Raw genomic sequence first — 57671 nt, forward strand, 5'->3', positions numbered from 1 at the left:
TTTTCCGATGCAGGTACTGCGCCTTTTTTGTCGTCCATGATGTTCTTTCGCGGCTGAATAAGTTGGGTCACTACGGTGTACAGGTGATACTGTATAAAATTACAGTGCTTTTGACAAGCCCCTTTTTGCAAACTTTGCGATTTCTCAAACTTGTAGAGTAAAGTTAGCTTATGCGTATCCTATTAGCCGAAGATGACAGCGTCCTCGCGGACGGCCTGACGCGCTCCTTGCGCCAGTCCGGCTATGCGATCGACTGCGTAAAAAACGGGCAGGAGGCGGACACTGCCCTGTCCACACAAGAATTCGACCTGCTGATCCTGGACCTGGGCCTGCCCAAGATGTCCGGCCTGGAAGTGCTGCGCCGCCTGCGTGCGCGCAGCTCCCTGCTGCCGGTGCTGATCCTGACTGCCGCCGACTCGGTCGAGCAGCGCGTGAACGGCCTCGACCTGGGCGCCGACGACTACATGGCCAAGCCTTTCGCGCTGTCCGAACTGGAAGCGCGGGTGCGGGCGCTGACCCGGCGCGGCCAGGGCGGCGGCTCCACTGTCGTCAAGCACGGCCCCCTTACTTATGACCAGGTGGGACGCAGCGCCTATATAAATGAGCAGATGCTGGATTTGTCGGCGCGCGAACTGGGCTTGCTGGAAATCCTGCTGGCCCGCACCGGTCGCCTGGTATCGAAGGAACAGCTGGTGGACCACCTGTGCGAATGGGGCGAGGAAGTGAGCAACAACGCCATCGAGGTCTACGTGCACCGCCTGCGCAAGAAGATTGAAGTGGGCGGCATCCGAATTGCCACCGTGCGCGGCCTGGGCTACTGCCTCGAGAAGTTCAACCCGCCCGCCCCGCCGGCCGCCAAGTGAACGGCGAGCAGCAGGCTGCCGGCTGGGACCACGCCCCGGCCGCCGAAGAGACCGAAATCCAGCACTCGCTGTTTGGCGAGATCCTCGACTGGATGCTGGCTCCCCTGCTGCTGTTGTGGCCAATGAGTATCGCCATCACCTACCTGGTGGCGAAGTCGATCGCCAACCAGCCTTTCGACCACGCGCTGGAAGACACCGTCACCGTCCTTACGCAGCAGGTGCGCGAAGTGGGCGGCGCCATTCCGCGCCTGCCCGGCGCGGCGCGCGATATCCTGCGCGCCGACGATGTGGACAGCATCTATTACCAGATCACCAGTCCGGCCGGCTTCCATGTGGACGGCGACCGCGACTTGCCTGCGCCCGCCAGGCCGGACCCGGAGACCCAAGAAATCCGCTCCGGCGCAGTGCTGTTCCGAAATTCATCCCTGCACGGCACGCCGATCCGCATCGCCTACACCTGGGTCAACCTGGAAGAGGAAAAGGATCTTCCGCAGCGCTGGGCCCAGGTGCAGGTGGCGGAAACGCTGGAGAAGCGCGCCAAGCTGGCCAATGAAATCATCAAGGGCGTGATCCTGCCGCAGTTCATCATCCTGCCCATCGTGCTGGCGCTGGTGTGGTTTGCGCTGTCGCGCGGCCTGCTGCCGCTGCGCGAGCTGCAGGAGCGTATCCGCGCCCGCCCTTCCGACGATTTGAGCCCGATTCCGCCGCGCCAGGTGCCGGAAGAAATCACGCCCCTGGTCAAGTCGCTCAATGAAATGCTGGAGCGCCTGAAGCTGTCGATCGATATGCAGAAGCGCTTCATTGCCGACGCGGCGCACCAGATGAAGACCCCGCTGGCCGGCATGCGCACTCAATCGGAACTGGCGCTGCGCCAGACCGACCAGGCCGAAGTGCACCGCTCGCTGGAGCAGTTGGCCAAGTCCTCGGAAGCGGCAACACGCCTGGTCAACCAGCTACTGGCCTTGGCGCGCGCGGAAAATCAGCCGCAGGCCGGCGCCGCCATGCAGCCGCTGGAACTGGGCGAGCTGGCGCGCGGCACGGTGCATGACTGGGTGCAGGCATCGTTCAGCGCCGGCATCGACCTGGGCTACGAGCCGGCCGCCTTTGACGTACCGATTGCCGGCAATGCCGTGATGTTGCGCGAAATGCTGTCCAACCTGATCGACAATGCGCTGCGCTACACGCCGCGCGGCGGCGCCGTCACGGTGCGCGTGCGCAGCAGCGGGGACCTGGCCTTGCTGGAAGTGGAAGACAACGGCCCCGGCATCCCGGCGGCGGAGCGCGGCCAGGTGTTCGAGCGCTTCTACCGCATCCTTGGCAGCAATACCGAGGGTTCGGGCCTGGGCCTGGCCATCGTGCGCGAAGTCGCGCAGCAGCACGGCGCGGAAGTCGACCTGTTCGCCAATCCGCGCGCCACCGACCCGAAACATCCGGGCTGCCTGTTCCGCGTCAGCTTGCCGCTGCGCGTGCCGGACCGTCCGCCCGAAGAAGAAGAGGTACCGCATTTTGGATAAGCTGGAGCGCCACTGGCGCCGCGTGCGCCGCATGACCGGCTGGCTGCTGGCAATCTGGCTGCTGTCGACGTTCTGCATCATTTTCTTTGCACGCGAATTAAGCGGGCTGACCATCTTCGGCTGGCCGCTGTCCTTCTACCTTGCCGCGCAAGGCGCCTCACTTATCTACCTGGCGATCATTGCTTTCTACGCCTGGCGCATGCGCGCGCTGGAGCGGCGCTATCGCATTGAAGAGGAGCCGGTGTGAGGACTCCTTTCTTCAAAAAACTGCAGCGCTATTACACCATCTTCACCGCCTGCTTCGCCATGTTCCTGCTCGCGCTGGCGATGCTGGAGAAGGAAGGCATGCCGCGCCTGTGGATCGGCTACCTGTTCATGTTCGCCACCATCATCCTGTATGCGGCGATCGGCGTGATCAGCCGCACCTCGAATGTGGCGGAGTATTACGTGGCGGGGCGGCGCGTGCCTTCGCTATTCAACGGCATGGCGACGGCGGCGGACTGGATCTCCGCAGCGTCCTTCATTTCGCTGGCAGGCGGCCTGTACCTGCACGGTTTCGACGGTCTGGCCTATATCATGGGCTGGACCGGCGGATACTGCCTGGTGGCGCTGCTGATCGGGCCCTACCTGCGCAAATTCGGCCAATACACCATTCCGGATTTTTTCGCGGCGCGCTATGGCGGCGGATTCAATGGGCGGGCGGTACGGTTGATGGCAGTCATCGCCACCATCATCGTTTCCTTCACTTACGTTGTAGCGCAGATTTATGCAGTGGGGCTGATTGCCTCACGCTTTACAGGTGTCGATTTTTCGGTCGGTATTTTCCTCGGTCTGGCGTCCATCCTGGTGTGCTCCTTCCTGGGCGGAATGCGTGCGATCACCTGGACCCAGGTGGCGCAGTACATCATCATCCTGGTGGCCTTCCTGATGCCAGCCATGTGGCTGGCGGTCAAGCATGGCGGCAACCCGGTGCCGCAAGTGGCCTACGGGAAGCTGCTGCCCAAACTTTCCGCGCGCGAAACGCAGCTGGCGCAGGACGAGAAGGAAGCCGAGGTGCGCGAAGCCTACCTGCAGCGCGCCGAGGATTTCGGCGTGCGCCTGCACGGCTTGCCCGCATCCTGGGATTCCGGCCGTGCCGAAGCGCAGCACAACCTGGACATGGTCAAGGCGCGCAATGGTTCGCTGCTGCAAATCCGCGCCGCCGAAAGGGCGCTGGCCGACTATCCCAAGACCGTGGAAGACGCGGCGGCCCTGTGGACGGCGCAGCGCGACCTGAACCTGGCGCGCGGGCGCGTGCTGGTGCGGCACGCCGAGCCTTTCCCCGGCGAGGACCGCGCGCAGTCGAACCAGAAGCGCAACAACTTCCTGGCGCTGGTGTTTTGCCTGATGGTGGGCACGGCCGCCCTGCCGCATATCCTGATGCGCTCCTACACCACGCCGTCGGTGCGCGAGACGCGCAACTCGGTGTTCTGGACCCTGTTCTTCATCCTGCTGGTGTACCTGACCATTCCCGCGCTGGCGGTGCTGGTCAAATACGATATCTACAGCTCCCTGGTGGGCAGCGACTTCGCGCACCTGCCGACCTGGGTCTCCTATTGGGCCAATGTGGACAAGGCCAACCCGCTGCTATCGATCAGCGACATCAACCTGGACGGCATTGTGCAATTGGCCGAGATCCAGATCGACGGCGACGTGCTGGTGCTGGCCACGCCTGAAATCGCCGGGCTGCCGTACGTGGTGTCGGGACTGGTGGCGGCCGGCGGCTTGGCCGCGGCGCTGTCCACCGCCGACGGCCTGCTGCTGGCGATTTCCAATGCGCTGTCGCATGACGTGTACTACAAGATCGTCGACCCGACCGCCTCCACCCAGAAGCGCGTAACGATCTCCAAGCTGCTGCTGCTGGCGGTGGCCTTTATCGCGGCCTACGCCGCCTCCACCAAGCCGGGCGACATCCTGTCGCTGGTGGGCGCCGCCTTTTCGCTGGCCGCATCGACGCTGTTCCCCTCGCTGGTGGCAGGCGTGTTCTGGCAGCGCGCCAACCACCAGGGGGCGATGGCGGCCATGGTGGCAGGCTTCTTCACCTGCCTGTACTACATGCTGCACACCAACCCGATATTGGGCGGCAGCGTAAGCGGCCAGTGGTTCGGCATCGCCGCCAATTCGGCCGGCGTGTTCGGCGTGCCGGCCGGGCTGGCGGCGCTGGTGGCCGCCAGCCTGCTGACACCCGCTCCCGACGCGCGCACCAGGTCGCTGGTGCAGCATATCCGCACGCCCGAGCAGGAAACGTGACAATCCGCGAGGATTGACGGCCTGCCGCTCCAGTAAGATTGGCAGCCATGAAAAAAACCTTGAAAATCCTTGTCGCCGCGGCAGCGGTGGCCGGCAATGCCAGTGCCGATACGATGTACAAATGCACCGACCCGAGCGGCAAGGTCAGCTACTCCGACCAGCCATGCTCCGGGAAAAACAAGGCGGCCACGCTGAATGTGGTCGCGCCCCAACGCCCAACCGCTGGCGCGGACGAGGACGACCAGGGCGTCTCGCTGCAAGCGCGTAAGCCGAGGGAGACTGAGTCGGAAAGGCTCAAACGGGCCGAAGCGGATTTCCAGGAGCGCCGCAGGAAACGCGAAGAAGCCGAAGCGGCAGAAGAGGAGCGTGCCGCGATGATCCGCAGGGGTAACATACTGGATAGGTACAAGCCGCAGCCGAAACCCGTCGACCCCAAACAGACAACATTGTCCGCGCCGACCAGGCAGGAGCTGGAGCGCGCCGCGCAACAACGCCAACAGGATGAGAAGCGCCGCCGCGACGCACTGCTGCCGTCAAGCCAATAGCAGCCGCGCATGTCAGCCTGATGACGCCTGCGGTGAAGGCGCGCAACGTGTCGTTGCGGCGCCACGCCGGCAAGCAGGAAGCAGCGAGAATCGGCGGAAGTTACTTTTGGTGACTTTCCTAAGATTGTCAATGCAGTAACATGCTTGCCCTATGAAAACCCTTTCCCTTACCCTCGCAATCGCGCTGGGGCTGGCCGCTGCGCCGGCCGCCAACGCGGCAGTGGCGCCGCCATCGGTGGAAGCCTTTTTTGAAAACCCGGTATTCAGCGGCGCCGTCATTTCCCCGGACGGCAAGCGCCTGGCCGCCAAGATCGGCGCCAAGGGCAAGCGCAATATGCTGGCCGTGGTCGACCTGGCCACGCAGAAGACGCAGATCGTGGCCCACTTCAGCGACACCGACATCGGCAACGTGCAATGGGTCAACAGCCAACGCCTGGTATTCGATACCCAAGACCAGAAAGCCGCCCAGGGCGATGTCAGCTTCGCACCCGGCCTGTATGCAGTTGACCACGACGGCGGGCGCTTCAAACAGCTGGCCTCGCGCTACAGCCAGGGCGTCAAACAAAGCTCGGCGCAGCGCGACATGCTGCCTTGGCATACCGCGTTGCGCAGGCAAGCCGGCCCGCAGGATTCCGACTGGGTTTACGTCGACGACCTAGAGGTTAGCCGCCGCAACACCATCGACAGCGTCAAGCTGCAGCGCGTGAATACGGTCACTGGCCGCTTCCAGGCGGTCGACCGTCCGGGCGACGTCCAGTCCTGGCTGCTGGACCAGCAAGGCACGCCGCGCCTTGCTTACATGACCGAGAAGAACGAAACCAGCATCATGGTCCGCGATGCTGAAAGCGCGCCGTGGCGTACCCTCGCCAGCTTCAAGGCCTATGGGCTGACCCACAATGTCATGAAGGCCGTTGCCTTCGGCCCGGACAACACTTTATATGTCGAAGCCCACCATGGCGCCGACAAGGCATCCATCTACCGTGTTGACCTTGCCAGCGGCAAGATGGACGACAAACCCCTCATCACGCTGGAAGGCTACGACTTCACGGGTCGCCTGGTGATCCGCGGCGGCAAGCTGGTAGGCGTGCATTACCTCCAGGACGGTGAAGGTTCGCAATGGTTCGATACCGCCCTGCAGGCGCTGCAGGCAGACATCGACAAGCTGCTGCCGCAGACCGTCAACATGCTCGAGCTGCCCGCCGACCTGCAAGCTCCCAATGTGCTGGTGCGCGCATTCTCCGACGTGCGTCCTTCCAGCTATTACATCTACGACCGCAACGCAAAGACGCTGAACAAGGTGGGCGATACTCGTCCCGGCATCGTGCCAGAACAGATGGGCCGCCAGGAACAAGTGCGCATTAAGGCGCGCGACGGCCTGGAAGTTCCGGTGATGCTGACCCTGCCGCCGCAAAAAGAAGCGAAAAACCTGCCGATGGTGGTGCTGGTGCATGGCGGTCCTTACCTGCGCGGCACAAGCTGGGGCTGGAGCCCTGACGTGCAATTCCTCGCGTCGCGCGGCTACGCCGTGCTGCAGCCGGAGTTCCGCGGCAGCGCCGGCTACGGCCAGCGCCTGTTCGTCGCCGGCTGGAAGCAATGGGGCCTGAAAATGCAGGACGATATTGCCGATGCCGCCAAGTGGGCCATCGCCCAAGGCTATGCCGATCCAAAACGCATTTGCATCGCTGGCGCCAGCTACGGCGGCTACGCAACCCTGATGGGGCTAGTGAACGATCCGGACCTGTACCGCTGCGGCGTTGAGTGGGCCGGCGTATCCGACATCAAGCTGCTGTTCACCGGACACTGGATGTACCGCGACGACTTCAGCGATAGCTTCCGCCGCTACGGCATGCCGGTGATGGTGGGCGATCCGGAAAAAGATGCGGAGCGCTTCACGGCCACCTCGCCCATCGAACAGGCCGGCCGCATTACGCAGCCGCTTCTCATGGCCTATGGCGGCGCCGACCTGCGCGTGCCGCTGGTGCACGGCCTCAAGCTGCGCGACGCGGTGCAGCGTAATAACAAGCAAGTGGAATGGATCGAATACGAACAGGAAGGCCATGGCTGGTACCTCCCGGCCAACCGTATCGATTTCTGGACCAAGGTGGAAGCCTTCCTGCAACGACATATCGGAAAAGAGCAACAATGATCAAGCATTTCCTCCTGTCCCTGGCAGCCGTCAGCGGCCTGGCCCACGCGGCGCCGCCGCTGAAAGACTTCTTCGAACCAGCCCAGTTCAAGGAAGCCGAAATCTCACCGAGCGGCCGTTACCTGGCGCTGCGCATCGGGGATAACGGCATGCGCGACAGCATGGTCGTTCTCGACAGCGAAACATCCGCAGTAGTGGGCGGTGCGCGCATCGAAAACTACGACATCGGAGATATCCGCTGGGTCAACGACAACCGCCTGGTGTACAACGTGGTGGACCATAAGGCGGGCCCAGGCGATGTGCGCTTTGCCCCAGGCTTGTATGCCATTGACCGCGACGGCAAGAATCGGCGCCAGCTGGTGCAGCATACTGCTTTCGTTTTTACCACGGGAACACAGATCAACCACCGCATCGAGCCGTGGAACACCTATTTGATGAATGAGCTGGGGGCCCAGGATTCTGAATCCATTTACCTGCGCCGCCCCGTGTTTGACGAACGCAGTTATGCCCTGCTGCGTACGGACCTGGTCCAGCTGAACACCGCAAACGGACAATCGCGCTACGTCCCCCGCCCGGCCGCGCCGAACCACTGGATGCTGGACCAGCAAGGCCAGCCGAGCATCATGGTATCGGAGAAGGAAGGCAGGGAGACTGTGCACTACCGCGATCCGGCCAATGGCGAATGGCGCGACCTGGCGAGCTTTAAGGCCTATGGCGGCGATGGCAGCGGCATTGCCCCGGTCGGCTTTATCGACGCCAAGCGCATGCTGGTCAAGGCGCACCTGAAGGGTGACAGGGCGACGCTGCACGTGCTGGACCTTAGCACCGGCAAGGTCGATCCCGAACCGCTGGTATCGCTGGGCGACTTCGATTTCAACGGAACGATGGTGTACTCCGGCAAGCGGCTGCTGGGCCTGCACTACCTGGGCGATGCGCGCGGCAGCATATGGTTCGACGAGGGCATGAAAACTGTCCAGGCCGAAGTCGACCGGAAGCTGCCGCAGCTGGTCAACCTGATCACGCCGCCGGTCGCACCGGAAGCGCCGTGGCTGCTGGTGGAAAGCTATTCCGACCGCCAGCCGCGAACCTACTCGCTGTTCAACAGCAAGACCAAGGAACTGAAGGGGATCGGCATCAGCCACCCGGACATCAAACCGGCCGAAATGGGCAACCAGGAGTTCGTGAAAATCAAGGCGCGCGATGGCCTGCAACTGCCGGCCTGGCTCACATTGCCGGCCAAGGGCGGCAAGCAGCTGCCGCTGGTCGTGGTGATCCACGGCGGCCCATACGTCCGCGGCGCCGAATGGGGCTGGTCGCCGGTCAGCCAGTTCCTGGCCTCGCGCGGCTATGCAGTGCTGGAGCCGGAATTCCGCGGCAGCACCGGGTATGGCAATGCCCTGTTCCGGGCGGGCATGAAGCAGTGGGGCTTATCGATGCAGGACGATATCGCCGACAGCGTGAAATGGGCAGTGGCGCAGGGTTATGCCGATGCGCGCCGGGTGTGCCTGCTGGGCGGCAGCTACGGTGGTTATGCCACGCTAATGGGGCTGGTCAAGGATCCGGAACTGTACCGCTGCGGCGTGGCCTATGCGGCGGTGACCGATATCCCGCTTCTGCTGGATAACGGCATGTCCTGGGCTTCTGACCTGCCCGACGATTACCGCAAGTTCGGCGCCCCTGTCCTGCTGGGCGATGTGAAGACGGATGCGGAACGCTTTGACGCCACTTCGCCGCTGAAGCAAGCCGCGCGCATCAAGCGCCCGCTCCTGCTGGCGCATGGCAGCGACGACCGCCGCGTGCCGCTTGCCCACTACACGAAGATGCGCAAGGCGCTGGAAGCGAACCACGCCGACGCTGAATTCATCGAGTACAGCGGCGAGGGCCACGGCTGGAGCACCAGCGAGCACCGTTTCGACTTCTGGAACCGGGTCGAAAAATTCCTCGACAAGCATATCGGCGCGGGGGCAAAAACGGAGTAAGCTGGCGGCTCGTCCGTTCACTTACTGGAAGGAGGCAGCGCCATGTCGTCTGGCAAGATCCTGGTTGCACAAGGGGGCGGTCCGACCGCCGTGATCAACCAGTCGCTGGTGGGCGTGGTGCTGGAAGCGCGCCGCTTCCGCAACGTCACGCGCATCTACGGTGCGCTGCACGGCGTGCGCGGCATCGTCGACGAGAACTTCGTCGACCTGACGCAGGAGACCAGCCATAACCTGGAGCTGGTCGCCGCCACGCCCTCCTCCGCCCTCGGCTCCACGCGCGACAAGCCGGACCTGAAGTACTGCGAAGAGATCTTCAAGGTGCTGCGCGCGCACGAGATCGAGCACTTCTTCTACATCGGCGGCAACGACTCCTCGGATACGGTGCGCATCGTGTCCGAACAGGCGCGCGCCGCAGGCTATCCGCTACGCGCCATCCACATCCCCAAGACCATCGACAATGACCTGGTGGGCAATGACCACACGCCGGGCTTCCCTTCCGCCGCGCGCTTTGTGGCGCAGGCCTTTGCCGGGGCCAACCTCGATAACGCTTCGCTGCCGGGCGTGTATGTGGGCGTGGTGATGGGGCGCCATGCGGGTTTCCTGACCGCCGCTTCGGCCCTGGGCAAGAAATTCCCGGAGGACGGACCGCACCTGATCTACCTGCCGGAACGCGTATTCTCCATCGAGCAATTCCTGGCCGACGTAAAGGACACTTACGCACGCTACGGGCGCTGCGTAGTGGCTGTATCCGAAGGCATCCACGATGCTTCCGGCGAACCGATCGCCACGCTTCTGGCCAAGGAAGTGGAACGCGACGCGCACGGCAATTTGCAGCTGTCCGGCACCGGCGCACTGGCCGACCTGCTGTGCGACGAAATCAAGGACAAGCTGGGCATCAAGCGTGTACGCGGCGATACCTTCGGCTATTTGCAGCGCTCCTTCATTGGCTGCGTGTCGGACGTGGACCAGCGCGAGGCGCGCGAAGTGGGCGAGAAGGCCGTGCAATTCGCCATGTGGGGTGAGCGCGATGGTTCGGTGGCGATCAAGCGCACCGGCTTCTATTCGGTCGACTACGAGCTGCTGCCGCTGGAAGCAGTGGCGGGGAAGACGCGCACTATGGAAGATGAATTCATCGACGAAAAAGGCACCGGCGTGACCGATGCCTTCCGCATGTACCTGCGCCCCTTGCTCGGTTCCGGCATGCCCGATGCTTACCGCCTGCGGCCGGCGCCGGTGCCGAAGATCCTCAAGCGCTAGAACAGGGCCGGCATTGCCGCCGGCTGTCGGATAATTTCAGCGTTCCTGGTGGACATCGCGGTAGGCCAGCATGTCCGCCAACCTCTCCTCCTTGTCGGCGTCGAAGCCGCACGTCGATTCAAATTTTTCCGGGTTTTCATAGGTTCCGAACAGGATGTCCCACCACACGATGTCGCCGTAGTTGTTCTTGTGCCGGCCATGCTGGTGGTGGATGCGGTGCATCTCCGGGCGCTGGAAGAACCAGCCGACCCAGCGCGGCGTGGTCACGCTGGTGTGGTAGAAGAATTCGCCCAAGGCGGTGCACAAGGTGTAGACCGCTCCCGCTTCCGGCGACAGGCCGAGGAAGGCATAGACCAGCAGGCTGCCGATGATCGAGTTGACTACCATTTCGCCCGGATGCTTGTAGAAGGACGTGATGACCTCAATGCGCTGCGGGCTGTGGTGGATCTGGTGGAAAAGGCGCCATAGCAGGTCCGATTCGTGGCGCACGCGGTGCCACCAGTAGAAAACGAAAGTGGCGATGAAATAGGCAAGCAGGCCGCCAGCCGTGGCGCCCAAGTAGTCAGACAGGTGCAGCAGCGACGCTTGCGAGGCCCAGCGCTCCCAGGTGATACCCGCCAGCGGGACAACGCCTAGCTGCACTGCGTTGATGGCGAGCACGCGCACCGGCCAGGTGCGGACATGGGGTAGCGTCCAGCCGGGGCGCAGGCGCTCCAACATAAAACATCCGGCAAATACGGCAAATATGATGGGCAGCATGATGGCCTCCGTTTTCTTGAGAGGCGGCCATCTTCGTGCCGCGCCTTCGCGCGGCCCTAATAATATCCAGCGCAGTATCAAATTTCGAGACTGGCCGTATATAGGGCGGATTCTCGCCTGTTAGCGGCCTAGCATGGCGGCTCTTTCAACAAGGAGACGAACATGAAAAAACTGATTGGGGCATTGGTTCTGGCGGCAAGTGGCGCAGCGGGGACAGCAGGCGCGGCGCCGGCGCCGGCCGACATCGAGCGTGCGCGGCACGCATTCGACTTCCTGCATGGAGACTGGACGGTGCAGAACAGGAAGCAATCCGACTACGCGAATCCTGACAGCCCCTGGGAGAACTTCAGCGCCAGCAACCTGGTGCACGCGCTGCCGGCGGGTATAGGCAATTACGACGAATACCGCCCGCTGGGCGACTGGCGTCCCGGCTTTGTGGCGATGACTTTGCGCGTTTTCGATCCGGCCACCGGCCGCTGGAGCATCTACTGGTTGACCAATCGCGACGGCGGCCTCGATCCCACTACCGGCACGCTGCTACCGCCGGTAGTGGGCCGCTTTGATGCCGACGGCGTGGGCCGCTTTGAAGGCGAAGAAGTCTACAAAGGCCGCACGGCCCGCGTGCGCTTCACCTGGACCCGCAACGGCGAGCGCCAGGCCCGCTGGGAGCAAGCCTATTCCTGGGACGATGGCACCAGCTGGCACACAAACTGGATTATGGACTTCACGCGGAAATAGGCCTCCCCGCCGCATGTGTGCGCCACATGCGCAAGCCGAGCGCCGCAATGATGTATAGAGCGGCGACGCTCCAGAAGATGTGCTGCAGCGGCAGCCATGCCATGGCGAGGCCGCCTGCTGCGGCACCGAGCAGCGCACCGGCTTTGGCGGCGCTGTTGCCGACGCCGAGGATGCGGCCCTGCTGCGCCTCGCATACCTCCTGGGATAGCAGTCCGTAAAACACAGGCAGCAATGCCGCCATGGCGATACCCCATGCAAGCCTTGCGGCCAGCACCAATGCGATGCTGCGGCCGACCGCCTGCACGGCAACGATGACCACGCATGACCAGCATATCCATTCGATACTTTGCATGATCCATTCACGCGGCTTGTCCTTGAATTGCTTCGCCCAGAATGGCGCGAATAGACATAGGCCCAGCGCGGTGGCGCCGTAGCACAGGCCTGTCAGCCAGGGAGGCGCGTGCAGGACTTGCTCGGCGTAGAGGCTGAAGAAGCCTTGCGGCATCATCTTGCCTGCCTGGACGAGGACGATGCCGGCCAGCAGGCCGGCGACTACGTCGTGCGGCGCTGTCGGCGCCTGCAGCACCAGGCCTGCCGCGGCGCGCGAAGCGGCTGGTGACGCGACCATCGCCGCCGCGCCGCGCGGCTGCGGAGAGGGAAGAACGCTGGCGGCGCACGCTGCGCAGGCGAGGCATATGGCGGCGGCGATGGCGTTGACTGCGCCGAAGCCGAGCGCGGAGAAAACCAGGCCTCCGGCCAGCGGCCCAAGCATGGACCCGAGCGCGGTGGCGACCTGCAAGCGCGCCATCAAGGCGCCGCGTTCCGAGCGAGGGACGATACCCGCGCCGTAAGCTTGCGCGGCGGCGATGAAGCCGGCCAGCGCGCCTTGCAGCAAGCGCACCGCCAATATCACGGCGCCGCTGCTGGCGAAGGCGAGCCAGAGCTGGGTGGCCGCCAGCGCCAGCAAGGCGCGCAGCAGCATCGGCTTGTGGCCGACGCGGTCGCCGATGCGGCCCCAAAAAGGCGTGAACAGCATCGCCGTCACCAGAGGCCCGGCGTATGCTACCGCGCTGGCCACCGCGAGACCGCCGGGCGCGTCGCCAAGGGCGCGCAATTGCAGCGGCCAGAATGGGCCGCTCATCTCCATCGCGCCCATCGACAGCAGCTGGATCGCGAACAGCCAACGCAGCGTCGCCATCAGCGCATTGCCTCGCGCAGCGGGTTCGGCATGCTGCCCAGGGCATCGTCCGAGCTGTCGCTCAGGCGCATGCGCAGGAAGGACTTGGCAGGCCAGTCGCATTCCAGCAAGGCCGCGCGTTCTTGCGCCCAACGGACTGGGTCGGCGTGGCCGCGCAGGCCATCGAAGGCAGTTGCAAGTTCGCGCGCGAAGATGCGCCAGAATATGTCCTCATCGCTGGCGTAGCTGCGCGCCAGGAGCAGCGCCAGCTCGGACACATGGCATAGCAGCACCGCGTGCAGCAGCTTGTCGCGCACGATGTCCTCGTCGTCGAACAGGGTGTGACCCGGGCGATGCGCATGCAGCGTGTGGCCGGCTCGTTCAAGCGTTGGGCGGTGGATGCGAATATCGCCGAAGTCGCGCACCAGCAGTTGCGCCGGGCGGTATTGCTGGTCCAGCACGATGAAGCTGTTCTGCTGGTGCGCTTCGAACGCCACGCCGTACAGCATGTAGGCTGACAGCACGGCACGCAGCACCGTGGCGGCGTACTGGCGGAAGAATTCCTGGGCGCCCGCGGCATCGTCGCTGCTGCACAAGGCGACCGCCTCGGTCACCAATGGGCGTCCACTGAAAGGCGATTCCGCGAACAGCGCGCCGACGGGGACGGCCATGGCGCCCGGCGCCACGCAAGCTGCGGGGTTGCCTCGGTACAGTGCGGCGAGATGGCGGGCGCGGTCATCGTCCGCATCCAGCAAGTGGATGCCGCATTGCTCGGGCACGATGGCCAGTGCGCCGCCGAAGCCGCCTTCGCTGGCAATGATGGCCGACAGAAGGCGCGAAACGCGCGGCCCCATCACCGCCGATTTGGGCGAGACCGTACGCTGCACGCTGGTCAGCCGAAGCGAGACCGGCAGCTTGATATGCGGCAGCTGCGACGAGCCATACGGCACCACGGTGCGGAAGGACATGGTCGGTGTGGCGGGCATTTCGGCGTCCAGCATCAGCAGCTCGCCGTCCGCAATCTCCCGCGCGAAGAGCTGCGGCAGCTGCCGGCTGGCCTGGTAGGGATGAAGCGGCAGCGGCATCCATCCTTCGTGCGGAATGCCACGCGCCTGCATGGCGGCGAGCCATGCCTGCCAGGCTTGCGGGTAGGTGCGGCCGAACCAGCTGCGATAGTCCTCGCCTTCCGCGGCGAAGGCCACGTGGGCTTTATCGGCGCGCAGTGCGGCCAGCGGCACGCGCAACTGCGCCTGGAATTCAGGCGACAGCGCCATCACGTCAGCCGGGTCCAGTCCAAGCTTGGTCTTGTAGTTGGGATGCCAGGGGTGGCCGAGGGTACCCCACTGTTCCAGCAGCAGCGGCGCATTGGCGGAGCGGGACGAGCGCAGCGCGGCCAGGAAGTGCGGGTGGCGCTCGCGCAGGTTGGCGGAGAGCTCCTCCGCCCAGCCGTCGCGATAGGCAAGGCACAGGGCGTCGTTGGTGGTGCTGTTTTCCAGTTCGACGGCCAGGCGCTGTATCTCTTCGGCGGCGGGTGGACCGGGCAGCGATGGCGCCACGCCCGCCAGCAGTGCGGCCGGCGTATCCAGCAGCTGCGGCGGACGGCCCGGCTGCATCAAAGAGATGGCGCCATCCAGTTGCAGGTTGCCGATGCGGCCCAGGCGCAAGCCTTCAAAGCGCAGCATGGCGCGCTGGCCCCACAGGGGCAGCCAGCTGGCGTGGCTATCGTGGATCAGATGTCCCGGTTCCAGCAATTGTTCGCGGAACAGGGCTTGGAGAGTGCGCTGCAAACCACGCTGCCTGGCATTAAGCTGGGTAGGGTCAGCGGCGAGCGGTTTCAGTCGCGCATTCATGGTTGGTCCTCTTGGTTAAGGGAACCGCATCCTAGCGTAAACGCGAATGATTCTCAATTGCGTTTCAATCGTGCTTGAGAAATATCAAATGTCCACCTTGGGGTCAGGAACAGAAGTGGACATTTCCCTGGGAAATGTCCACTTCTGTTCCTGACCCCAAGGTGGACAAAAAAAACGGAGCCGCTGGGGCCCCGTTCTTGGGAAAAGGGGTACGTCCCCTTTTTCTTAGACGACGATGGTCTGGTGTTCGCCTTCCGCGCGGGCGCGGATTTTGCCGATGCGGGTCACGCTCTCGCCGGCTGCGGTCAGCTGGGCAACCGCTGCGTCGGCGTTTTCAGCGGACACGATCACGGTCATGCCGATACCGCAGTTGAACACGCGGTGCATTTCCGAGTCGGCCACGCCGCCATGCTGCTGCAGCCACTGGAACAACGGTGGCATGGTCCAGGACTTGCCATCCAGTTCGGCGGTCAGGTTATCGGCCAGCACGCGCGGGATGTTTTCGACCAGGCCGCCGCCGGTGATGTGCACCAGGCCTTTGACTTCCATCGATTCCATCAGCGCCAGCAGCGGCTTGACGTAGATGCGGGTCGGGGCCATCAGCACGTCGGCCAGCTTGCGGCCGTGGAAGTCGGCTTCCAGGTCTGGCTTGGCCACTTCGATGATCTTGCGCACCAGGGAGTAACCGTTGGAGTGGGCGCCCGAGGAGGCCAGGCCCAGCACCACGTCGCCCGGGGCGATCTTGGAACCGTCGATCAGCTTGGATTTTTCAACCGCGCCAACTGCGAAGCCGGCCAGGTCGTATTCGCCGTCCGGGTACATGGAAGGCATTTCAGCGGTTTCGCCGCCGATCAGCGCGCAGCCAGCCTGTTCGCAACCTTGGGCGATGCCCTTGATCACGTCGGTGGCGGTAGCAACATTCAGCTTGCCGCAGGCGAAGTAGTCGAGGAAGAACAGCGGCTCGGCGCCTTGCACCAGGATGTCGTTCACGCTCATGGCCACCAGGTCGATGCCCACGGTGTCATGGCGGTTCAGCTCAAAGGCCAGCTTCAGCTTGGTGCCGACGCCGTCGGTACCGGAGACCAGGACCGGCTCCTTGTATTTCTTGCTGATCTCGAACAGCGCGCCGAAGCCGCCGATGCCGCCCATGACGCCTTCGCGCATGGTGCGCTTGGCGAATGGCTTGATCGCTTCAACTAGGGCGTCGCCGGCGTCGATATCGACACCTGCGTCACGGTAGGACAGGGAAACATTCGAAGGTTGGCTCATGGTGTTTAACGCAACAGGCGGTAGAATAGAAAGCGGTGGCCGTTTTTACGGCAAGTCCGCTATTTTAGCAGTTTTGACCTCCCAACCGCCGTTTTTCACCGCAAAAAGCACCCACAGATGCCCTTCCCACTCTCGGCAGACCAAAAACAAACCCTGTTCTGGGTATCGGTATGGGCGGCGTTTTTCTTCCTGCTCTGGGCCTTGGGGCCGGTGCTGACGCCCTTCATGGCGGCGGCCATCATCGCTTACGCCCTCAACCCGGCGGTCGACAAGCTTTGCCGCATGCGCCTGTTCCGGCGCTGGAAAATGTCGCGCGCCCTGGCGGTCACCGTCGTCATCGTGCTGTTTGGCGCGGCGGCGGCGGCCCTGCTGCTGATCGTGGTGCCGGTGCTGCAGAAGGAAATCCCGCTGCTGCAGGCGGCGATTCCCGCCTTCCTGGCCAAGCTGAATGACACCTTGAGCCCGCGCCTGCACCAGATGGGCGTGGAGTTCACCCTGGATGGCGCCACCATCAAGGCGATGGCGGCGGAGAAAATGGCCGAAAGCGGCGACCAGATCTGGGCCGCCGTCCTCAATTCCGTACGTACCGGCGGCAGCGCCGTCATTGGCTGGGTGGCCACGCTGGTGCTGATCCCGGTGGTGCTGTTCTACGTGCTGCTGGACTGGCATAAGCTGCTGGCCCATATCGCCGGCGCCGTGCCGCGCCGCTATATCGACTCCACCATGTCCATGGCCACCGAGGCCGACCAGCTGCTGGCCCAATACCTGCGCGGCCAGCTGCTGGTGATGCTGGTGTTGGCAATTTATTATTCCTCCGCCCTGACGGTGGCCGGCTTCGACGTGGCGCTGCCGGTCGGCATCCTGACCGGGGTGCTGGTTTTCATCCCCTACCTCGGCTTTGGACTGGGCCTGCTGCTGGCGCTGATGGCGGCGGTGCTGCAATTCTCCGACTGGAGCGGCCTGGTGGCCGTGGCCGTGATCTACGGCGTCGGCCAGGTGCTGGAGGGTTTCTTCCTCACGCCGCGCCTGGTGGGCGAGCGTATCGGCCTCGATCCGCTGGCCGTTATTTTCGCCCTGATGGCCTTCGGCCAGCTGTTCGGATTCGTCGGCGTTCTACTGGCTTTACCCGCTTCGGCCCTGTTGATGGTGGGATTTAGGCACTTGCGCCGACACTACCTGCGCAGCAGCTTTTATAATGCGTAGTGTGAAGATCGATTACGTTAGCAAAAAGTCCACAATGCCGGGACAAGTCCAATGAAACAGCTGGTGCTTGACCTGGGTGCGGAGCCGGTGTGCACCCTCGAATCCTTCGAGGTGGGCCGCAATGCCGAGGTGGCGGCGCTGATGCGCCAGTTCGCCGAACGCAGCTCCCGCGAGCATTTCGCCTACCTGTGGGGGGAAATTGGCGCAGGCAAGTCGCACCTGCTGAAGGCGCTCGCCTCGAGCGAACGCGCCCGCTATATTTCGCCGTTTTCGATTGAAACCGAGTTCCTGTATTCGCCGGACGTGGACCTGTACCTGCTGGACGACTGCGAAAAGCTGTCGCCGGTGGCCCAGATCGATGCCTTTGCCCTGTTCAACGAGATCCGCGCCAATAACGCCTTCATGGTGAGCGCGGGCTCGGTCGCCCCGGCCGTGCTGCCGGTGCGCGAAGATTTACGGACGCGCATGGGCTGGGGCCTGGTGTACCAGATCCATGGCCTGACCGACGACGAGAAGCTTGCAACGCTGACGCAAATGGCGGAAGCGCGCGGCTTGATCCTCTCGCCCGGTGTGCTACCTTACCTGCTGTCGCACTTCCAGCGCGACATGGTATCGCTGTCTTCGATGCTCGACTCGCTCGACCAGTATTCCCTGGAAACCAAACGCCCGATTACCCTGCCCCTGCTGCGCGAATGGCTGCAGGAGGAAGCGAAAGAATGATGAAACTTGCCCTGTTCGACCTTGACCATACCCTGCTGCCGATCGATTCCGATTTCGAGTGGGGCGAGTTCCTGTGCCGCGTGGGCGCCGTCGATGCCGCGCAATTCAAGCGCCGCAATGAAGAATTCTTCGCGCAGTATCAGGCGGGCACCCTGGACCCGGTGGAATACCTGGAATTTTCGCTCGGAACCCTGGCTTCGTTCGAGCCTGAACGCCTGGCCGAACTGCAGCAGCAGTACATGACCGAAGTGGTGATGCCGAATATCCTGCCTGCCGCACGCGCGCTGCTGCAAAAGCACCTCGACGCAGGCGACCTGGTGGCGATCGTCACGGCGACCAACCATTTCGTGGTGGCGCCGATCGCCAAAGCCTTCGGCGTGGAGCACTTGATTGCCGCGATGCCGGAGCGCGATGCCGCCGGCCGCATCACCGGCAAGCTGCTCGGCACTCCGACCCAGGGCGAAGGCAAGATCGTGCACACCAAGGCGTGGCTCGAGAAATTGGGACATTCGCTGGGCAGCTTCGAAAGCGTCCACTTCTACAGCGATTCCCATAACGACCTGCCGCTGCTGTCGATCGTCAGCCATCCGATTGCGACCAACCCGAACGCCAAGCTGTCCGAACACGCGACCGCGCAAGGCTGGCCACTAATTCACCTGTTCAATGATTAAGAAATTCATCCGCAAGATCCTGGGCGTCAAGAAGCCCAATAACGAACTCGTCGTGCTGGGCGCGAAGGAGCACGGCATCGACCCGCGCATGGTGTCCAACAACGCCATCCGCGTGACCAGCACCTTGCAGGAAGCCGGGTTCGAGGCCTTCGTGGTCGGCGGCGCCGTGCGCGACTTGCTGCTGGGGGTGAAACCGAAGGATTTCGACGTCGCCACCAACGCCACACCGGAGCAGGTCAAGCGCCTGTTCCGCCGCGCCTTCATCATCGGCCGCCGCTTCCAGATCGTGCACGTGATGTTCGGCCAGGACCTGCTGGAGGTGACCACCTTCCGCGGCACCACGTCGGAAAATGCGCCGAAGGACGAGCATGGCCGCGTGCTGCGCGATAACACTTTCGGCTCCCAGGCGGAAGATGCGGAGCGCCGCGACTTCACCATCAACGCCATGTACTACAACCCTGCCACGCAGGAAGTGCTGGACTACCACGGCGGTATCGAAGACATCCGCGCCAAGACGCTGCGCATCATCGGCCAGCCGGAAGCGCGCTACCGCGAAGACCCTGTGCGCATGCTGCGCGTGGTGCGCTTTGCCGCCAAGCTGAATTTTTCCATCGAGCGTTCGACCGCCGCGCCGATCGGCGTGATGGCGCCCCTGATCGACAACGTGCCTGCCGCGCGTGTGTTCGACGAGATGCTCAAGCTGCTGACCTCCGGCCAGGCCCTGGCCTGCCTGCAGCAGCTACGCAAGGAAGGTTTGCACCATGGCCTGCTGCCGATGCTGGACGTGGTGCTGGAACAGCCTATGGGCACCAAGTTCGTAACCCTGGCGCTGGACTCCACCGACAAGCGCGTCATGGCCGGCAAGACCGTATCGCCAGGCTTCCTGTTCGCTTCCCTGCTGTGGCACCAGGTGCTGGAGAAGTGGCAGGCTTACCAGGCATCGGGCGAATTCCCGATTCCCGCGCTGCACCTGGCTGCTGACGAAGTGCTGGAGTCGCAGACCGAGAAGCTGGCCATCCAGCGCAAGATCGGTTCCGACATGCGCGACATCTGGGCCATGCAGCCGCGCTTTGAGCGCCGCAATGGCAAGAACCCTTACAAGCTGCTGGAACACGTGCGCTTCCGCGCCGGCTACGACTTCCTGCTGCTCCGCTGCGCTTCCGGCGAGATCGACCGCGAGCTGGGCGACTGGTGGACGGCCTTCTATGAGGGCGACGAATCCATGCGCTCCGAGCTGGTGTCGTCCGCATCGTCCGGCGGCAAAAAGAAGAAAGCTGCACCACGCCGTGGCCGCAAGGAAGCCGACGCTGGTGCCGAAGGCGGCGCCGAGCTGGCAGCCGCGAATCACGACGCCGATGAAGGCGACGAGTCCGACGACGACGAATTCCTGAATCCGCGTCCGGAAGGCGAAGCGCCGGCGCGCAAACGCCGCCGCCGTCCACGCCGTGGCCGCCGCAGCGGTGGCGGCGGCGACGCGCCGGCCGGCGAGGCTTGATGGCGGTTACCGCCTATATCGGCATCGGCGCCAACCTCGGCGATGCGCGCGCCAATGTGCTCGATGCCGTCGAGCGCCTGCGCAAGCTGCCGGGGGCGACGCTGGCGGCGGTGTCCTCGCTGTACCGCACGGCGCCGATCGACTCGTCGGGCGACGATTACATCAACGCCGTTGCACGCCTGAGCACTAGCCTCCCCGCGCAGCAGCTGCTTGAGGCCTTGTTCGATATCGAGCAGGCACATGGCCGCGAGCGCCCCTACTACAACGCACCACGTACGCTGGACCTGGATTTGCTGCTGTATGGCGACGAGCAGATTGCCACGGCCACGCTGACCGTTCCGCACCCGCGCATGCACCAGCGCGCGTTCGTGCTGATGCCGTTGCTGGAACTGGCGCCGGAGGTCGTACTGCCAGGGCTAGGCCCAGCCGTCGATTTCGCGCCTTCGGTTTCTGACCAGGGTATCATCCGCCTTTAACCCCGGTAAACCTGGGTCAGACCCGCAGGGTCAGACCCCGTCAACGCAACCGCCCCGGGGTTGGTTCTATGCTTTTGATCTTTTTCGAAAGTCAAAGACCTCGAACCCAAACCGTTGACCGCGGTACCGTTGGGGGTCTGACCCTGCGGGTCAGACCCAGGTTTACCGGTTCACATCCGAAGAACCTCTCTAGCAAACCGCAGTTAGAATAACGTTTTTCGAATTTAAGGACATACCATGTCTGGCTCCATGCAAAACCCCTACCCGGCGCCTACCCGTGCCGTACCGACTAAGGCCGTCACGATCCCATCGATCAACGCCCTGAAGGCAGCCGGCGAGAAAATCACCATGCTGACCTGCTACGACGCCAGCTTCGCGTCCATGATGGACAGCTGCGGCGTGGAAGTGCTGCTGATCGGCGATTCCCTGGGCATGGTGTGCAACGGCCACCAATCCACCCTGCCGGTCACCGTGCAGGAAGTGGCATACCACACCGCTGCCGTAGCACGCGGTGCGAAGAATGCGCTGATCCTGGCCGACATGCCGTTCGGCTCCTACGCCACGCCGGAATCGGCCTTCAACAATGCGGTGCAGCTGATCCAGGCCGGCGCGCATATGGTGAAGATCGAAGGCGGCGCCTGGGTTGCTGAGACGGTGCGCTTCCTGGTTGAACGTTCGATTCCGGTCTGCGCCCACCTCGGCCTGACCCCGCAATCTGTTCACACCCTGGGCGGCTACAAGGTGCAGGGCAAGACCGTGGAAAGCGCTGAGCTGCTGAAGCAGGACGCGCTGAAACTGCAAGCCGCCGGCGCTGCGATGGTGGTGCTGGAAGCGATTCCAACTGCTCTGGGCAAGGAAGTGACCGATATGCTGTCGATGCCGACCATCGGCATTGGCGCAGGTCCTGACTGCTCGGGCCAAGTGCTGGTCATGCACGATATGCTGGGCGTGTTCCCAGGCCGTAAAGCGCGCTTCGTGAAGAACTTCATGGAAGGCCAGACTTCGATCCAGGCTGCGGTGTCGGCCTACGTTGACGCGGTCAAGGGCGGCACCTTCCCTGCAGTGGAGCACTGCTTCTGAACCCGCTGAACGACGACGAGTACGAGCGGCTCGATGACCTGCTGGCCGAGATGGGCCCGCAGAGCATGGATGTCGCCAAGCTCGAAGGTTTCCTGACTGCTCTCGTGATCGGCCCCGCCGACGCGGCGCAGGAAACGTGGCTGCCTGCGGTCTGGGGCGGCGCGTCCGGCAACGACGAGGCGGCCGCGCTGGTCTTGCGTCACCACGACTACATGCGCGTGTGGATGCAGAAGGATCCCGGTAGCTTTGAACCTATCTTCGATTGCGGCGGCACCTGGACTGCGGAGGCATGGTGCGCGGGCTTTATGGCCGGCGTGTCCCTTGCGCCGGACGCCTGGGCGCCGCTGCGCGCGCAGCAGCCGGCTTTGCTGGTGCCTTTCCAGGCTCCCGTCAATGCGGCCAAAGTGACGCCGTCCGTCATCAAGATCAACGCCTTCTTCCACGCGCCGCAACCCAAGGTGGAAAAAGCCGGCCGCAACGACCCTTGCCCTTGCGGCAGCGGCAAGAAGTTCAAGAAGTGCTGCGGCGCTTAAGCGCTTACACCTGGATCCAGGTCGTCTTCAACTCTGTGTATTTGTCGAAGGCGTGCAGCGATTTGTCCCGGCCGTTGCCTGACTGCTTGTAGCCGCCAAACGGCACCGTGATATCGTCGCCATCGTACTGGTTGACGTGCACGGTGCCCGCCTTCAGTGCGCGCGATGTGCGAATCGCTTTCGAAATATCCGAAGTCCATACCGCAGCGTGCAAGCCGTAAGGCGTGTCGTTCGCCTGCTTCACCGCTTCGTCCAGGTCCGCGAACGACAGCACCGACAGCACCGGGCCGAAGATCTCTTCGCGGGCAATCTTCATGGTGTTCTGCACGCCGTCGAACAGCGTCGGCTCGACATAGAAACCGCCGGTCTCCTTGCGCACGGCATTGCCGCCGGCGAGCAGCCTGGCGCCCTCCTCGCGGCCCGCATCGATATAGCCCATCACGGTCTTCATCTGGATTGAATCGACGATCGCTCCCATGACGGTCTTCTCGTCGAGCGGATCTCCGGGCGCATAATCGGGCACCATCTTCAGCGCCTTTTCCAGGAATTTGTCCTTGATCGACTCTTCCACAAACAGGCGCGATGGCGCGTTGCAGCTCTCGCCCTGGTTGAAGTAGATCGAGCCCACCGCTGCCGCAACGGCGGCATCAAGGTCAGGACAATCGGCGCAAACGATATTTGCCGACTTGCCACCCAGTTCCGTCCATGCATGCTTCAGGTTCGACTGCCCGGCCATCTGGATAATCTGCTTGCCCGTGCGGGTAGAACCGGTGAAGCCGATGCAGTCCACGTCCATATGCATTGCCAGCGCCGCGCCAGCCTCGTTGCCGTAGCCGGGCAATACATTGAACACGCCAGCAGGAATGCCCGCCTCCGTCGCCAGCTCCGCCAGGCGCAGCGCCGACAGCGGCGATTTTTCGGAAGGCTTGAGTATCACGCTATTGCCTGCGGCAAGCGCGGGAGCGATCTTCCACGCTGCCATGAGCAGCGGATAATTCCACGGCACGATGGCCGCCACTACGCCGACCGGCTCGCGCGTGATCAGGGCCAGCGAATTGGCCGGGGTCGGCGCGATCTCGCCATACACCTTGTCGATCGCCTCGCCGTACCAACGGATGCAGTTGGCCGCCAGCGAAACGTCCACCACCAGGCTGTATTTGATCGGCTTGCCCATGTCGAGCGTTTCCAGCAGCGCCAGTTCATCCTTGTTCTGCATCATCAGGTCGGCGAATTTTTGCAGCACGCGCTTGCGCTGCGCAGGCGCCTGGCTTGCCCAGCGCCCGCTCTCGAAAGCGCGGCGCGCCATGGCAACGGCGTGATCGACATCAGCTGCGTCACAGCGCGCCGTCTGCGACAGGTAGCGGCCATCGATGGGCGACAGATTGTCGAACTTGCGCTCGCCGCGGGCCCACGTACGCTCGCCGTTGATGAAGGCGCGGCCGTCGAGGGTCAGCGCCTTGGCGCGTTCGTGCCAGTTGATCGTTTCTTTCGCCATGGCTTACATCCATCCTCTCTGCTGCAAGTCCGCATAGGTATCGTCAAGGCAGCGCCGGATCAGGGCCACCATTTCGTCGATCTGCTTGCGTGTCATCACCAGCGGCGGCGCAATGATCATGCGGTCGCCCACGGCGCGCATGATCATGCCGTTGTTGAACATATAGCCGCGGCACACCATGCCCACTTCCAGCTTGGGGTCGAAGTATTCGTGGCCGTGGATGGTTGGCCCCTTGCGCCGCACCAGGTTAAGGCCGGCCACAAAGCCGCAGCTATTGGCATAGCCCACCAGAGGGTGGTCAGCGAGGGTGGCGAAGCGCTGGGCCAGGTATGGCCCGGTGTCTTCCCGCACACGCTGTACCAACTGCTCTTCCTCAAGGATGCGGATAGACTCCAGCGCGGCCGCGCAAGCGACCGGGTGGCCGGAGTATGTGAAGCCGTGCGTGAACTCGCCGCCCTGACCGATGAGAACCTCCGCCACGCGTTCGCCAACCAGCACGCCGCCTAGCGGGATATAGCCCGAGGTGACGCCTTTCGCGAAGGTGATCAGGTCCGGTTTGATGCCGAACAGCTCACTCGCGAACATTTGCCCGGTGCGGCCAAAGCCCGTGATGACTTCATCGGCGATGATAAGGATGCCGTACTTGTCGCAGATGCGCTGGATCTCCGGCCAGTAGGTGCCCGGCGGGATCACTACGCCGCCCGCACCCTGGATTGGTTCGCCGATGAAGGCCGCTACCTTTTCCGGGCCGACGTCGAGGATTTTCTGCTCCAGCCACGAGGCAGCCTCGATGCCGAATTCGTCCTCCGTCATGCCGCGCCCCGCTTCCAGGTAGTTCGGCTGACGGATATGCACGATGCCGGGGATCGGCAGGCCGCCCTGTGCATGCATGCCCTCCATGCCGCCCAGCGAAGCACCGGCCATGGTGCTGCCATGGTAAGCGTTAAAGCGGCTGATGATGGTGTGGCGGCCCGGCTGCCCTTTCAAGTCCCAATAGCGGCGCACCATGCGCACATTGGTGTCGTTCGCCTCCGAGCCGGAGCCGGTGAAGAACACATGCCGGAATCCCGGCGGCGCGATCTCGGCCAGCTTGGCGGCCAGCTGCACCGCCGGCACATTAGTGGTGTTGAAGAAGCTGTTATAGAAGGGCAGCGTCTCCATCTGCTCGAACACCGCCTTGGAAATGCTGTGCCGCCCATAGCCAAGATTGACGCACCAAAGGCCGGACATGCCGTCCAAAATCTTCTTGCCTTCCGAATCCCACAGGTAGATGCCTTCGCCGCGCACCATCACGCGCACGCCGCGCTCGCCGAGCGCCTTATGGTCGGTGAAAGGATGCAGGTAATGGGCGTGGTCTCGCGCCTGGATCGTCTTTGTATCGTCCATGATCGCCTCCTCAGACGTGCAGCAGCAGGTGCTCGCGCTCCCACGGGCTGATGACGGTCATGAACTCCTGGTGTTCCAGGTCCTTGATGGCGGCGTAGACGTCGATGAAACGTTCGCCCAGCACGAAGCGCAGCTTGTCTTCTGCGCGCAGGATGCTCAAAGCTTCCGGCAAGCCTTGCGGCAGCTCGTACTTCATGTCGTAGGCGCTGCCCATGGTCGGCGCAGTCGGCTCCAGCCCTTCGGTCATGCCGAGATAGCCGCAGGCCAAGGTAACCGCCAATGCCAGGTAAGGATTGGCGTCCGCGCCAATGATGCGGTTCTCTACCCGCCGGTCCTGCACACCCGCTTCCGGCACACGGAAACCGACGGTGCGGTTGTCCATGCCCCACTGGATATTGATCGGCGCTGCCGTATGACGCACGAGGCGGCGATAGGAATTCACATACGGCGCCACAATCGCCAGGGCGCTAGGCATATAGCGTTGCAGGCCGCCGATATAGGCCTTGAACAATTGCGATGGCGAGCCATCCTGGTTGCTGAAGATATTCCAGCCGCTGCGCGCATCGACCACGCTCTGGTGGATGTGCATTGCCGATCCCGGCTCGCCCGCCATGGGCTTGGCCATGAAGGTGGCGTACATATGGTGCTTCAGCGCTGCTTCGCGCAAGGTGCGCTTGAAGAAGAACACCTTGTCGGCCAGGCCAAGCGGCTCGCCGTGCAGGAAGTTGATCTCCATTTGCCCGGCGCCGATTTCGTGGATCAGGGTATCCACGTCCAGGCCCATCATGTCGCAGTAATCGTAGATGTCCTCGAACAGCGGATCGAACTCGTTCACCGCATCGATGCTGTACACCTGGCGGCTGGTTTCGGCGCGGCCGCTGCGGCCGATTGGCGCCTTCAGCGGCAAATCGGGATCGGAGTTTTTGTCGGTCAGGTAGAACTCAAGTTCCGGCGCAACGATTGGGCACCAGCCCTTGTCTTCATACAGCTTGAGCACCCGGCGCAGCACTGAGCGCGGCGCGAAATCAACCAGCCTGCCATCGCTGAAATAGCAGTCGTGGATCACTTGCGCAGTTGGGTCGGCCGCCCACGGCACCATGGTGATGGTGGTGGGGTCGGCCTTCAGGATCATGTCTCTGTCGGTGCTGGAAATGGCGCGATCATAGGCATCATCCTCTGTTGGATAATTGCCGGTGACGGTCATGCCGAGCACCGCTTCAGGAATGCGCATGCCGCGCTCCTGGGTGAATTTACCGCGTGGGAGAATTTTGCCGCGAGCGACGCCCGTAAGGTCAGGGACCAGGCACTCGATCTCGGTGACTCGCTTTTCATTGAGCCACTCGTCCATATCGGTATAACTAAAATTTTCGCGAATTGCCATCGCTTCCTCTCAGGTAGTTTAGAAAATGCACTACTGAAGGAAAGCTACCTAAGGGATGCGGTCCCTATGAACGCGGCAAGCAAGGCCAAAGGCGCTGAACAGGCGCATGGAATCGTGATTCTCTTCCACGCGCCATTCCGGATGCCATTGAACCGCTAGCGAAAATGCGGGAGAACCCGTGATGGAATAAGCCTCGATCACGCCGTCGTCTGAGCGCGCCTCGACGTGCAGGCCTGGTGCGAGGCGATCGATGCCCTGCCCGTGCAGGGAGTTCACTTGTATTTCGCTAGCACCATCCAGGATATGCACCAGCAAACCTCCCGCTTCGAGTTTGATGCGGTGGGCGGCGCCGTATTGCTGCTCCAATGTCTGCGCTTTGTCTTCGCGATGATCAAAGTAGCCGGGCACCGTATGCAAGGCCTGGTGCAGTGTGCCGCCCAGCGCCACATTCACTTCCTGGAAGCCGCGGCAAATCGCCAGCAGCGGAATGCCGTGGGCCAGCGCGGCGCGGATCAATGGCAAAGTGGTCGCATCGCGCGCGGGATCTTGCGGCAGCGATGGATCAAGCGTGTCCTGCCCATACAGGCGCGCCTGCACATTGGAGGCGGCGCCGGTCAGCATAATGCCGTCGGCAATTGCGAGCAGGCTTTCAATATCCGTGTTCTCCCCCAATGGAGGGATCAGCAGCGGCTGACAGCGTGCTCCCACAGCCACCGCATCAACGTATTTGTTTTGTGCGGCGTAGCTGGGATGTGAGCCTATTTTATGGCTGCAGGCGGGGACCAGTACGATGGGGCGGCGCATTTTAGTCTTCGGTAACTATCAGTGTGCAGTTTGATCTTATTCCCAATTTGCGAATGTGGCAACCGTGCGGGGTGATACCCGTTATACTGGATTTTTACTTTGGAGGTGAATCATGCTGACCCTGAAAGATCCAAGCCTTCTGCGCCAACAGTGTTTTATCGCTGGCCAATGGTGCGATGCCGACGGGGGCGCAACGATCAACGTCACCAATCCTGCGACGGGCGAATCCCTTGGTACTGTGCCGAAAATGGGCGCCGCCGAAACCCGCCGCGCCATCGAAGCGGCGAATGCCGCATGGCCTGAATGGCGCAAAAAACCGGCCAAGGTGCGCGCTGCCATCCTGCGCAAATGGAATGACCTGATCCTCGCGAATGCCGACGACCTGGCGGCGCTGATGACGGCGGAACAAGGCAAGCCGCTGGCCGAATCCAAAGGCGAAATCACTTACGCCGCATCGTTCATCGAATGGTTTGGTGAAGAAGCCAAGCGCATTGCCGGCGAAACCCTGACGTCGCCGTGGCCCGATAAGCGTGTCGTCGTAACGCGCGAGCCGATTGGCGTGAGCGCGGCTATCACGCCGTGGAATTTTCCTTCCGCGATGATCACGCGTAAAGCCGGTCCTGCATTGGCAGCGGGGTGTCCGATGGTGGTCAAGCCTGCGGAGCTCACACCGTTTTCGGCGCTGGCGCTGGCCGTGCTGGCGGAACGTGCAGGCGTGCCCGCGGGCGTGTTCAGCGTAATCACCGGTGCCTCGCGTGAAATCGGCGGCGAGATGACTTCCAATCCTATCGTGCGCAAACTCAGTTTTACCGGCTCCACCGCAGTTGGCCGGCTATTGATGGAACAGTGCGCACCGACGATCAAGAAGCTATCGCTGGAACTGGGCGGCAATGCGCCCTTCATCGTATTCGACGATGCGGACCTGGATGCTGCGGTCGAAGGCGCGATCGCTTCCAAGTACCGCAATGCCGGCCAGACTTGCGTGTGCGCGAACCGCATCTACGTGCAGGATGGGGTGTACGACAGTTTCGCCTCCAAGCTGGTGGAAGCGGTGCGCAAGCTCAAGGTCGGCAACGGCGCCGACGACGGCGTGACGCAAGGCCCGCTGATCGAAGAGAAGGCCGTCGTTAAAGTGGAAGAGCATATCGCCGATGCTCTGGGCAAGGGCGCACAATTGCTCTTGGGCGGCAAACGCCATGAGCTGGGGCACAGCTTCTTCCAGCCTACTGTTCTCGCGAACGTGAATGCCGGCATGCTGGTGGCGCACGAAGAAACCTTTGGCCCGTTGGCGCCGCTGTTCCGCTTCAAGAGTGATGAGGAAGCGGTGGCGTTGGCCAACGATACCGAGTTTGGACTTGCAGCGTACTTCTACTCCCGCGACATCGGCCGCATCTGGCGCGTGGCGGAAGGACTGGAGAGCGGCATGGTGGGCGTCAACACCGGCCTGATTTCGACCGAGATCGCGCCGTTCGGCGGCGTGAAGCAATCGGGCCTGGGCCGCGAAGGTTCGACGCACGGCATCGAGGACTACCTTGTCATCAAATACATCTGCATGGGCGGGATTTAATTCCCGAAGTGGACCATGTGCTCCACGTGCACCTTGATCTCGCCATTCAGGCCGGCGAGTTCCTTGCGTAATTCGCGCGCGGATTCGTCGCCGATACCTTCAACGGTAATACAGTGATCGTAATGGCCGCCACGGCGCGAGATAACCCACTTCTCGATCGTCGCGTTTGAGTTTTTCAGGATCGAATCAAGCTGGCCGGCGACAGGCTCATTGGAACCCAGCGACAGGTGGAAGGTATGGGTGAGGCGGAACTGGTCGCGCCATGCGCTGAGGTCTTGGGCTGGGGTGTAGGACGCTTGAATGCTCATGGTTTTCTCCTGAACTCTTGGCTCGATTCGGAGCAATCCATGTGCGCCCGCTTCGTTGCCGTTAATAGGCCGCATCGCCGTGATGGCTTCCACCTTGCCCGGGTAGGCAGGTTGGCGTCGGATAAACCGACTCTTGATGCAAATCAGTCAATACACCGTCTTGTTGTACAAGTCCGATATACAGAACAGTGCGTTCAATATAACGGAATTCTTTTAGGCACGCAACCGCTCTTTATTTTGATATCAGACATGCAATAGCAGGTGCTCGCGTTCCCAAGGGCTGATCACGCGCATGAATTCCCGGTGCTCCAGCTCTTTCACGGCGGCGTAGACGTCGATGAAGCGTTCGCCCAGCACCTGGTGCAGCTGTTCTTCCGCCCTGAGCGCACGCAGTGCATCGGGAAGACCTTGCGGTAGTTCGTATTCCATATCGTAGGCGCTGCCTGCCGTGGGGCCGGTGGGTTCGATCTGTCCAGTCATGCCGAGGTAACCGCAGGCCAGCGTGACCGCCAGCGCGAGGTAGGGGTTGGCATCGGCGCCAATGATGCGGTTCTCGATACGGCGGTCCTGCACGCCCGATTCGGGCACGCGGAAGCCGACGGTGCGGTTGTCCATCCCCCACTGGATATTGATCGGCGCCGCCGTGTGGCGCACAAGTCGGCGGTAGGAATTCACGTAAGGCGCTGCTATCGCCAGTGCAGCAGGCATGAAGCGTTGCAGGCCGCCGATGTAGTACTTGAACAGCTGGGATGGGGCGCCATCTTCATCGCTGAAAATATTCTTCCGCGTGCTGCAATCGAGCACGCTCTGGTGCACGTGCATCGCCGATCCGGGTTCCCCGGCCATGGGCTTGGCCATGAAGGTGGCGTACATGTGGTGCTTGATGGCCGCTTCGCGCAAAGTGCGCTTGAAGTAGAAGACGTTGTCGGCAAGGCCAAGCGGTTCGCCGTGCAGGAAGTTGATCTCCATTTGTCCTGCGCCGATTTCGTGGATCAGGGTGTCGACGTCGAGGCCCATCATGTCGCAATAGTCGAAGATGTCTTCGAACAGCGGGTCGAATTCGTTGACTGCGTCGATGCTGTAGACCTGGCGGCTGGTTTCGGCGCGGCCGCTGCGGCCAATGGGCGCTTTCAGCGGCAGGTCCGGATCGGAATTCTTGTCGGTCAGGTAGAACTCCAGCTCGGGTGCGACGATGGGGCACCAGCCTTTGTCTTCATATAGTTTGAGTACGCGGCGCAGCACGGAGCGCGGCGCAAAGTCGACCAGGCGGCCGTCGGCGAAATAGCAATCGTGGATCACTTGCGCGGTCGGGTCGGTGGCCCAGGGCACCATTGTGATGGTGCTGGGATCGGCCTTGAGCACCATGTCGCGGTCAGTCGGTGAAATGGCGCGGTCGTAGGCGGCATCGTCTTGCGGGGAGTTGCCGGTGACGGTCATGCCGAGCACCGCTTCAGGGATGCGCATGCCCCGCTCTTCGGAAAATTTCGCCCTCGGCACGATCTTGCCGCGTGCGACGCCGGTTAGGTCCGGCACCAGACATTCTATTTCGGTGACTCGTTTTTCGTTGAGCCACTCGTCCATGTCCGTGTAGGTAAAGTTGTCACGGATGCTCATGATGCGCTCCCATGACAACTTTAGCACAGGCAGGTTTTACGCGGTTTCCTCCACCCGTACTTCACTCAGCAGTTTCTTCAGCTCAGGCACGCAGGAGCCGCAGTTGCCGCCTGCTTTCACACAGGCCGTAATCTGGGCCGGCGTGGTGAGGTTCTGTTCGCGGATGGCGTTACAGATGGTGTTGCGGCCAACGCCGAAGCAGGAGCAGACCGTTGGTCCGGTATCGGCGCCTGCCGCGATTGGACGGCCCGCCAGCAGGGCCGCGCGGTCGGCCATTTCCAACTTCGGTTTGTCGAACAGGCTGGCCAGCCATTGGCGGGCCGGCAGGTCGGGACGGGCCGAGAGGAAGATGCATTGTGCGATGCGGTCGTCGACCAGGTGTACGGCGCGGAATACGCCGGAGGTGCGGTCGGAGTATTCGAGCCAGTCGGCATCGTCGTCTTTGATGCCGAGCAGCTTGCGCGCCCATGTTCCAAAGTCGTCGATGGAGTTTCGTCCGGCCAGTTCGTAGCGCTGGAAGTCTTTACCTTGCACCTTGGTCCAGTAGGCCAGCGCGTCCAACTGGAGCGGGTCGCGGCTCAGGATAAAGCCGTGCCATTTGACCGGGAAGCGGTCGACGATTACAGGCGTGTGCTTGAATTCCGGCTCGCCGGAGACAGGGTCCACCACCGGGTTCACCACGGCGCCGACACGGGCGTCCGAGGCTGTCTGGTTGTTCCAGTGGATAGGCACGAAGGCGCTGCCGCGTGCGATGCCGCCGCCGTGTTGCACACGGGCGATCATGCTGCCCCACTGGCTGGTGATGCGTGCCAGTTCGCCATCCTTCACGCCGCATAGCAGCGCGTCCTGCGGGTGCATGTCGATGAAGGACTCGGAGATGTGGTCGGCCAGCTTCGGCGCACGGCCGGTGCGGGTCATGGTGTGCCAGTGGTCGCGTACGCGGCCGGTGTTCAGTGTAATCGGGTATTCGACATCCGGCATGTTGACCGGAGCACGCGGCACAGTAGCCACGAAGCGCGCGCGGCCATCGGCGTGCGAGTAGCGACCGTCGGCGAAGGGGCGCTCCACTGCTGGCGCGTCGACAGATGCGATGGCGGGCCATTGCGTCGGCTGCAGTGCGTCGTAGGCGGATTCACCGAGCGTGCCGAGGGCGCCGATATCGAAGGCGCGCGGCAGTTCGGCGGCGCTGTTGCGGAAGGCGCTCAGGCGCGCGTGTTCGGTGAAGATTTCTGCGGCGCTGGCGTAGCCAAAGCCGTCATAGCCCATGCGCAGCGCGAACTGCGACAGGATCAGCCAGTCCGCCCTCGCCTCGCCCGGTGCGGGCAAGAAGGCGCGCTGGCGCGAAATGCGGCGCTCGGAGTTGGTGACCGTGCCATCCTTCTCGCCCCAGGCCAGGGCCGGCAGCAGAACGTCGGCGTAGGCGTTGGTGTCGGTATCGCGCACCACGTCGGAAACAACCACCAGCTCGCAGCGTTCCAGCGCGCGGCGCACCTGGTCTGCATTCGGCAAGCTGACTACCGGGTTCGTGGCGATGACCCACACCGCTTTTACCTTACCCGCTTCGATGGCCTCGAACAGGTCGACCGCCTTCAATCCCGGGCGCGAAGCGATGCGCGGCGATTCCCAGAAAGTCTGCACCGCGTCGCGGTGGGTGGCGTTGTCCAGGTCCATGTGCGCAGCAAGCATGTTCGCCAGGCCGCCCACTTCGCGGCCACCCATGGCATTCGGTTGGCCGGTGATCGAGAACGGGCCCATGCCCTGCTTGCCGATACGGCCGCCGATCAGGTGGCAGTTGATGATGCTGTTCACCTTGTCCGTGCCCGCACTGGACTGGTTCACGCCCATCGAGAAGCCCGTGATCACTTTCGCGGTCGCAGCGAAGGACTCGTAGAATTCCATCAGGTCTTGCAGGTTGAGGCGGCAGGCGCGCGCCACCTCTTCCGGCGTCAACGTGGCGGCGGCCAGTGCTCCGTCCAGGCCATTGGTGTGAGCGGCGACGAAATCGGCATCGACGGCGCCAATGCTCGAGAGATAGGCCAGCAGGCCGTTGAACAGCCAGACGTCGGTGCCCGCCTTAATCGGCAGGTGCAGGTCGGCCAGCTCGCAGGTGGCGGTACGGCGCGGATCGACCACCACGATCTTCATGTCGGGACGCGCTTCCTTCGCGCGCGTCAGGCGCTGGAACAGGATCGGGTGGCACCAGGCCAGGTTGGAGCCGACCAGCACGACCATGTCGGCGTGATCGATATCCTCGTAATTGACCGGCACCACGTCTTCGCCGAACGCGCGCTTGTGGCCGGCCACGGCGGACGACATGCACAGGCGCGAGTTGGTGTCGATATTGGCGCTGCCGATATAGCCTTTAACCAGCTTATTGGCGACGTAATAGTCCTCAGTCAGCAACTGTCCGGAGACGTAGAAGGCCACGGCATCCGGGCCATGCTCGTCAATGATCGCGCGCCATTTGTCGGCGACGTGGTCTAGCGCCTCGCCCCATGCCACGCGGTGCAGCGAACCGTCGCCGCCACGCTCGCGCAACATCGGGTACAGCAAGCGGCCTTCGAGACCGATCGTCTCGCTCAGCGCCGAGCCTTTCACGCACAAACGCCCCTGATTGGCGGGATGCGCGGCATCGCCGGCAATATCAAACCCGCCATCCTCACGCGGTGTCGCTGTGACACCGCAACCAACTCCACAATAGGCGCACGTCGTCTTAATCATGAATTCACGCAGCCTGCGCGCAAAGCGCCTGCCCAAACAAAAGATGGTTGCGCATCGACGAGATGTCGGTGCGGTTCTGGATCAGGTCGAAGTACCATGGGCCGTCCTGCACGTCGCCATACAGTACGGCGCCGGTCACGCGGCCGCCATCCAGCACCAGGCGCTTGTACACGCCGCGGCGCGGATCGCGCAGCACCAGGTCTTCGCTGCCTTCGCCACCGATAAAGTCGCCAACCGAATACAAGTCCACACCCGTCACCTTCAGGCGGGTTGGCGTTGCCTGCTGCACGTAGCGGCGGTGGCCAGCACCTGCCAGGTGGGCGGCGCACACGCGCGCCTGCTCCCAGATCGGCGCCACCAAACCGAAAGTGGAGCGGCGGTGCTGCACGCATTCACCGACAGCATAGATGCGCGGGTCGAAAGTTTGCAGGGTATCGTCCACCACGATGGCGCGCTCGCAATGCAGGCCGCTGCGGCGGGCCAGCTCGATGTTCGGACGCACGCCGGCGGTCATCACCACCAGGTCGGCCGGAATCTCGCTGCCATCGGCAAAGCGCACGGCGGTCACGCGGTCGGGGCCGACGATTTCGCTGGTCTGCGCTTCCATCCGGAAGACCAGGCCTTTGGTTTCCAGCGCCTTTTGCAGCAATTGCGCCGCAGGCTTGTCGAGCTGCTGGTTCATCAGCGTCTCGGTCACGTGCACTACGGTGACGTGCATGCCCTGGCGCTGCAAGCCGTTGGCGGCTTCCAGGCCAAGCAGGCCGCCGCCAATCACCACGGCGTGGCGATGGCTGCGCGCCGCTTCCAGCATCGATTCGACGTCCTGGATATCGCGGAATGCCAGGACGCCCGGCAACTGGTGGCCCGGCACAGGAATGATGAAAGGACGCGAACCGGTAGCGATCAGCAGGCGGTCATAGCGCACTTCCAGCCCCGAGCGAGCGCGCACCAGGCGGCGCTTGCGGTCGATGTATTCAACCGGATCGCCCGCATGCAGGGTGATATTGTTTTTCTCGTACCACTCGCGTGTATTGAGCATGATGTCATCGACCGTCTTCTCGCCTGCCAGCACCGGCGAAAGCAAGATGCGGTTGTAGTTGCCGTGCGGTTCCGCACCGAAAACGGTGATGTCGTACATGTCACGATCGAGCTTGAGCAGCTCCTCGACCGTGCGCATGCCGGCCATACCGTTGCCGATGACGACCAGGGCGGGCTTCATGCCCCGACCCAGACCTTTCCGCCTTCGATGCGTGCTGGCCAGGTTGGCACGGAATGCTCCGGCGCTTCCAGGCATTCGCCGGTTTGCAGGTCGAAGTGGTGCTTGTAGATCGGCGAGGCGACAACCAGGCGTTCGCCCAGGTTGCCCACCAGACCGCGCGACAGCACGGATGCTTCGGAGTTCGGGTCGTAATTGCCGATCGCGAAGACGCGGCTATCGTCGCCGTCGTTCATGCGGAAGACGGCAACTTGCTGGCCTTGCAGCAGTGCGCACACGCCGGTGTTCGGGACGATTTCTTCGACGCCGCAGACTGCGGTCCAGGCGGAAGCTTGGGTATCACGGTGCATGGTCTCTCTCCTCAGGCGATGGCTTTGATTGGGATGCTCTTGCGTTCTTCCACGGTGGCTGGACGGATCTGGCCGCGCTCCTCCATGAAGACCACATTGCTGTCTGCATCCGGGCTGTTGACGAAATGGCGGAAGCGGGCGCGCGTTTCTGGATTGTTGACGGCCTCTTTCCATTCGCAGGCGTAGGTATCGACCACGCGCTGCATGTCTTCTTCCATCTCGGCGTTGATGCCCAGCTTGTCCTGGATGATCACGTCCTTCAGGTAATCCAGGCCGCCTTCCAGGTTTTCACGCCAGGTGCTGGTGCGCTGCAGGCGGTCCGCGGTGCGGCTGTAGAACATGAGGAAGCGGTCGATGTAGGCCACCAGGGTTGCCTTGTCCAGGTCCGACGCAATCAGCTCGGCGTGGCGCGGCTTCATGCCGCCGTTGCCGCATACGTACAGGTTCCAGCCCTTTTCAGTGGCGATAATGCCCACGTCCTTGCCCTGCGCTTCGGCGCACTCGCGGGTGCAGCCGGAAACGCCGAACTTGATCTTGTGCGGAGTGCGCAAGCCCTTGTAGCGGTTTTCCAGCTCGATGGCCAGGCCGACGGAATCGTCCACGCCATAGCGGCACCAGGTGGAGCCGACGCAGGATTTCACGGTACGCAGCGACTTGCCGTACGCGTGGCCGGTTTCAAAGCCGGCAGCGATCAGTTCTTCCCAGATCTCAGGCAACTGCTCGACGCGGGCGCCGAACAGGTCGACGCGCTGGCCGCCTGTGATCTTGGTATACAGGCCGTACTTCTTGGCGACCTGACCGACGGCGATCAGGCCTTCCGGAGTTACTTCGCCGCCCGGCATGCGCGGCACCACCGAGTAGGTGCCGTCTTTCTGGATGTTACCCAGGAAGTAGTCGTTCGAGTCCTGCAGGCTGGCGTGCTCCTTCTTCAGCACGAAATCGTTCCAGCAGGTGGCAAAGATGCTTGCCGCCAGCGGTTTGCAGACGTCGCAGCCCAAGCCCTTGCCGTGACGGTGCAGCAGGTCTTCGAAGGACTTGATCTGGCCGACGCGGATCAGGTGGAACAGTTCCTGGCGCGAGTGCGGGAAGTGTTCGCAGACATGGTTATTCACGTCCATGCCCTGCTTCTTCATCTCCGCCTTCATGATGGTGGTCACCAGCGGCACGCAGCCGCCGCAGGAAGTGCCGGCGTTGCAGCACTTCTTGATGGCGCCGATGCTGGTGGCGCCGTCGGCGACAGCGGCGCAGATGGCGCCCTTGGTGACGTCGTTGCAGGAGCAGATCTGTGCCGAATCCGGCAGCGAATCAGCGCCCAGGCCTGGCTTGGCTGATCCGTCCGATTGCGGCAGGATCAGGAATTCCGGCGCTTCCGGCAGTTCGATCTTGTTCAGCATCATCTGCAGCAGGGTGCCGTATTCGCCGGCATCGCCCACCATTACGCCGCCCAGCAGGAACTTGCCGCAGTCGGAGACCACGATCTTCTTGTACACTTGCTTGCGTTCATCGGTGAACTGGTAGCTGCGCGCACCTTCCGCCTTGGCGTGCGGGTCGCCGATGCTGGCCACGTCCACGCCCATCAGCTTCAATTTGGTGCTCATGTCGGCGCCGCCGAATTCAGCGCTGGTGTCGCCGCTGATGTGGCGCGCGGTGACGCGGGCCATGTCGTAGCCCGGGGCCACCAGGCCGAAGACCTGGCCGTTCCACAGTGCGCACTCGCCGATCGCGTACACGTCCGGGTCGCTGGTCTGGCACTGGTTGTTGATCGAGATGCCGCCGCGCGGGCCGACTTCCAGGCCGCATTCGCGCGCCAGGTAGTCGCGAGGGCGAATACCGGCGGAGAAAACGATCATGTCGACGTCAAGGTGCGAACCGTCGGCGAACTGCATGCGATGGGCGCCGCTTTCGCCAGCCACGATGGCGGTGGTGTTCTTGCCGGTGTGGACGGTCACGCCCAAGTCTTCGATCTTCTGGCGCAGCACGCGGCCGCCGCCATCATCGACCTGCACGGCCATCAGGCGCGGTGCGAATTCAACGACGTGGGTTTCCAGGCCCAGGTCTTTCAGCGCCTTGGCGCATTCCAGGCCGAGCAAGCCGCCGCCGATCACCACGCCGGTCTTGGAACGGGCGCCGCATTCCTGCATCGCTTCCAGGTCTTCAATGGTGCGGTAGACGAAGCAGTCCTTGCGATCCTTGCCTTCGATCTGTGGCACGAAGGGGAAGGAGCCGGTGGCGATCACCAGCTTGTCGTAAGGGAGCACTTCGCCGCTGTTGGTGGTGACGGTGTGCGCAACGCGGTCGATGGCAACGGCGCGGCCATTCAGCTTGAGCACCATATCGTCGCGGTCGAAGAAGCCTTCTTCCACCAGCGACAGTTCCTCTGCGCTCTTGCCGCTGAAGAATTCGGACAGGTGCACACGGTCATATGCCGGGCGCGGTTCTTCGCACAGGATAGTCACTTGGGCGCTGCCGGCCGGCAGCGATTTCAGGAACTGGTGGCCAACCATGCCGTGGCCGATGACGACGATCTTCTTCATGCTGCTGCTCCTGCGATTGCATTTTCTTTGACGGTGGATTCGCTGAAGCGGGCAGCCAGTGCGCACAGGGCGGAGATGGCAACCAGCACGCCGAGGATCCACAAGGTCTGCTGGGTGTTGCCCACCCCTTTCAGCAGGAAGCCCGCAGCCACCGCGCCCACGTTGCCGCCGGCGCCGATGATGCCGGCCACGCCACCCAGGGCGCGCTTGTCGACGAAGGGCACCAGGGCGTAAGTCGCGCCGCATGCCATGTGGGTGAACAGGCCGAACACCAGCATCGCAATCACAGCGAACATCACGCTGTCCGCTTTGGAGAAGAACAGCAGGCCGATGCCCTCGCCCAGCATCATTACGAACAGCAGGGTGACGCGGCTATTCAGGCTGCCACGGTAGGCGGCCTTGTCGGAAACGTAGCCGCCCAGGGCGCGGGCAAACAGCGCCAGCAAGCCGAAGCTGCCCGCTGCCATGCCGGCCTGCGGCAAGGACAGCTTGAAGGTGTCGACGTAATACGTTGCGGCGATGTTGTGGATGAAGATCTCCACGCCGAAGCAGGCGCCGTAGGTGACGAACAGCAGCCATACGCGGTAGTTTTGTGCGGCCAGCTTGAAGCTCGCCCAGCCGCCCTTCTTGCCGCCTTCCAGCTCGACGCCGGCAGCGCGCAGGTCGGCATAGTTACCTTCCGGGCAGTCCTGGGTGAAGCGGTAGTAGACGAAGGCCATGATGAGCATCAGCACGCCCGGCACCATCAGGGCGGCGCGCCAGCCCAAGGTTTCATTCACGCCCAACAGGACCATGGCGGCCATGATCATCGGCATAGTGGACTGCACCACGCCGCCGCCTGCATTGCCCCAGCCGGCGGCTGCCGCGTTGGCGGTGCCGACCACGTTCGGCGCGAACATGACCGAGGTATGGTACTGGGTGATGACGAAGCTGGCGCCCACCGCACCGATCAGGAGGCGGAAGAACAGGAAGCTCTCATAAGTCTGCGCAGCGGCAACGCCCAGCACAGGGAGGGCGCCAAGCAGCAGCAGGCCGGTGTAGGCCTTGCGCGGGCCGTATCGATCGCACAACGGGCCAATCACCAGGCGCACGATGATCGTGATCGCCACCGCTGCGATATTGATGTTAGCGATTTGCGCTGGAGTCAGGCCGAATTCGCCCTTAATCACCGGCATCAGTGGCGCGCAGGCGAACCACGCGAAGAAGCAGACGAAGAAGGCCATCCAGGTGAGGTGGAAGGCACGCATCTGCGGCGTTGAGAACGAAAACAATTTGATGCTGGTCGCTTTGGCCATGTCGTTATCCCTGAAAACAAAAAGGCGTCCGCACAGCCGCTCCTATCGAAGGAGCGCTGCGCGGACGCCGTTGTCCGGTTTTGCCGATCCTCCGTTAGATCGACCCTTTACCTATGCTTTGCAAGAGCTGTGCCAGCCTGTTTGAGGGGGAAATGCGGGGCAAACGCATTCGAAACATGCCTGCGAACCATGGTTTCGCTATCTGGCGGTGCACCGCGCCCAAGAATGGTGCACCGCAATAGCGCACGCACCGGTGCACACCTTGGTGCGCGGGTCAGGCGTTGGCCGCCTGCAGCGCGGCTTTAACCATGTCGTCGATTTCCGTGGTGATATTCGACAGCACCCCGGCCACCACCGCGAATTCGCGTCCGGCGTGACCGGCGCGCGCCGCCACCACGCGGGCATTGAAGGTAACCATCTTGGCCTGGCGAGCAATGGTCTCGATCTCCGTGATCACGCCGCGCAATTGCCTTTTCATCAGGATTGCGTGCTTCTTGGACTGCTCTTCGTAGATGGCCGTGATCTGGTTGAGCACCGACAGCACCGGCGTGGCGGAGGCCACCAGCTGCTCCAGCGCCGGGCCGGGTTTGCCCCTGTCCAGCGCGCGCTGGGCCAGTTCGATGAATGCGGCAATCTGGCGCGCGCCATCGGGGCGGCCATGATAGGCGTCCTGGAGCTCGGGGCAGAAGATGCCCGGCAAGGCATCACTGCCGTTCAAAAGCGTGTGGTGAGCGTCGCGGAAAAGCTTGAGCGCATCGCGCGCCGTTTCGGCGGCGCCTTCCTGGCCCTGGGCCGCAAGCACGGCGTACAGCACCAGCCTTTGCGATGTGAAACGGCGGCGGCCGGACAGGTTGATCAATGCTCCAAATACTTCGCCCGACAAGGGCTTGGCCGGCTCCTGCATGGATTCTCCTTCGCTACATGTGAATGTCGAAGGACCCTGCATAGCGCTCGGGGTCCTTGCCATCCCAGGTGGTTCCGTCCATCAGCACCGAGCTGCGCAAGGTGCTGGCGGGGATTGGAGTCTCCGTTATTTCCGCCGCCTCTTTATAGAGTGCGGTCTGGTGAATCTTGAGGGCCACGCCTAGATAATCCGGCGAGGCTTTGAGCAAGCCCCAGCGCTTCTGCTGGGTCATGAACCACATGCCATCCGACAGGTAAGGGAAATTGGCTGCGCCTTCGTGGTGGAAGCGCATACTGTGCGCGTCCTCCCAGCTGCGGCCCATGCCATCCTCGTAATGGCCGAGGATGCGCTGCCAGATGACGTCCTTGCCCGTATTGACGTATTGGATGGCGGAGATGATTTCGGCCATTGCCATGCGGTTGGTGGTGCTGGCGTCGATCCAGCGGCTGGCTTCCAGCACGGCGGCCACCAATGCGCGTGCAGTATTGGGATTGCGGCGCACGAAATCGGCAGTCGTTGCGAGAACCTTTTCCGGATGGTCCGGCCAGATTTGCTGGCTGGTGGCGATGGTCACGCCCACGCCGTCCATCACAGCACGGTGGTTCCAAGGTTCGCCGGCGCAAAAGCCGTCCATGTGGCCGGCTGCCAGGTTGCTCGCCATCTGGGAAGGCGGCACGGTGAGCACGCGCGCCTCGCGTAGCGGATGCACGCCGTGCGCCGCCAGCCAGTAGTAAAGCCACATGGCGTGCGTGCCGGTCGGGAAAGTCTGGGCCCAGCGCAGTTCGCGCTGATGCGACAGGGCGGCGACGGCAGCACCGTCGCGTACGCCCTGGTCGACCAGGCGGCGCGATAGCGTGATGGCCTGGCCGTTGCGATTCAAATTCATCAAGATTGCCAAGTCGCGCCGCGCCGAGCCTATGCCGAGATGAGTTGCATAGACAAGCCCATACAGCGCGTGGGCTGCATCCAGCTCGCCGGTCAGCAGCTTGTCGCGCACGCCGGCCCAGGATGTTTCCTTGCTTAATACGATACGGATGCCATGCTTGCGGTCCAAGCCCAGTACAGCCGCCATCACCAGCGACGCGCAATCGGTCAGCGGGTTAAAGCCAATCCTGACGATGTCTTTTTCAATCTGCATACTTCACTCCTGCCGGCGACGCACCACAACGGTGCATTAACCGAGCAAATCCTCCGCGTCCAGGATGCGCTGCGCCAATTCGGCCAGCTTCAGGTTTTTGTTCATGGCCATGGTGCGCAGCTTCTGGAAAGCCTGGTCTTCGGACAGGCCCTGGCGCGCCATGAAAATGCCCTTGGCGCGGTCGATCAGCTTGCGCTCGGCCAGCTTCAAGCGAGTGCCTTCCAGCTCGTCAAGCAGCTTCTGTTCCTGCTTGAAACGGGCCATTGCCACGTTCAGTACAGGCTTGATGCGTTCGGGCTGCAAACCCGCCACCACATAGGCGGAAACCCCCGCCGCCATTGCCGCTTCCATGGAATCTGCCTTGTCGTCTTCGGTGAACATGACGATGGGGCGGCGCTCGTCGCGAGTGGCAATCACGATGTGTTCAAGCACGTCGCGCGCGTCCGATTCGGCGTCGACAATAATCATGTCGGGTTGCAGGCGGGCGATGTGTTCGGGCAGGTGAAAATCAGCTGCCAGCGAGGCCACGAGTTCGTACCCCGCCTCCGCCAAACCGGCGTTCAAGGCCTGTGCGCGTGCCTCACTTTCGTGCGCTGGGTGGATCAAAACGATGCGTAAATTGCGGCTCATACCCACACAGTTGCAAGAACCGCGCCAGCTTTCGCGTTAATATTCGGGCATGAACCGAACAATCGCTCCTCTTCACCTGGCGCTGGCCGCCATTGTCCTGATTGTGCTGGCCTGGTCCGGCATTGCCCCATATGACCGAGCTACCTGGTGGATGGAGGTGGCGCCGGCCTTGGTGGCCCTGCCGCTGATGGCGGCGACTTACCGCAGTTTCCGCCTGACGGACTTGCTGTACGCGCTGATTGCGGTGCACTGCGTGATCCTGATGGTGGGCGGCGCCTACACTTATGCGCGTGTGCCGCTCGGCTTCGACATGCAGCACTGGTTTGGACTCTCGCGTAATCCTTACGACAAGATTGGCCATTTTGCACAGGGCTTTGTGCCGGCCATGGTGGCGCGTGAAATCCTTCTGCGCGGCGCCTATCTGGAGCGCGGCAAGATGCTGTCGTTTATCGTGATCTGCATCGTGATGGCGATCAGCGCGGGCTATGAGCTGATCGAATGGGGGGCGGCAGTGGCGATGGGCCAGGGGGCCGATGAATTCCTCGGCACCCAGGGCGACCCGTGGGATACGCAATCCGATATGTTCATGGCGCTGATCGGCGGCACGGTCGCGCTGCTCACGCTGTCGGGCCTCCACAACCGCCAATTGGCGGAGCGCTAGCGTGCTGGCGTCCATCGTTCCGGTAATCCTGCTCATCATTCTGGGCGTGGCGCTGCGCCGTGCCCACTGGATGCCGGAAGACTTCTTTCCTTCGCTGGAAAAATTCTCTTACTACATCGCCTTTCCGGCATTGCTGTTTACCGGCATTGCAAAGCTGGACTTCTACGGCAGGCTGGCAGGCGAGCTGGCGCTGGCCACGCTGCTGCCGACTTTCATCGTCGTGGGGCTTGCCCTGCTCGTGCTCTTGTTCTGGCACGGACTGCCCGATACCAGCCGGTCGTCCGTCGTGCAAGGGGCGATGCGCCCCAACAGCTACTTTGGCATTGCTGTTTCCGCCCTCTTCTTCCCGCAGCAGACGGCCGCGCTAGTGATGCTGGCGCTGGCGCTTTGCCTGCCGGTGGTAAACATGCTGTCGGTCCTGGCGCTTTCCTGGTGGAGCGGTAGGAAGGCCGACCTGACCACAGTCGCTAAGACCCTGGTCACCAATCCCATCATCGTCTCCACGTTGGCTGGCATCGCTGCCAGCCTGCTTGGCCTGGCGTTTCCGGCGCCATTGATGAATACCCTCGACATCCTCGCCAAATCGGCGCTCGCGCTCGGGCTGGTATGCGTGGGCAGCGGGCTGGTATTTTCGCTGGATGGATTGCGGCCTGCGGCGCTTATCCTGACATCCTTTCTCAAATTGCTCGTGCTGCCGCTGGTGGCTTCGCGCGTATGCGTCGCGTTCGGGGTATCGGAACCGGTGGCGCTGGCAGCGTGCTTTTACTGCGCGCTGCCGACCGCTCCCAATGCCTACATCATGGCGCGCCAACTGGGAGGCGATGCGCGCCTGATGGCATCGCTCATAACTTTGCAAACTTTGCTGGCAGCTATAACGATTCCAGCGGCCACCTATTTTCGGTGAGTTAAGCGCGGATAGTAGTGGTGTAAAAAAATTGGCACGGGCGGTGTGCCCGTGCCGCAAAAAACTAGCCTGGCATGGGAGTGCCTGGCTGGTCAGAGAGACACTTTGAATTCGTCGAAGTCGACGAAGCCGCTTCCCTTGGCTTCCGATGCGGTGCCGAACAAGCCCATACGGGCCCCGACCCAGCGGCCAACGGAGGCGCTGAATGGTTTGCCAAAAGCCTGGTAAGTCTTGTTATCCAGGCTATAACTGAAGATGGTGCGGCCTCCTTCCATCACTTGCAAGCGCAGGTAGACACTGCGGGCGGTCAATGCGATACCGGCTTGCTCCTCGTCGCGGCAGCCGGCCATCGCCTTGTGGCAGGTGTTCAGCACCAGGCGGTTGGCGCCGCCTTTGCGCTGCACGCCGATCCAGGCGTAATCGAAGCCATACATCAGGAGGCCGGCGCTGTCGCCGTCGGCCAGGCCGGACAGGTCCATGCTTGCGGTGGCCGTAAATTCGGCGGCGGGAAGCTTTTGCAGCAGCAAGGCGGCGCGGTTCCACAGACTGCCCTGCTGCTGCGCCAATGCATCGTATTGACTGAACAGGCGCAAGTGGCCGGGCCGCGCCCGCAGCGAGTACCACTCGGGGCGCCAGTTGGCGTTCCATTGCCATTGCAGGCCAAGCTGTGGGCTGTCAAAGCTGTCGCTGGTGGCGGGCGCCACGACATCGGAACTGCCTGCGAGCGGCTGGCGGTAATGGCTCACCGGCTGGCCGGTGCCCTTGCCATCGCGCTGTTCGCCGATTACGGGCCAGCCTTCCTGCCAGTGCATCGGCTGCAGGTGGACGATGCGGCCATAGACGCCCTTGTCCTGGAAGTGATAAAACCAGTCGCTGCCGTCTGCAGCCTGCACCCACGCCCCCTGATGCGGGCCGTTGGTGTCGGTCTGCCCCCTGGCCAGGACGATCTTCGCTTCGTACGGCCCGTCGATGCTGCGCGAGCGGAAGACCGATTGCCAGCCCTGTTCCACCCCACCGGCCGGGGCGAACACATAGTAATAGCCCTGGTGCTTGTATAGCTTGGGGCCTTCCACCGTGTGGTAGCCGGTGTATTTGCTGCCGTCGATGACGATGCTGCCCTTGTCATCCAGCAGGCGGCTGGCGTCGGGCGCCATGCGGCGCAGGGTCAGCACGTTATTGAAGCCGGCGCGGCTGCGTGCCCAGGCGTGCATCAGCCATGCGCTGCCGTCTTCGTCCCAGAACGGCGCCGGGTCAATGATGCCTTTGCCGGCCAGCAGCAAAGTTGGCGCGCTCCACGGGCCGCGGAAGTCGCGCGCTGTCATGACATACACGCCCTGATCCGGATCGGGGTAGAAGATCCAGAACTTGCCGTCGTGGTAGCGCAGCGCAGGCGCCCAAACGCCCTTGCCGTGGGCCGGGAGCTCGAACTGCGCTGCCGGCGCCAGTTGCGGCAGCGCGTGGCCCACCAGCCGCCAATGCACCATGTCGCGCGACTCCAGCAGCGGCAAGCCCGGCGCGCTGTTGAAGCTGGACGAGGTCATGTAATAGGTGTCGCCGACGCGGATCGCGTCCGGGTCGGAGTAGTCCGCGTGCAGGACGGGATTGCTGTAGTCCGAAGCCAGCGCGGCCGCCACCGGCTTGGCGGACGTGGGCGCGATGGTGAAGCTGTAGCGGGCCGGCTTCAGCCCGATGCGATAGCGCACCAGCGGCCGGCCGTCCGGGCTCCAGCCCGTGTCGCCGCCAACGCCGGCCTGGGCAAGGTCCACCAGCAGGCTGCCGTCGCCGTGCGGTGCTATATCGGCGTTATGACGCGTGCCGCGCGGACGCAGGTACAAGTCTTCATATGGGAAAGCCAGGGCATTCATCGCCAGCGGCGCGGCGCCTGTCACGCGGATCCCTGCTCCACCGGCGTCGGTCAGCGACATCCAGCGCACATCGATCTTGTTGCCGCTCTCCTGCGGGCGCAGATAGCCCTTGTGGTACTGGTCCGCCACCTTGCCGCTGTAGCGGGCAAGCGCGGCGCCACTCATGCGATCGATATAGGATTCCTGCGGGCCGCGGCCGTACCAGGCCAGGCTATCCAGGGCAGCGGCGTGGTTGAAGCGCATGCCCACGCGCAGCGGGTCCGGCAGGTCGTCGCGCAGCGGCGTGAACACTGCGTCCACCCGCACCTTGCCGTCGGCGCCCATGCGATAGGTGGTCTCCCACTCGACCGAACCGGCGCCAAACGCATACTGCACCTTGACGTAGTCACGCCCAACCTCCAGCGCACGCAACTGGCGCTGCTCGGTAAATTGCTGCCAGATCTTGTGGCTTTGCTCGACGCCCACGCCTTCGTCGTTGTCGGTCAATCCGCGCCAGAAGTTCGGCACGCCGCCCTTCAGCAGCAACTGGCCGTTGGCGCTGTAGCTCACCAGGCCTGTGCTGGTGTCGATAGCGAGGCTGGCGTTGGCGGCAGCCAGCGTGACCACGCCCTGCGTGCGCACCGGCGCCACGCGCTTGCCCGCCGGCGCTGTAGCGGCGGCCGGCGCTTTGGCGATGATGAATTGCGACCAGCCGAGGACCGTGCCTGCCGCCACGCCTTTGATGGCGCCGTCCTTGGACCTGGCGCGTACTGTCAGTACCAGCTCACCGCCCTTCGACGCGGCAGTCGGCAGCTTGAACGGGAACGGCCGGCTCGCGCCGGCGGGAGCATTGATGCCTTCAAGTTTGCCGTTGGCGACCGGCTCACCGTCGCGCGCCAGCGTCCATTCGAAATCAAAGCCCGACAGGTCGCTGAAGTCATAGCGGTTCAGCACGGACAGCGTGCCGCTGCGCGGGTCGCCTTCGAATACCACCGGCGAATAGACTTTCTGCAGCTCATAATATTCCGGCTGCGGCGTACGGTCGGAATCGACTACGCCATCGCCCACCACGCTATTGTCGCCGCGCTCCGGATTGAGGTCGAAGCCGGAAGCCCAGTATTCGCGTCCTTGCGCATCCTTGGCGCGCACGCCCTGGTCAACCCAGTCCCACACAAAGCCGCCCTGCAGTTTGCGGTGGGCGCGGATCACCTTCCAGTAGTCTTCGAAGTTGCCGAGCGAATTACCCATCGAGTGTGCATACTCGCACTGGATCATCGGCTGCTGGTAGCGCGGGTCCTTGGCATAGCCTGCCATTTTGTCGATGTCGTCATACATCGGCGCGTAAATGTCGACGTAGGCGTTCGGCAAATGCTCTTCGCCGAGGGTGCCGTAACCCAGGTAGCTGATCAGGCGACTCGGGTCGCGCTGGCGGATCCATGCCGCGGCCTGTTCGAAATTCATGCCAGTGCCGGCTTCGTTGCCCAGCGACCAGAAGATGATGGATGGATGGTTCTTGTCGCGCTCCACCATGCGCGAGATGCGGTCCAGGTGCGCGCCTTTCCAGGCTTCCTGGTAGCCGAGCTGTATGGCGGCGCGCTGCGCCGGATCTCCCGAGGCTGCGCCCTTCTCCATGTATTCGTGCGACTCGATATTCGCCTCGTCCATCACGTACATGCCGTATTCGTCGGCCAGTTCGTACCAGCGCGGATCGTTCGGGTAGTGCGAGGTACGCACGGCGTTGATATTGGCCTGCTTCATCAACTCCATATCGCGGCGCATCGAAGCCATCGACATCACGCGGTAAGTGTCGGGGTCGTGCTCGTGGCGGTTCATGCCCTTGATCATGACGCGCCTGCCGTTTACGCGCACTTCGCCATCGGCGATTTCCACGGTGCGGAAGCCAATCCTGCGCGAAGTTGCGGATACCAGCTTGCCGTCGGCGTCGCGGTACTCGAGCAGCAGGCGGTACAGGTTCGGCGTTTCCGCTGACCATGGTTTGACGTTGGGCAGCATGGCGCGCAACGGCGCCGCCTTGCCGGCAGCGATTACCGCATCGGTTGCCAGGACGCGCTTGTCGCCGTCGAAGAGGGTGGCGACCAGGCGCCCGCCGGATGCTTCGCCGGCCATCGCCGCTTCCAGCGCTAAGATGCCGTCGCGATAATGCGCCTTGTCCAGCGCAGCGGTCACGGTGAAGTCGCGCAGCCGTGCGCGCGGCTCGGCGTAAATGTAGACGCTGCGTTCAATGCCCGACACGCGCCAGAAATCCTGGTCTTCCAGGTAGGAACCATCGGCAAAGCGATACAGCTCGATCGCGATCGTGTTGCGGCCGGGCCGCACGTACTTGCCGATATTGAACTCGGACGGCAGCTTGGAGTCTTCCGAGTAGCCGACCTTTTCGCCGTTGATCCAGATGTAGTAGGCCGCGCCTGCCGCGCCGATATGCAGGAATACATCGCGCCCCTGCCAGCCGACCGGCACGTCGAAGTCCCTGCGGTAGGAACCCACTTCATTCAGGTCGTGCGGAATGAAGGGCTGGTTGGCCGGGAACGGATATTTGATATTCGTGAAAATCGGTTTGCCGAATCCCTGCGCCTGCATCATGCCCGGCACCTGAATGGTTTTCCAGCCGCTGACGTCGTACTCCGGCTTGTAGAAATCGGCGGGGCGCTGGTCCACGCCCTGGGTATAGGCGAAAGACCAGCGGCCGTCCAGCGAGCGGTAATACTGCGAGGCCGCCATGTCGCCCGCGAGCGCCAGCTCGCGGGACTCAAAATTGAAGAACGTGGCCTTCATCGGTTCGCGGTTGACTGCCACCACGCCCGGCTGCTCCCACTCGGCCACTGACCCGGACTGCGGCGCCCCCAAGGCCGGCGCCAGCACCGGAACCAGGACCATGAGCGCTGCGGCAGCACCCGCGAATCGATACTTGGCCACGTTATCTCCTTTAGTTACCGAACTTGTAGCGCAGGCCGATGCTGAAGATGCGGCCGTTGCCATAGTGCTGCAGCTCGACGCCAGTCTTGTAATCCGGCTCGCCGATGTAACGGTGCAGACCGCGGTCGAGGATGTTGTTGACGTTGAACGACAGGCTAAGATTCTTGTCGATCTCGTAGTTGATCGAGCCATCCAGGATTCCGTAGGCGTCGATGGCGCGGCTGTCGATCGGGTTCGGTGCCACATCATTGAACAGCGACATCGAACGCCAGGTGTACACCAGACGGCCCGACAGCTTCTGGTCTTCATACATGGCTGCCATGCTGAAGTTGTGCTTGGCCTGGAACGGCTGCGGCATGCTGACGACATTCGGCGCCGCAGCGGTGCCGAAGTTCAGCGGATTGGACGTCTTAACGAAGGTGTACGAACCGCTGAAGCCGAAGTTCTGCAGCATGCCGGCGGAGGCGTCGAAGAAGTACTGGCCCGAGATTTCAGCGCCGCGTGCGTAGCCCTTTTCAGCATTGACGGTCTTGCTGACGGCATACTGTCCACCGGAGCAGCCGTTGCTGTTGCCGGTGTAAGGACCCGCCACGGCAGGATCCAGCGTCTGGCAGGAAATCAAGCGGTTGAAGAAGCCGTCGATGTCCTTGTTGAACACGGCGAGCGCCGCGTAGTTGGTCTTGCTGAAGTAACGCTCCAGCGACAGGTCGACGCTGTTGGCGGTCAGCGGACGCAGCTCAGGGTTGCCGACGCTGGCGGTGCCGAGGGTGGTATTCACGGCGCCGATCGAAGGGTTCAGGTCGCCCAGGCCGGCGCGGGTCAAGCCCTTGCCGTAGGCGAATCGCACCAGCGTATCGGGCGTAATATCGTAGGTCACGTTCAGGCTTGGCAACGCATTGGTGTAGCTGGTCTTGCCCACCACGTCCACCAGTGCGCCGGTGGTGACATTCGGGACACGCGCGATGGCCTCGCCGCGGGTGCGCACCACGCGGACGCCGACATTACCTTTCAGGCGGTCATCCAGCCCGGAGAATTCCCCTACCAGCCAGCCGGCCAGGGTATTTTCCGACACGAAGCGGTGTTCCGAGCCGATTTCAGGGTAATTGCCATCGGCAGGGATGCCCGCCTTCGGGAATGCGGCCGCCACCTGGTTGCCCAGCAGCGCGTCCGGCGCATACACCGCGAAACCGCCCGAATAACCGGTATCGCCGCGCATGAAGTTGGCCGGCGCGTTCTGGATGACGCTGGCCATGGTCGAGGCGTTGATGGCATTGGAACGGTCGGCCGCCAATGCCTTGCCGTCGGTGGTCAGCGGCTTGCCGGTGAAGCGGAAGTTGCGGTAGGTGCTCTCCATTCTCGCGTAACGGGTACCGAACTTGATCTTGTTGATCCAGCCAAGGTCGGTGCTGTAGGCGCCGCTCAGCACCGTGGCATTGCCCTTGTCGTTCCAGCTCTGGTTGGTGCCGTTGTCATAGCTGCGGAACACGAAGTTCGCAGGATCGGCCAGGTCCGGGCCGGTGAAGGTCAGCTGGTGCGGAGCGCCATCGACGATGCGGTTCGTGGACCACAGTTTGCCAGGGGCGGAATCCATGATGACCGAGCGGTTGTCCTGGGTCTTCTTCGACTTGATGTACGAGAAGTCGGCCTTCAACGACAGCTCCGCCGTCGGGCTCCATTCCGCGCCGGCCGCGCCGACCCAGGTCGTGTAAGGGGTGTGCTCATCGCCGCCCATGCTGGTGACGGCCGAATTCAGGAAGCTGCCGCTTTGGATGCGCTTGTCGACCAGTACATCGTTGCTGCCGCCATTGAAGTTGCGGTTCGCGAGCGATTCGGTGAAGTTGAACGGCGTGGTCTTCAGGTTCTGCACGTTGGCGCCGTCGACCGAGTTCAAGCCGCGATAGTTCTGGTGATAGAGGTAGTACAGGTAGTTCGCTTCGGTATAGAAGCGCAGGGTATTGCTGACGCGGAGGTCGGCCGCCAGGTTCAACCCCTTGCGCTCGCGCATAATGGTTTCCTGGAAGACGTTGTTGGTCAAGCCGGTCGCCGACATCACGTTGCTGACCTGGTCCGCTGTCATGCCCGCCAGGTTCGGCGTATTGGCGCCCACCGTGGACGAAGTAGGCAGGGTGCCGACGTTGTCGAGGAAGCTGACGTCGCTACGGCCCACATAGGCCGACATCGGCTGGAACGGGCTGTTGGCGGTATTGGCCGCAGCGCGGGTTGCGTACTCGGAGCTGTCGGCGCGCACCGCGCGTTTGAGCGCCGCGCCGCGGTTGGCCGGATTATTGTCGGAACGGTCGGTGCTCTTCTGGTAAACCGCTGCGCCCATCACGCCCAGGCGGCTGCCGCCACCGAGGTCGAAGCGGTTGGCGCCCATCACGAACGCTTCCGGCTCGGTCTTATGCGCCAGGTCGTTATTGCGGAAGTTGAGCGATGCCGCAAAAGTCGGGCCTTTGAAATCGCTCGGATTGCGGTTGCGGATGTTGACCAGGCCGCCAATGCCGCCTTCGATATGTTCCGCCGACGGGTTCTTGTACACGTCGACGCCGGCGATCATGCCCGGAATCGCGCTTTCGATATTGAATTCGCGGCCGCCGGCAGTATTGAATGCACGGCCGTTGATTTGCGATGCGGTCTGGTTGCTCAAGCCGCGGATGGTCAGGCCGGAACCTGCGCCGACCGGCGAAGCGCCCTGACCGCCGTAGCGGTAGCCCTGCACGCCCGGAATGCGGGTCAGGGTCTCGGCCACGTTGTTGTCGGGCAGCTTGCCGATATCTTCCGCCGTGATCGAATCGACCACTTCCAGGGTATCGCGCTTGATCGCCACCGACGAGCGGGCGCTGGCGCGGATACCGCTCACCACCACGGTCGCCGAATCGGCTTGCTGTTCCTGCGCCATGGCGTGCGGCGCAAAGGCCTGCGTCACGGCCAGCGCAACGACGGACAGTTGCAGTGTCATCTTGGCTTGCTTGTTCATGCTCCATCTCCTCCAGGTATTTTTTTGAGTACTGCGAAGACTGCTAGCGGAAGGTCACTCCGCTGACGTATTGACCGATTTCGAGCAAATTGGGAGCCGCGCCGGTTAGGCGTTTGCCGGCAACCGTCACGTTGTCGATGACGATGTTGCGCACCTGGCGGTTGGCGTCGTGGCCGTAGATAACGGATGCACTGGGCGAACCCTTGCCGGTGTAGCTGATGTTGCGCAGCGTGATGTTCTCGATGCCGCGCCCGGGGCTGGTGTTGTACTTGGGTGTATAGGCAATATGCAGGTTGAACAGCTTGCCCTCTTCGATGCGGTCGACACGGATGTTTTCAAACATCACGTCGCGCACCAGGTTGTCGTCGCCGGCCATGATGCCGATGGCGCCTTCGTACTCGGTTTCATCCTCGTCGTGTTCGAGGATATCGATATTGCTGAAGCGGATGCGCTCCAGGACTTCCGGCTCGGGGTGGGCCGACGTCGGCGTGTTGCCGTGGATGCCGATCATGATCGCGTGCGCCACGTCGGCCCACAACGTGGTGTCGGTGACCGTGATGTCGCGCGAATTGCCCCATATGTCCCAGCGGTGGTTGTAGATCGTGATGCAGTCGTCCGAGGTGCGGATAAAGCCGCCGCTGATGCGTACCCGCTCGCAGGCAAAGTGGCCCAGGCCGTCCGACCATTTGCCGGCACCGATGGTGCGGATATTCTTTTCGTCGACATCCTGCGAGGTCACGCAGCGCATGGTGCCGTGCGGCTGGTTGATGAAGATCGGACCATCGATGCTGACGTTCTTCGAGTTGCGGATCGTGATCGAGTCGACGCCGTCGAAAACGCCGTCGCTGACGACCTTGACATTCTCCACGCCGTCGATGATCAGGGGGCTCTTCAGGAAAGCCGAACCGTCGATATACACCGTGCTATTGGAGCGCAGGCGGAATTCGCCGCTATGGATGCCCGGGCCGAAAACCACCACCGGCTGGGTGAAATCGGGCATGCTGCCCTGCCCGATACTGTAGCTGTCCAGGCCCGCCGCTTGCGGCGGCATGTCCTTGCGGATGGCGTGGGTGAAGATGTGCAGGTTATGCAGGCGGTCGTCGTCGAACTCGACGCTCAGGTTTTCCGGCCGCTGCATGGTGAAGTAGGCAACGCCGTCGCGCACCTGGGGCTTGACGCCGCGGTTGTCCGGACGCACCTGCACTTTAGTGAAGGCGCCGTTATTCTTCTGCACGGCGACTTCGACGCTGCCCTCGAAGTTGAAATAGACCATCGAAGCATCCTGCGGCTTGTCCAGGTCCACCTTGGCGTTGTATTCGTACAGGTCCTGCCATACGCCGCCCGGAGTGCGTACGCGCACCGTGAAGTCGTCGTTATGGTGCGAATAGCGCACCGGCTGCGGGAAAGGAAACACCTGCAGGCGGTCGGCGGCCAAGGCGGCGGCCGGCATCAGCAGGGCAAGGCTGACGCACGCGGCGCGCCTGAGCATATTCGTGAACATTCCTGTCTCCTTCGTTTGTCCCCAAGGCTCGTTGTTATCGATAACTAGCAACGACGGCCGGACGCCTTTTGTTTTTTGACGCGTTTTTCAACATCCTACGCAAGCTTCCCTGGCAAGTGGAATGAAAAAAATGCGCTTATCTATATGAAATTGGCATGGGTTTCGTGTTGCAAGCGGCGCATTCTTGTTATCGATAACGAACATAGGGCAGCGAGGACCGCATCCTCAGCCCGAATGGCGCTGCTGCGACCAAGGCGCTGATGTCGAATACGCGCGTGGTCATGATGGAAGGGATCGGCCACTTGCCGATGCTGGAAGCAACGCGTCGGATGGCGCGCGACTTCCTCGAGTTTCAACAGACGCAGACTAAAGATTAATCTTTCTTGCCGGTCAACTCGTGCGCGCCATCGCGGAATGCATGACCAATATCGCGGGTCACGTTTCTCGTCCCGTGCCCGACCGCGCGCGTGCCATCGCGGAAACCATGGCCGATTGCTTTGGTCGTTTTCTTGGTCGTATGGCCGACTGCCTTTGCCGCCTTCTTCGTAGCAGCGACCGGGTGCACGCCACTGGAGCCTTTATCCGCCGGCTCACCGGCCGACGCCGAAGCCGCAAACAGAGACGCGGCGATCACCAAAATGGTCCCGTATGCTTTCTGATGCAATTTCATATTCATTCCCACATCGTCACGAAATCAGGACTATCTTACCCTATGGCTGAAATCCTCATGCCGGGCGGCCGGTCAGCGCGAAGGCGCGGGTGCGTTTGAGGAATTCGTTGAACTGGGAGGCGTGGCCGGGGAAGCGTTCCTGGCCCTCGGTGAAGATCGCGGCCGCTTCATCGAGGTGGCCCAGCTTCATCAGGCATTCGCCTTTGCAGAAGAAGGCGGACATACCTTCCGGGTTGATGTAGAGCGATTCTTCGAGATCGCGCAGGGCTTTTTCGTGCAGGCCCAGTTCCATGAAGGAGAAGGCTCGCTTGTCCAGAGCGTCCGTGTAGGCGGGATAGAGCTCGATCGCCTTGCCGTATTCGTTGATTGCTTCGATGCGACGGTTTTCAGCGGCGTGCAGGCCTGCACGTTCGAAGTGCTCTTCGGCCTTGCGCATGATGGTGTCGACGTCCTGCCCGGTCAGGCGAACATAGAGTTCGAAGTCCATATACTTCAAGCCTTGCAGTTCGCGCGCTGAAGCGGCCTGGTTGCCGACGAGCTCCCAGCCTTCGGCCAGCGATGCGGCGGCACGCGGCGCATGGGCCATGCGTACGGCAGCCTGGGCCAGCGATTCCAACGTCGGCTTGCGTGGCGCAGGCTCGTAGGTCAGGCAATGCGCGGTGGCGCTTTCGACGGCAAAGACTTTGAGAGCGGTCCAGCCACGTCCTTCAGGCTGCGGCTGCACGAGCACATCACCCGCCTTTACCGCGAGCTGCTGACAGGGTTGGAATTTCCCCGCCGCCCTGTTACGCGGAGCGCCGAGGGAAACAAGGAAGTCGGAAATGGATTTGAGCATGCACGAAAGTGTACATGCTTTTCAGGCATCAATGGCTTGGAACAGGGTCGAAGAGGTCGTGCGCCAGGGTCTCAAGCACATCATAGTATTGATCGCCCGGACGAATGTTCTGTTTACCGGCTTCGCTGTCGGCGAAGAACACCTGGCACGCCTGCACGCGGTCCGGTGCAGCCTTGAGCTGCGCTTTGGCGTCTGCCGCAGTCTTCTCGTCGATTCGCCTGATCTCATCCATGCCATCCATAAAGCCTTGGCCTGGATCTTTCGTCGTCCCTCTCTTCCCTTGGTAACGGATAGCCGTCGCTGAAAAGCGATAGTTATTTCTCTGCCAGCGATCAGCAGGTCCCTCTTGCGTGGACGCCGGCATATTCAATTCTTTTACACAGAGCCGTCCCATATTGTGGAGGAACCACGAGCGCTCGCGGACGAATACTGCAGCCGCATCGCGTTCCGCAGTGAATTCCACTGAGGTCGCCGCCAGCTCGGCCCTCGTCCGCTCTGGCAATGGCCCCGCCACCGCTTGCGCCGCTGCGCAGGCCAACAACACATAAATAATCTTCACTTCAACCTGTCCTCCAATATGAAGAAAGCCCGCGGTTGCGGGCTTTCTGACTTACAGGGCGTTGGCGTATTCGGCCAAGCGGGCATCGAGGCAGGGCTGCAGGTCAGCCAGGGAGCTGATGTTCATGCCCAGGTCGTGCAGCAGGCCGTCCTTCAAGCCGTACACGAAGCCGTGCACGGTGAGTTCCTGGCCGCGGTCCCACGCGTCCTGCACGATGGTGGTCTGGCAGACGTTGACTACCTGCTCCACCACGTTCAATTCGCACAAGCGCTCGCTCTTCTTGCCGACATCGGCCAGCGCGGCGCCGAGATAGCGCTCGTGTTTCTGCGCGACGTCCTGCACATGGCGCAGCCAGTTGTCGACCAGGCCCACGCGGCCGCCGGTCAGCGCGGTGTGCACGCCCTTGCAGCCGTAGTGGCCCACGATGATCACGTGCTTTACTTTCAGCACTTCGATCGAGAACTGCAGCACCGACAGGGAATTCAGGTCCGAGTGCACAACCACGTTGGCGATATTACGGTGCACGAACACTTTGCCCGGCGGCAGGCCAAGCAGTTCGTTCGCAGGTACGCGGGAGTCGGAGCAACCGATCCACAGGTACTCCGGACCCACTTTCGACAGGTCGTGGAAGTATTCCGGGTCCTTGGCAATTTTCGCCTCGGCCCATTTACGGTTGTTTTCCAGCAGGTGCTTCAGTACGTCGTCGCTCATTTTTTCTCACTCGAAGAAGTCTTTAACCTTGTCCATGAAGGACTTGGTCTGTGGGCTATGCTTCGCACCACCCTCGGTGGTGGAACGCTCGAATTCGCGCAGCAGGTCTTTCTGCTTGTCGGTCAGCTTGACCGGGGTCTCAACGGCGACATGGCAGAACAGGTCGCCCGGATAACCGGAACGAACGCCCTTGATGCCCTTGCCCTTGAGACGGAAGGTTTTGCCGGACTGGGTGCCGTCCGGGATGGTGAACGATACTTTACCATCCAGCGTCGGCACTTCGATCTCGCCGCCCAGCGCCGCCTTGGCGAAGCTGATCGGCATTTCGCAGTGCAGGTCGTCGCCTTCGCGCTGGAACACAGCGTGCGGCTTGATGTGGATCTCCACGTACAGGTCGCCCGGCGGGCCGCCATTGGTGCCTGGCTCGCCGTTGCCGGTGGAACGGATGCGCATGCCGTTGTCGATACCGACCGGGATCTTCACTTCCAGCGTCTTGTTACGCTTGATGCGGCCCGCGCCGGAGCACGATGGGCATGGTTCAGGAATGATCTTGCCGGTGCCGTGGCACTTAGGGCAGGTCTGCTGGATGCTGAAGAAGCCCTGCTGCATGCGGACCTGGCCGTGGCCGCCGCAAGTGCCGCAAGTGACCGGCTGGGTGCCTGGCTTGGCGCCGGAACCGTGGCAGGTGTCGCACTTGTCCCAGCTCGGCACGCGGATGGTGGTGTCGAAACCGTGGGCAGCCTGCTCCAGGGTGATTTCCAGGTTGTAGCGCAGGTCTGCGCCGCGATAAACCTGCGGGCCGGAAGAACGGCCGCGGCCACCGCCGCCGAAAATATCGCCGAAGATGTCGCCGAAAGCATCGCCAAAGCCGCCGAAGCCGCCACCGCCGCCGCCACCCATATTCGGATCGACGCCGGCGTGACCGTAGCGGTCATACGCCTCGCGCTTCTCCGGGTTGGTCAGCATCTCGTAGGCCTCTTTGACCTCTTTGAACTTTTCCTCAGCCTCTTTGTTATCCGGATTGCGGTCCGGATGATATTTCATCGCGAGTTTGCGATAGGCCTTCTTGATTTCGTCTTCGGACGAGTTCTTAGCGACCCCGAGGATCTCGTAAAAATCACGCTTTGCCATGGTGTACCAATTTATGCGAAAAAGCCGAGCGAGCCCCTGATGGATGCTCGGCTCGGCAGGTCAGTGCTTAGACCGGATTTGGTGCTTACTTGCTGTCTTTGACTTCTTTGAAGTCGGCGTCAACTACGTCGTCCTGTGCTGGCTTGGACTCGGCGTGAGCACCGGCGCCTGCTTCGGCACCGGCAGCGCCTTGCTGCGCCTGCATGTCAGCGTACATCTTCTCGCCCAGCTTCTGCGAAGCTTCGGACAGTGCTGCCACTTTGGCGTCGATCGCTGCCTTGTCGCCATCCTTGATGGTGGCTTCCAGTGCGGTGATCGCAGCTTCGATCTTCTCTTTCTCGCCGGCTTCCAGCTTGTCGCCGTATTCGGTCAGGGACTTCTTGGTCGAGTGCACCAGCGCGTCGGCCTGGTTGCGGGACTCGGCCAGTTCCTTCAGCTTCTTGTCTTCTTCCGCGTTCAGCTCGGCGTCCTTCACCATCTTCTGGATTTCCTCTTCGGACAGGCCGGAGTTTGCCTTGATGGTGATCTTGTTTTCCTTGCCGGTGGCCTTGTCTTTCGCGCCGACGTGCAGGATGCCGTTAGCGTCGATATCGAAGGTCACTTCGATCTGCGGGGTGCCGCGTGCTGCTGGCGGGATGCCTTCCAGGTTGAATTCGCCCAGGCCTTTATTGCCGGCAGCGATTTCGCGTTCGCCCTGGTACACCTTGATGGTCACGGCCGGCTGGTTGTCGTCGGCGGTCGAGAACACTTGCGAGAACTTGGTAGGAATCGTGGTGTTCTTGTGGATCATCTTGGTCATCACACCGCCCAGGGTTTCGATACCCAGGGACAGCGGGGTCACGTCCAGCAGCAGCAGGTCTTTACGGTCGCCCGACAGAACTGCACCCTGGATCGCGGCGCCGACGGCCACTGCTTCGTCAGGGTTCACGTCTTTACGTGGATCCTTGCCGAAGAACTCTTTCACTTTTTCCTGCACCTTAGGCATACGGGTCATACCGCCGACCAGGATGATGTCGTCGATGTCGGACACTTTCACG

General features: G+C 62.6%; 47 protein-coding genes and 1 riboswitch (2 of these 48 cut by a window edge). Of the genes, 19 read left to right on the plus strand and 28 right to left on the minus strand.

What is annotated here, in order from left to right:
- Window positions 1–38: the start of a recombinase RecA gene (gene recA / locus AC1RTP_RS15310; RefSeq protein WP_498608484.1), read on the minus strand. Its footprint begins 1036 nt before the window's first position; the window shows 38 of its 1074 coding nt (coding positions 1–38); the start codon lies at window positions 36–38; its stop codon lies off the left edge, out of view.
- Between the two features lie 132 nt (window positions 39–170).
- Here recA and AC1RTP_RS15315 point away from each other — a divergent pair, with 132 nt between their 5' ends.
- From AC1RTP_RS15315 to AC1RTP_RS15350, 8 genes are all read left to right on the plus strand, one after another.
- Complete coding sequence (locus tag AC1RTP_RS15315; RefSeq protein ID WP_498608485.1) at window positions 171–863, plus strand: response regulator; 693 nt, start codon at window positions 171–173, stop codon at window positions 861–863.
- Window positions 860–2377 carry a sensor histidine kinase gene (locus AC1RTP_RS15320; protein ID WP_498608486.1) on the plus strand — a complete coding sequence of 506 codons (1518 nt, stop codon included), beginning with the start codon at window positions 860–862 and terminating at the stop codon, window positions 2375–2377. Before AC1RTP_RS15315 ends, AC1RTP_RS15320 begins: the two co-directional genes overlap by 4 nt.
- Window positions 2370–2624, plus strand: coding sequence for a DUF4212 domain-containing protein (locus tag AC1RTP_RS15325; protein WP_498608487.1), 255 nt, complete (start codon window positions 2370–2372; stop codon window positions 2622–2624). Before AC1RTP_RS15320 ends, AC1RTP_RS15325 begins: the two co-directional genes overlap by 8 nt.
- A complete protein-coding gene (locus AC1RTP_RS15330) occupies window positions 2621–4666 on the plus strand; it encodes a sodium:solute symporter family protein (protein ID WP_498608488.1) in 2046 nt (681 codons plus the stop codon). The genes AC1RTP_RS15325 and AC1RTP_RS15330 overlap by 4 nt, the downstream gene beginning before the upstream one ends.
- A 47-nt stretch (window positions 4667–4713) precedes the next feature.
- On the plus strand, window positions 4714–5211 hold the full coding sequence (locus AC1RTP_RS15335) for a DUF4124 domain-containing protein (RefSeq protein ID WP_498608489.1): 498 nt from the start codon (window positions 4714–4716) through the stop codon (window positions 5209–5211).
- A 151-nt stretch (window positions 5212–5362) separates the two neighbouring features.
- Window positions 5363–7357, plus strand: a complete 1995-nt coding sequence (locus tag AC1RTP_RS15340) for a S9 family peptidase (RefSeq protein WP_498608490.1) — start codon at window positions 5363–5365, stop codon at window positions 7355–7357.
- On the plus strand, window positions 7354–9336 hold the full coding sequence (locus tag AC1RTP_RS15345; RefSeq protein ID WP_498608491.1) for an alpha/beta hydrolase family protein: 1983 nt from the start codon (window positions 7354–7356) through the stop codon (window positions 9334–9336). Before AC1RTP_RS15340 ends, AC1RTP_RS15345 begins: the two co-directional genes overlap by 4 nt.
- A gap of 42 nt (window positions 9337–9378) precedes the next feature.
- A complete protein-coding gene (locus AC1RTP_RS15350; RefSeq protein ID WP_498608492.1) occupies window positions 9379–10593 on the plus strand; it encodes a 6-phosphofructokinase in 1215 nt (404 codons plus the stop codon).
- A gap of 36 nt (window positions 10594–10629) precedes the next feature.
- On the opposite strand, the gene AC1RTP_RS15355 is transcribed toward AC1RTP_RS15350, so the two are convergent.
- On the minus strand, window positions 10630–11352 hold the full coding sequence (locus AC1RTP_RS15355) for a sterol desaturase family protein (protein WP_498608493.1): 723 nt from the start codon (window positions 11350–11352) through the stop codon (window positions 10630–10632).
- Between the two features lie 162 nt (window positions 11353–11514).
- On the opposite strand from AC1RTP_RS15355, the gene AC1RTP_RS15360 reads away from it, so the two are divergent.
- Complete coding sequence (locus AC1RTP_RS15360; RefSeq protein WP_498608494.1) at window positions 11515–12090, plus strand: hypothetical protein; 576 nt, start codon at window positions 11515–11517, stop codon at window positions 12088–12090.
- On the opposite strand, the gene AC1RTP_RS15365 is transcribed toward AC1RTP_RS15360, so the two are convergent.
- The 3 genes from AC1RTP_RS15365 to purM all read right to left on the minus strand — a co-directional run bounded on the left by AC1RTP_RS15365 (window position 12077) and on the right by purM (window position 16386).
- Window positions 12077–13288, minus strand: coding sequence for an MFS transporter (locus tag AC1RTP_RS15365; protein WP_498608495.1), 1212 nt, complete (start codon window positions 13286–13288; stop codon window positions 12077–12079). The two genes, AC1RTP_RS15360 and AC1RTP_RS15365, sit on opposite strands and share 14 nt — an antisense overlap.
- Entirely contained in the window at window positions 13288–15117 is a 1830-nt protein-coding gene (locus AC1RTP_RS15370) for an IucA/IucC family protein (RefSeq protein ID WP_498608496.1), read from the minus strand. The genes AC1RTP_RS15365 and AC1RTP_RS15370 overlap by 1 nt, the downstream gene beginning before the upstream one ends.
- Before the next feature lie 225 nt (window positions 15118–15342).
- Window positions 15343–16386, minus strand: a complete 1044-nt coding sequence (gene purM, locus AC1RTP_RS15375) for a phosphoribosylformylglycinamidine cyclo-ligase (protein WP_498608497.1) — start codon at window positions 16384–16386, stop codon at window positions 15343–15345.
- A 117-nt stretch (window positions 16387–16503) separates the two neighbouring features.
- Here purM and AC1RTP_RS15380 point away from each other — a divergent pair, with 117 nt between their 5' ends.
- From AC1RTP_RS15380 to AC1RTP_RS15410, 7 genes are all read left to right on the plus strand, one after another.
- Entirely contained in the window at window positions 16504–17589 is a 1086-nt protein-coding gene (locus tag AC1RTP_RS15380) for an AI-2E family transporter (protein ID WP_498608498.1), read from the plus strand.
- 51 nt (window positions 17590–17640) lie between these two features.
- Window positions 17641–18309, plus strand: coding sequence for a DnaA regulatory inactivator Hda (gene hda / locus AC1RTP_RS15385; protein WP_155454636.1), 669 nt, complete (start codon window positions 17641–17643; stop codon window positions 18307–18309).
- On the plus strand, window positions 18309–18980 hold the full coding sequence (locus AC1RTP_RS15390) for a histidinol-phosphatase (RefSeq protein WP_498608710.1): 672 nt from the start codon (window positions 18309–18311) through the stop codon (window positions 18978–18980). Before hda ends, AC1RTP_RS15390 begins: the two co-directional genes overlap by 1 nt.
- Entirely contained in the window at window positions 18973–20475 is a 1503-nt protein-coding gene (gene pcnB / locus AC1RTP_RS15395; RefSeq protein ID WP_498608499.1) for a polynucleotide adenylyltransferase PcnB, read from the plus strand. The genes AC1RTP_RS15390 and pcnB overlap by 8 nt, the downstream gene beginning before the upstream one ends.
- Window positions 20475–20951 carry a 2-amino-4-hydroxy-6-hydroxymethyldihydropteridine diphosphokinase gene (gene folK, locus AC1RTP_RS15400; protein WP_498608500.1) on the plus strand — a complete coding sequence of 159 codons (477 nt, stop codon included), beginning with the start codon at window positions 20475–20477 and terminating at the stop codon, window positions 20949–20951. The genes pcnB and folK overlap by 1 nt, the downstream gene beginning before the upstream one ends.
- 237 nt (window positions 20952–21188) lie before the next feature.
- Entirely contained in the window at window positions 21189–22031 is an 843-nt protein-coding gene (panB, locus tag AC1RTP_RS15405) for a 3-methyl-2-oxobutanoate hydroxymethyltransferase (protein WP_498608501.1), read from the plus strand.
- A 5-nt stretch (window positions 22032–22036) separates the two neighbouring features.
- The gene (locus AC1RTP_RS15410) at window positions 22037–22564 is read left to right on the plus strand and encodes a UPF0149 family protein (protein ID WP_498608711.1); all 528 of its coding nucleotides are present in this window, start codon (window positions 22037–22039) and stop codon (window positions 22562–22564) included.
- A gap of 4 nt (window positions 22565–22568) precedes the next feature.
- Here the strand turns inward: AC1RTP_RS15410 and AC1RTP_RS15415 are convergent, their stop codons facing one another.
- Genes AC1RTP_RS15415 through AC1RTP_RS15430 form a run of 4 tightly spaced genes read right to left on the minus strand, consistent with a single transcriptional unit; the run spans window position 22569 to window position 27630 of the window.
- The gene (locus AC1RTP_RS15415) at window positions 22569–24059 is read right to left on the minus strand and encodes an aldehyde dehydrogenase (protein ID WP_498608502.1); all 1491 of its coding nucleotides are present in this window, start codon (window positions 24057–24059) and stop codon (window positions 22569–22571) included.
- A 3-nt stretch (window positions 24060–24062) separates the two neighbouring features.
- Entirely contained in the window at window positions 24063–25445 is a 1383-nt protein-coding gene (locus AC1RTP_RS15420; protein ID WP_498608503.1) for an aspartate aminotransferase family protein, read from the minus strand.
- 10 nt (window positions 25446–25455) lie between these two features.
- Window positions 25456–26826: a glutamine synthetase family protein gene (locus AC1RTP_RS15425; RefSeq protein ID WP_498608504.1), complete on the minus strand. Its 1371-nt coding sequence runs from the start codon at window positions 26824–26826 to the stop codon at window positions 25456–25458.
- 48 nt (window positions 26827–26874) lie between these two features.
- Window positions 26875–27630 (minus strand): gamma-glutamyl-gamma-aminobutyrate hydrolase family protein, encoded by a 756-nt coding sequence (locus AC1RTP_RS15430; protein WP_498608505.1) that lies wholly within the window; start codon window positions 27628–27630, stop codon window positions 26875–26877.
- 112 nt (window positions 27631–27742) lie between these two features.
- Between AC1RTP_RS15430 and gabD the strand changes: the two genes are divergently transcribed.
- Window positions 27743–29197, plus strand: a complete 1455-nt coding sequence (gene gabD / locus AC1RTP_RS15435) for an NADP-dependent succinate-semialdehyde dehydrogenase (RefSeq protein ID WP_498608506.1) — start codon at window positions 27743–27745, stop codon at window positions 29195–29197.
- Here the strand turns inward: gabD and AC1RTP_RS15440 are convergent.
- From AC1RTP_RS15440 to AC1RTP_RS15485, 10 genes are all read right to left on the minus strand, one after another.
- A complete protein-coding gene (locus AC1RTP_RS15440) occupies window positions 29194–29505 on the minus strand; it encodes a hypothetical protein (protein ID WP_498608507.1) in 312 nt (103 codons plus the stop codon). The two genes, gabD and AC1RTP_RS15440, sit on opposite strands and share 4 nt — an antisense overlap.
- 41 nt (window positions 29506–29546) lie before the next feature.
- A riboswitch (SAM-I-IV-variant riboswitch) is annotated at window positions 29547–29650 on the minus strand.
- Between the two features lie 98 nt (window positions 29651–29748).
- Window positions 29749–31119 carry a glutamine synthetase family protein gene (locus AC1RTP_RS15445; RefSeq protein ID WP_498608508.1) on the minus strand — a complete coding sequence of 457 codons (1371 nt, stop codon included), beginning with the start codon at window positions 31117–31119 and terminating at the stop codon, window positions 29749–29751.
- A 36-nt stretch (window positions 31120–31155) separates the two neighbouring features.
- Window positions 31156–33840, minus strand: a complete 2685-nt coding sequence (locus AC1RTP_RS15450; protein ID WP_498608509.1) for a molybdopterin-dependent oxidoreductase — start codon at window positions 33838–33840, stop codon at window positions 31156–31158.
- 4 nt (window positions 33841–33844) lie between these two features.
- Entirely contained in the window at window positions 33845–35059 is a 1215-nt protein-coding gene (locus AC1RTP_RS15455) for an NAD(P)/FAD-dependent oxidoreductase (protein ID WP_498608510.1), read from the minus strand.
- Complete coding sequence (gene nirD, locus AC1RTP_RS15460; RefSeq protein ID WP_498608511.1) at window positions 35056–35406, minus strand: nitrite reductase small subunit NirD; 351 nt, start codon at window positions 35404–35406, stop codon at window positions 35056–35058. Before nirD ends, AC1RTP_RS15455 begins: the two co-directional genes overlap by 4 nt.
- Before the next feature lie 11 nt (window positions 35407–35417).
- Window positions 35418–37940: a nitrite reductase large subunit NirB gene (gene nirB / locus AC1RTP_RS15465; protein ID WP_498608512.1), complete on the minus strand. Its 2523-nt coding sequence runs from the start codon at window positions 37938–37940 to the stop codon at window positions 35418–35420.
- Window positions 37937–39235, minus strand: coding sequence for an MFS transporter (locus AC1RTP_RS15470; protein WP_498608513.1), 1299 nt, complete (start codon window positions 39233–39235; stop codon window positions 37937–37939). Before AC1RTP_RS15470 ends, nirB begins: the two co-directional genes overlap by 4 nt.
- A 274-nt stretch (window positions 39236–39509) precedes the next feature.
- Window positions 39510–40139: a methyl-accepting chemotaxis protein gene (locus AC1RTP_RS15475; RefSeq protein ID WP_498608514.1), complete on the minus strand. Its 630-nt coding sequence runs from the start codon at window positions 40137–40139 to the stop codon at window positions 39510–39512.
- Window positions 40140–40152: 13 nt separating this feature from the next.
- A complete protein-coding gene (locus AC1RTP_RS15480; RefSeq protein ID WP_498608515.1) occupies window positions 40153–41277 on the minus strand; it encodes a CmpA/NrtA family ABC transporter substrate-binding protein in 1125 nt (374 codons plus the stop codon).
- Window positions 41278–41313: 36 nt separating this feature from the next.
- A complete protein-coding gene (locus AC1RTP_RS15485; RefSeq protein ID WP_498608516.1) occupies window positions 41314–41907 on the minus strand; it encodes an ANTAR domain-containing response regulator in 594 nt (197 codons plus the stop codon).
- Between the two features lie 49 nt (window positions 41908–41956).
- Here AC1RTP_RS15485 and AC1RTP_RS15490 point away from each other — a divergent pair, with 49 nt between their 5' ends.
- On the plus strand, window positions 41957–42568 hold the full coding sequence (locus AC1RTP_RS15490) for a DUF2238 domain-containing protein (RefSeq protein WP_498608517.1): 612 nt from the start codon (window positions 41957–41959) through the stop codon (window positions 42566–42568).
- A gap of 1 nt (window position 42569) precedes the next feature.
- On the plus strand, window positions 42570–43472 hold the full coding sequence (locus AC1RTP_RS15495; protein ID WP_498608518.1) for an AEC family transporter: 903 nt from the start codon (window positions 42570–42572) through the stop codon (window positions 43470–43472).
- 92 nt (window positions 43473–43564) lie between these two features.
- Here the strand turns inward: AC1RTP_RS15495 and AC1RTP_RS15500 are convergent, their stop codons facing one another.
- The 9 genes from AC1RTP_RS15500 to dnaK all read right to left on the minus strand — a co-directional run.
- Complete coding sequence (locus AC1RTP_RS15500; RefSeq protein ID WP_498608519.1) at window positions 43565–48250, minus strand: glycoside hydrolase family 2 TIM barrel-domain containing protein; 4686 nt, start codon at window positions 48248–48250, stop codon at window positions 43565–43567.
- 10 nt (window positions 48251–48260) lie between these two features.
- The gene (locus tag AC1RTP_RS15505; RefSeq protein WP_498608520.1) at window positions 48261–51227 is read right to left on the minus strand and encodes a TonB-dependent receptor; all 2967 of its coding nucleotides are present in this window, start codon (window positions 51225–51227) and stop codon (window positions 48261–48263) included.
- Between the two features lie 43 nt (window positions 51228–51270).
- Entirely contained in the window at window positions 51271–52728 is a 1458-nt protein-coding gene (locus tag AC1RTP_RS15510) for a glycosyl hydrolase family 28 protein (protein WP_498608521.1), read from the minus strand.
- A 373-nt stretch (window positions 52729–53101) separates the two neighbouring features.
- Window positions 53102–53404 (minus strand): hypothetical protein, encoded by a 303-nt coding sequence (locus AC1RTP_RS15515; RefSeq protein ID WP_498608522.1) that lies wholly within the window; start codon window positions 53402–53404, stop codon window positions 53102–53104.
- 49 nt (window positions 53405–53453) lie between these two features.
- Window positions 53454–54128 (minus strand): tetratricopeptide repeat protein, encoded by a 675-nt coding sequence (locus AC1RTP_RS15520; protein WP_498608523.1) that lies wholly within the window; start codon window positions 54126–54128, stop codon window positions 53454–53456.
- Window positions 54129–54261: 133 nt separating this feature from the next.
- On the minus strand, window positions 54262–54792 hold the full coding sequence (locus AC1RTP_RS15525; protein WP_498608524.1) for a hypothetical protein: 531 nt from the start codon (window positions 54790–54792) through the stop codon (window positions 54262–54264).
- A 51-nt stretch (window positions 54793–54843) separates the two neighbouring features.
- Window positions 54844–55503: a carbonic anhydrase gene (locus tag AC1RTP_RS15530; protein ID WP_498608525.1), complete on the minus strand. Its 660-nt coding sequence runs from the start codon at window positions 55501–55503 to the stop codon at window positions 54844–54846.
- 6 nt (window positions 55504–55509) lie between these two features.
- A complete protein-coding gene (gene dnaJ, locus AC1RTP_RS15535; RefSeq protein ID WP_498608526.1) occupies window positions 55510–56634 on the minus strand; it encodes a molecular chaperone DnaJ in 1125 nt (374 codons plus the stop codon).
- 85 nt (window positions 56635–56719) lie between these two features.
- Window positions 56720–57671, minus strand: partial view of a molecular chaperone DnaK gene (gene dnaK / locus AC1RTP_RS15540; protein ID WP_498608527.1) — the 3' portion only. The gene runs 986 nt beyond the window's last position; the window shows 952 of its 1938 coding nt (coding positions 987–1938); its start codon lies off the right edge, out of view; its stop codon occupies window positions 56720–56722.

Source organism: Pseudoduganella sp. GW821-FHT11H04 (assembly GCF_058807935.1).

Coding starts and splice junctions, on each gene's coding strand:
- folK (WP_498608500.1), top strand. CDS start 20,475: ATGGCGGTTACCGCCTATATCGGCATCGGCGCCAACCTCGGCGATGCG.
- AC1RTP_RS15365 (WP_498608495.1), bottom strand. CDS start 13,288: ATGGCGACGCTGCGTTGGCTGTTCGCGATCCAGCTGCTGTCGATGGGC.
- purM (WP_498608497.1), bottom strand. CDS start 16,386: ATGAGCCAACCTTCGAATGTTTCCCTGTCCTACCGTGACGCAGGTGTC.
- AC1RTP_RS15425 (WP_498608504.1), bottom strand. CDS start 26,826: ATGGCAATTCGCGAAAATTTTAGTTATACCGATATGGACGAGTGGCTC.
- pcnB (WP_498608499.1), top strand. CDS start 18,973: ATGATTAAGAAATTCATCCGCAAGATCCTGGGCGTCAAGAAGCCCAAT.
- AC1RTP_RS15530 (WP_498608525.1), bottom strand. CDS start 55,503: ATGAGCGACGACGTACTGAAGCACCTGCTGGAAAACAACCGTAAATGG.
- AC1RTP_RS15390 (WP_498608710.1), top strand. CDS start 18,309: ATGAAACTTGCCCTGTTCGACCTTGACCATACCCTGCTGCCGATCGAT.
- AC1RTP_RS15450 (WP_498608509.1), bottom strand. CDS start 33,840: ATGATTAAGACGACGTGCGCCTATTGTGGAGTTGGTTGCGGTGTCACA.
- AC1RTP_RS15510 (WP_498608521.1), bottom strand. CDS start 52,728: ATGTTCACGAATATGCTCAGGCGCGCCGCGTGCGTCAGCCTTGCCCTG.
- gabD (WP_498608506.1), top strand. CDS start 27,743: ATGCTGACCCTGAAAGATCCAAGCCTTCTGCGCCAACAGTGTTTTATC.
- AC1RTP_RS15340 (WP_498608490.1), top strand. CDS start 5,363: ATGAAAACCCTTTCCCTTACCCTCGCAATCGCGCTGGGGCTGGCCGCT.
- AC1RTP_RS15350 (WP_498608492.1), top strand. CDS start 9,379: ATGTCGTCTGGCAAGATCCTGGTTGCACAAGGGGGCGGTCCGACCGCC.
- AC1RTP_RS15480 (WP_498608515.1), bottom strand. CDS start 41,277: ATGCAGATTGAAAAAGACATCGTCAGGATTGGCTTTAACCCGCTGACC.
- hda (WP_155454636.1), top strand. CDS start 17,641: ATGAAACAGCTGGTGCTTGACCTGGGTGCGGAGCCGGTGTGCACCCTC.
- dnaJ (WP_498608526.1), bottom strand. CDS start 56,634: ATGGCAAAGCGTGATTTTTACGAGATCCTCGGGGTCGCTAAGAACTCG.
- AC1RTP_RS15470 (WP_498608513.1), bottom strand. CDS start 39,235: ATGGCCAAAGCGACCAGCATCAAATTGTTTTCGTTCTCAACGCCGCAG.
- AC1RTP_RS15490 (WP_498608517.1), top strand. CDS start 41,957: ATGAACCGAACAATCGCTCCTCTTCACCTGGCGCTGGCCGCCATTGTC.
- nirD (WP_498608511.1), bottom strand. CDS start 35,406: ATGCACCGTGATACCCAAGCTTCCGCCTGGACCGCAGTCTGCGGCGTC.
- AC1RTP_RS15455 (WP_498608510.1), bottom strand. CDS start 35,059: ATGAAGCCCGCCCTGGTCGTCATCGGCAACGGTATGGCCGGCATGCGC.
- nirB (WP_498608512.1), bottom strand. CDS start 37,940: ATGAAGAAGATCGTCGTCATCGGCCACGGCATGGTTGGCCACCAGTTC.
- AC1RTP_RS15440 (WP_498608507.1), bottom strand. CDS start 29,505: ATGAGCATTCAAGCGTCCTACACCCCAGCCCAAGACCTCAGCGCATGG.
- AC1RTP_RS15420 (WP_498608503.1), bottom strand. CDS start 25,445: ATGGACGATACAAAGACGATCCAGGCGCGAGACCACGCCCATTACCTG.
- AC1RTP_RS15345 (WP_498608491.1), top strand. CDS start 7,354: ATGATCAAGCATTTCCTCCTGTCCCTGGCAGCCGTCAGCGGCCTGGCC.
- AC1RTP_RS15475 (WP_498608514.1), bottom strand. CDS start 40,139: ATGCAGGAGCCGGCCAAGCCCTTGTCGGGCGAAGTATTTGGAGCATTG.
- AC1RTP_RS15415 (WP_498608502.1), bottom strand. CDS start 24,059: ATGGCGAAAGAAACGATCAACTGGCACGAACGCGCCAAGGCGCTGACC.
- AC1RTP_RS15445 (WP_498608508.1), bottom strand. CDS start 31,119: ATGAGCATCCGTGACAACTTTACCTACACGGACATGGACGAGTGGCTC.
- AC1RTP_RS15315 (WP_498608485.1), top strand. CDS start 171: ATGCGTATCCTATTAGCCGAAGATGACAGCGTCCTCGCGGACGGCCTG.
- AC1RTP_RS15430 (WP_498608505.1), bottom strand. CDS start 27,630: ATGCGCCGCCCCATCGTACTGGTCCCCGCCTGCAGCCATAAAATAGGC.
- AC1RTP_RS15380 (WP_498608498.1), top strand. CDS start 16,504: ATGCCCTTCCCACTCTCGGCAGACCAAAAACAAACCCTGTTCTGGGTA.
- AC1RTP_RS15360 (WP_498608494.1), top strand. CDS start 11,515: ATGAAAAAACTGATTGGGGCATTGGTTCTGGCGGCAAGTGGCGCAGCG.
- panB (WP_498608501.1), top strand. CDS start 21,189: ATGTCTGGCTCCATGCAAAACCCCTACCCGGCGCCTACCCGTGCCGTA.
- AC1RTP_RS15370 (WP_498608496.1), bottom strand. CDS start 15,117: ATGAATGCGCGACTGAAACCGCTCGCCGCTGACCCTACCCAGCTTAAT.
- AC1RTP_RS15335 (WP_498608489.1), top strand. CDS start 4,714: ATGAAAAAAACCTTGAAAATCCTTGTCGCCGCGGCAGCGGTGGCCGGC.
- AC1RTP_RS15355 (WP_498608493.1), bottom strand. CDS start 11,352: ATGCTGCCCATCATATTTGCCGTATTTGCCGGATGTTTTATGTTGGAG.
- AC1RTP_RS15505 (WP_498608520.1), bottom strand. CDS start 51,227: ATGAACAAGCAAGCCAAGATGACACTGCAACTGTCCGTCGTTGCGCTG.
- AC1RTP_RS15515 (WP_498608522.1), bottom strand. CDS start 53,404: ATGAATATGAAATTGCATCAGAAAGCATACGGGACCATTTTGGTGATC.
- AC1RTP_RS15485 (WP_498608516.1), bottom strand. CDS start 41,907: ATGAGCCGCAATTTACGCATCGTTTTGATCCACCCAGCGCACGAAAGT.